This is a genomic window from Azospirillum sp. TSH64 (assembly GCF_003116035.1).
Lineage (GTDB): Bacteria > Pseudomonadota > Alphaproteobacteria > Azospirillales > Azospirillaceae > Azospirillum.
On the sequence record NZ_LGQW01000015.1, the window covers coordinates 3050897 to 3108567 of the forward strand.

Consider the following 57671-nt stretch of genomic DNA (forward strand, 5'->3'; position numbering starts at 1 on the left):
ACGGTGCCGGCGATGGCGTCACCGCTCCCGCGCTTGAGCGTATCGGCCACCGGAACCGCAGCGATGGCGCCGGGCGAGCTGTCCAGCGCCGCGATCACCGCAGCGATGGTGTCGGCATCGATCAGGGGGCGGGCGGCGTCATGGATCAGGACGAGGTCGGGCGCGCCGTCGGCAGCCAAGGCCTCCAGCCCATTGCGGACCGAGTCCTGACGGCTGGCGCCGCCGGCAACCGGGTCGGGCAGGGCAAGCCCGGACAGGGCGGCGTCATAGGAATCGCGCCATGTCGGGTCGATGACCACGCGCACGCCGGTGACCTGCGGATGGCCCAGGAAGGCCTCCACCGTCCGGCGCAGCACCGGCTTGCCGGCGAGGTCGATATACTGCTTCGGCCGCTCGGCCCCGAACCGCTGTCCGGATCCTCCGGCCACGATCAAAGCAATACAGCTGGGGGCGATGCAGGTGGGCATAAGGCAAACCGTAAGATATGATAGCCACTTGACGGAAACGTCGCGGAGCCTAGCCTGTCGCCGTGGTTCCGCCAAGTGCCGAGCCTTGCCGCCGAGACGCTCCGGACAATGTCAGGGAGCCGGCCGGCACGCTCGGCAGCATGATGGCGGGAAGACGGGAGTGCATTCGGGTCCATGTCGCAGAACATTCTTTTGAGCCTGACGGCGTTGGTGGCCCTGGTGCCTGCCGCCCTCTACCCCTACCGGCGCATCGCGGGGCAGGGCGTGGACGGGCGTGGCTGGGCCTTCTGGGGCGCGTTGTTGCTCGCCGCCGCCGGGCCCGGCATGTGGGCGATCCTGCAGGTCGCCGGCCAGTGGCAGACCGGATTCTCGACGGCATTGTGGGTGACGACGGCCGCCTGCATGGCCCTGTTCATCGGGCTTAGCCTGTTCCATGCCACCGCCTGGAGGCTGGCGCCGCTGCTGCTGCCCTATCTGCTGGTGGTCTGCCTGCTCGCGACCCTGACCGAGGATGCGCCAGCGCCGATTCTACGCGGCAACGCGCCGGGCGTGTGGATCGACCTGCACATCGCCGTGTCGGTCTTCACCTATGCCCTGCTGACGCTCAGTGCCGTGTCGTCCTTCGCCGCGGTGATCCAGACCCGGGCGCTGAAGTCCAAGCGGCCAACCCCGCTCAGCCGCTTCCTGCCGCCGGTGGCGGAGAGCGAGCGGCTGCAACTGCGCCTGCTGATCGCGTCCGAAGTGGTGCTGGGTGCCGGCCTCGCCACCGGCATGGCGGTGCTCTATTTCGAGCAGGGTCTGCTGTTCCGCACCGACCACAAGAGCCTGCTGTCGCTGGCGACCTTCATCGTGATCGGCGTGCTGCTGCTTGCCGAATACCGGACCGGGGTGCGCGGAAAGACGGCGGCGCGCACCATGCTGATCGTTTATCTGCTGGCGACGCTTGCCTATCCCGGCGTCAAGTTCGTCTCGAACGTGCTGATCGGCCAGTGGACCTGGAGCTGAGCCGGAAGTCAGCACAAGCCGATGCAAGATCATGGGTTTAGGGCAGGGCCTGAGAGTGGCGGTGGGGCTTCGCCCTTGCACACGACTGTCGCCGCGTGATAACTTGCCCAAATTGACGGCACTTTGTTGATTTGCCCATCAATCGGGCAGGTGAGAATGACCATACAAATCGGACCCATCACGCTCGCCGGACCGGTGATCCTGGCGCCCATGTCGGGTGTCTCCGACCTGCCGTTTCGCCGTCTGGTGAAGCGTGCGGGCTGCGGCCTCGTCGTGTCTGAGATGATCGCCAGCCAGGCGATGATCCGCGAGAACCGCCAGACCCTGCGCATGGTGGAAACCGAGCCGGAAGAGTTTCCGATGGCGGTCCAACTCGCCGGCTGCGAGCCCGAGGTGATGGCCGAGGCGGCGAAGCTGAACGAGGATCGCGGCGCCGCGGTCGTCGACATCAATTTCGGCTGCCCGGTCAAGAAGGTGGTGAACGGCCATGCCGGCTCGTCCCTGATGCGGGACGAGGCACTGGCTGGCCGCATCCTGGAGGCGGTGGTGAAGGCCGTCGGCATTCCGGTCACGCTGAAGATGCGGCTGGGCTGGGACGAGACCAACCGGAACGCCCCCAACCTCGCCCGCATCGCCGAGCAGTGCGGCATCAGGATGGTGACGGTCCATGGCCGCACCCGCATGCAGTTCTACACCGGCACCGCCGACTGGACCTATGTCCGCCATGTGAAGGAGGCGGTGAAGATCCCCATCGTCGTCAACGGCGACATCGCCAGCTTCGAGGCGGTGGACCGTGCGCTTGCCGAATCCGGCGCCGACGGCGTGATGATCGGGCGCGGCAGCTATGGGCGTCCCTGGTTCCCGTCTCAGGTCATGCATTACATGCGCACCGGCGAAAAGCTGCCTGACCCGCCGCTGCCCGAGCAGATGGACACGCTGCTGGAGCATTTCGACAGCATGCTGAGCCATTACGGCACGGACGGCGGCATCAAGGTCGCCCGCAAGCATGTCTCCTGGTACTCGACCGGCCTGCGCGGCTCCAACGAGTTCCGGCAGGAGGTCAACCAGCTGGGCGATCCCGGCGCGGTGCGCGACCGCATCCGTGCCTTCTATGAACCGGCAATCGAAAGGATGGCCGCCTGATGGATCCCGTACCGATGACCGCTCCGGGCCAACGTGGCCGCAACCGGTCGGGTGCCGCCAGGGCGCCGCGGCTGGACTCGCTGGTGGTGCTGAACAGCCTGCCCGATCCGGTGCTGGTGGTGGACGGCAACGGCGACATCCGCTTCGTCAATCTGGAAGGGCAGGAGTTCTTCGACCTGTCGGCCAACGCCATGGAAGGCATGCCGCTGCCCGACCTGCTGCCGCCGGACAGCCCGGTGATGGGTCTGATCGAACAGGTGCGCCGGGGCAGCCGCCGGGTGTCGCAGGACGGTGTCATCATCGATACGCCCCGCATCGGCCCGCACCATGTGACGGTGCAGGTGGCGACCATGGGCGACCCGCCCGACCATGTGGTGCTGACCATCCATGAGCGGTCGCTCGCCCGCAAGATCGACCACTCGCTGACCCACCGTCATGCCGCGCGCTCCGTCACCGCCATGGCGGCGATGCTGGCCCATGAGGTGAAGAACCCGCTGTCCGGCATCCGCGGCGCCGCCCAGCTGCTGGAGGAGAACGCCAGCGACCAGGACCGGGTGCTGACCCGCCTGATCTGCGACGAGGCCGACCGCATCGTCGCGCTGGTCAACCGGATGGAGGTGTTCTCCGACGAACGGCCGCTGGAGCGGGCCGCGGTGAACATCCACACCGTTCTGGAGCATGTGCGGAAAGTGGCCCAGAGCGGCTTTGCCCGAAAAATACGCTTTGTCGAGCGCTACGACCCGTCATTGCCTCCTGTTTACGGCAATCGCGACCAACTTGTGCAGGTTTTCCTGAATCTGGTTAAAAATGCGGCAGAGGCTGCACCGGAATCGGGCGGCGAGATCACGCTGACGACCTCCTACCAGCATGGTGTGCGCATGGCGCTGCCCGGCGGGGATGTGCGCCGGCACCTGCCCCTGCTGGTGACGGTTCAGGATAACGGCGACGGTATTCCGGAAGACCTTCAGTCCAACCTGTTCGATCCGTTCGTGACCAGCAAAGTGAACGGGACTGGCCTTGGTCTTGCATTGGTGGCGAAACTGATAGGCGACCATGGCGGAACCATCGAGTTCGACAGCCAGCCTCGCCGGACCGTCTTCAAGGTGTCGCTGCCGATGTACGATGATTCGAAATACGATGAACCGAAACTTTCCGGGGACTCGAAGATTTCTGACGCTGGCTTGCAGTCCAAGGGCGGCCGGGGGACTCGTTGATGAGCGCAGCGACCATTCTCATCGCGGATGACGACCGCGCCATCCGCACCGTCCTGACCCAGGCCCTGGCCCGGCTCGGGCACGAGGTCCGCACCACCGGCAACGCCGCAACGCTGTGGCGCTGGGTGGCGGACGGGCAGGGCGATCTGGTCATCACCGACGTTGTGATGCCGGACGAAAACGGCCTGGACCTGATCCCGCGCATCAAGAAGCTGCGTCCCGAAATGCGCGTCATCGTGATGAGCGCGCAGAACACGCTGATCACCGCGGTTAAGGCGGCGGAGCGTGGGGCCTTTGAATATCTGCCCAAGCCCTTCGACCTGAAGGAACTGGTTTCCGTCGTTGAACGGGCACTGAACACCAACACCCCGCCGGCCGCCATGCCGGGCGGCGACGTGGAGGGCGAGGAACAGCTGCCGCTGATCGGCCGCTCGCCCGCCATGCAGGAAATCTACCGGGTGCTGGCCCGCCTGATGGGCACCGACCTGACGGTGATGATCACCGGCGAGTCCGGGACCGGCAAGGAGCTGGTCGCCCGCGCGTTGCACGATTACGGCAAGCGGCGCAACGGCGCCTTCGTCGCCATCAACATGGCCGCCATCCCGCGCGAACTGATCGAATCCGAGCTGTTCGGCCACGAGAAGGGCGCCTTCACCGGCGCGACCAACCGGTCGACCGGCCGGTTCGAGCAGGCGCAGGGCGGAACGCTGTTCCTGGACGAGATCGGCGACATGCCGCTCGACGCCCAGACCCGGCTGCTGCGCGTGCTGCAGGAGGGCGAATACACCACCGTCGGCGGGCGCACCGCGATCAAGACCGACGTGCGCATCATCGCGGCGACCCACCGTGACCTGCGCACCCTGATCCGCCAGGGGCTGTTCCGTGAGGATCTGTTCTACCGCCTGTGCGTGGTGCCGATCCGCCTGCCGCCGCTGCGCGAGCGGACGGAAGACATCCCGCTGCTGGTCCGCCATTTCCTGAATCTCGGCATCAGCCAGGGACTTCCGGCCAAGAGCATCGACCAGGCGGCGATGGACCGGCTGAAGCGCTATCGCTGGCCCGGCAACGTCCGCGAGCTGGAGAATCTCGTCCGCCGCCTTGCCGCGCTCTATTCGCAGGAGGTAATCGGGCTGGATGTCGTGGAGGCGGAACTCGCCGACGCCACCCCGGCCGCCCAGCCGGTGGAGGAGCCGCAGAGCGAGGGCCTGTCCTCGGCCGTCGAGCGCCACCTCAAGGACTATTTCGCCGCCCACAAGGACGGCATGCCGTCCAACGGCCTGTATGACCGGGTGCTGCGCGAAATCGAACGGCCGCTGATCTCGCTGAGCCTGTCGGCGACCCGCGGCAACCAGATCAAGGCGGCACAACTGCTCGGCCTGAACCGCAACACGTTGCGCAAGAAGATCCGCGACCTCGATATCCAGGTGATGCGCGGCATCAAGTAGGCCGCATCCGGCAGCGCGTGCGGGGAGGCTCGGCATCGCAGCCGATCCGTGCCAAAATTGTGACACAGCGCAGTCAGGGGCGGCGGGCAAACCGCCGCCCATTCACCACTTGGCGCCTTCTGCACCTTTTCTGACGCCGTCCGGCGTAGACTATGCTGTCCGAAAGGCAGATTCGTTGAGGCTTGGCAGGGCCGCAACAGAGGTGTATCTTTCCGGCAACAGATTAGCGCCGGACCATGCCACCGAATTCCGACATCGCAGCAGCCGGCCAAAGGCCGGTCTGGCAGAAGATTCTTCAATGGTCCAGGCGGGTCGGCCTGGGCAAGCGGTTGGCCTTTGCCCTGTCGCTGGCGGCCCTGGCCGCCGGCTTCGCCACCTACGCGGCGATGACGGAAAGCGCGCCGTTCGGACAGGCCAACCCGCGGACCGTCACGCTTCTGCTGACGCTCGACCTTGCGATCCTGCTGACGCTGGGCGTGCTGATCGCCCGGCGCATCGTCGCCATCCTGATCGGGCGGCGGCGCGGGCTCGCGGGCTCGCGGCTGCACACCCGTCTGGTGCTGGTGTTCAGCGTGCTGGCGGTGGCGCCGGCCATCATCATGACCGTCTTTTCCACCTTGTTCTTCTATGTCGGGGTGCAGAGTTGGTTCAGCGACCGTGTCCGCACGGCGGTGAATGAATCCCTGGTCGTCGCCAGCGCCTACCTGCACGAGCACCAGCAGAACATCCGCGCCGACGCACTGGCGATGGCCAACGACCTGTCGCAGGAGGCGCGTTTCTCCAGCGACCCCGAGCGGTTCGAGCAGGTCGTCGCCACCCAGGCGATGCTGCGCGCGCTGTCGGAGGCGATCGTCTTCAACGGCACCACCGGCGCCATCGTCGCGCGGGCCGGCTACACCTTCACCCTGGAATTCGAGCCCATTCCGGAAGACAAGATCCAGCAGGCCCGCACCGGCGAGGTCGCGCTGATCGTCAAGGAATCCGACGACCGCGTCCGTGCCCTGGTCAGCCTGGACCGGGTGTCGGACACCTTCCTCTATGTCGGCCGCATGGTGGAGCCGCGGGTGCTCCAGCACATGGCCTCGGCCGAAGGGGCGGTGAAGGAATACACCGCGCTGGAGAACCAGCGCGGCAGCCTGCAGGTCACCTTCACGCTGATCTTCCTGGTGGTGGCAATGCTGCTGCTGCTGGCGGCGGTGTGGGCCGGGCTGAATTTCGCCACCCGTCTGGTCCGCCCGATCAGCGCTCTGATCGGTGCCGCCGAGCGGGTGCGCGCCGGCGACCTGACCGTCCGCGTGTCGGAACCGCCGGGCGAGGACGAGTTCGTCCTGCTGTCGCGCGCGTTCAACCGCATGACCACCGAGATCGAGGGGCAGCGGCGGGAGCTGCTGTCGACCAACCGCCTGCTCGACGAGCGCCGCCGCTTCACCGAGACGGTGCTGTCCGGCGTGTCGGCCGGTGTGCTGGGTGTCGATGCCGACGGCGTCATCAACCTGCCGAACCTGTCCGCCGCCCGCCTGCTGGGCGAAGAGGATCCGGAGCGGATGATCGGCATGTCGCTGGTCGAGCTGCTGCCGGACATCGGCGACCTGCTGGAAAACGCGCCGAAGAAGCCCGGCCGCGTGGTGCAGGACCAGATCCAGATCCGGCGTCCGGGCAAGACGACGCTGACGCTGCTGGTCCGCATCGCGGCGGAGGTGCGCGACGGCACCGTGCGCGGCTATGTCGTCACCTTCGACGACATCACCGAACTGGTGTCGGCGCAGCGCAAGGCGGCCTGGGCCGACGTGGCACGCCGCATTGCACACGAGATCAAGAACCCGCTGACGCCGATCCAGCTGTCGGCTGAGCGGCTGCGCCGCAAATATCTGAAGGAGATCTCCAGCGATACGGAGGTCTTCACCATGTGCACAGACACCATCGTCCGGCAGGTCGACGACATCCGCCGCATGGTGGACGAATTCTCCGCCTTCGCGCGGATGCCGCAGCCGGTGATGAAGCCGGTCAACATCAACGATCTGGTCCGGCAAGCGGTGTTCCTGCAATCGAGCGCGCACTCCGGCAGGATCCGCTTCGACACCCGGCTGCCGTCGGGGCCGCTGACGGTGGCCTGCGACAGCCGGCAGATCTCGCAGGCGCTGACCAACCTGTTGCAGAACGCGGCCGACGCAATCGAGGGTCGTACGCCTCCAGCGGACGGGTCGGACCTGCCGCCCGGAGAGGTGGCGATTGCGGTGGAGGACGACGGCGAGAAGGTCGTCGTCACCGTTCAGGACAACGGGAAGGGCCTGCCCGGCGGCGAACAGCGCGACCGGCTGACCGAACCCTATGTGACGACGCGGGCCAAGGGCACCGGGCTGGGGCTCGCCATCGTCAAGAAGATCATGGAGGACCATGGCGGCGTGCTGACCCTTGAGGACCGCGAAGGCGGATCCGGGGCGCGCGTGACCCTGGTCATTCCACACCCGGTTACGGTCGCGAACGACGCGGGCGGCCGTGACGACAGGCCGGCGGAGACCGGCGGAGAGATGAGGCACGAAGCCCATGGCGCATGACATTCTGATCGTCGACGACGAAGCCGATATCCGGATGCTGATAGCCGGCATCCTGAACGACGAAGGCATCAAGACGCGCGAAGCCGCCGACGCCGATCAGGCCTTCGCCCAGGTGGCGGCGCGTCGGCCGAGCCTCGTCGTGCTCGACATCTGGCTCCAGGGCAGCAGGCTGGACGGCTTGCAAATCCTGGAACAGCTGATGCGGGATCATGGCAACCTGCCGGTGATCATGATCTCCGGCCACGGCAACATCGAAACCGCGGTCCAGGCGATCAAGGTCGGCGCCTACGACTTCATCGAAAAGCCGTTCAAGGCCGACCGCCTGCTGCTGATGGTGGACCGCGCCATCGAGGCGGCACGGCTGAAGCGCGAGAACCAGGAACTGAAGCTGCGCGCCGGCGGCGACGCGGAATTGATCGGCAAGTCTTCGGCGGTCAATCAGGTGCGCCAGTCCATCGACAAGGTGGCGCCCACCGGCAGCCGCGTCCTGATCTCCGGCCCTCCCGGTGCCGGCAAGGAGGTGGTGGCGCGGCTGATCCACGCCCGCTCGCGCCGGGCCGGCGGTCCCTTCGTCGGACTGAACTGCGCCACCATGCGGCCGGAACGGCTGGAGATGGAGCTGTTCGGCACCGAGGCCGGCGTCGATGGTCCCGGCCGCAAGATCGGCACCTTCGAGCAGGCCCATGGCGGCACGCTGCTGCTGGACGAAGTCGCCGACATGCCGCTGGAGACCCAGGGCAAGATCGTCCGCGCCCTTCAGGAACAGGTGTTCGAGCGCGTCGGCGGCGGACAGCGGGTCGAGGTCGACGTGCGCGTCATCGCCACCTCCAACCGTGACCTCCAGGCGGAAATCGAGCAGGGGCGCTTCCGCCAGGATCTGTTCTACCGTCTGTCGGTGGTGCCGATCCGCGTGCCGTCGCTGGCCGAGCGGCGCGAGGACATCCCGGTGCTGGCCCGCCATTTCATGCAGCGGTCCGCCGAAGCGTCCGGCCTGCCGACCCGCGAGTTCGGCGAGGACGCCATGGCCGCCCTCCAGGCCTATGACTGGCCGGGCAACGTGCGCCAGTTGCGCAACGTGGTGGACTGGCTGCTGATCATGGCCCATGGCGATCCCAAGGAGCCGATCCGCGCCGACACCCTGCCGCCGGAGATCGGCGCCATCACCCCGACGGTCCTGAAATGGGACAAGGGCGGCGAGATCATGGGCCTGCCGCTGCGCGAGGCCCGCGAGGTGTTCGAGCGCGAATATCTGCTGGCCCAGGTCACCCGCTTCGGCGGCAACATCTCCCGCACCGCGTCCTTCGTCGGCATGGAACGCTCGGCCCTTCACCGCAAGCTGAAGTCGCTGGGCGTCCATGGCAGCGAGAAGGGGAAGATGTTCCTCGAGTGATCGGTGCAATCGCTCGACGCCAATGGCTTCTCCGTCCGTCCGTCATTCCCGCGACGGCGGGAATCCAGCGTCTGCACAGAAGTTGCTGTGGGGCAACCTGGATCCCCGCCGTCACGGGGATGACCTCCAGGTGAGGGCGGCCTCGTGCCGCCCTTCCCACGTCTACCGGAGCATCTCCTTGTCCTCCCCCATCACCCTGCCGCGCGCCGTCCTCTATGACTGGGACAATACCCTGGTCAGCAATTGGGACACGGTGCGCGAGGCGCTGAACCATGCGCTGGTGTCCTTCGGTCTCGCCCCCTGGAGTGCGGAGGAGGCGCGCGAGCGGATCAAGGCATCGCTGCGCGACAGCTTCCCGCGCATTTTCGGCGAGCGCTGGACCGAGGCGCGCGACCTGTTCTACGCCTATTTCGCCGCCCACCATCTGGACGGGCTGACGCCGTTGCCGGGTGCCGAGACGCTGCTGCGCCATTTCCACGAGCAGGGCGTCTATCAGGCCGTCGTCTCCAACAAGAACGGCAGGTTCCTGAGGGCGGAGGCCGATGCGCTGGGCTGGACCCGCTATTTCGGCAAACTGGTCGGCGCCCAGGATGCCGAGTTCGACAAGCCGCACATCGCCCCGGTGCGGATGGCGCTGGAGCCGGCGGGGATCGCGCCGGGTGGGGATGTCTGGTTTCTCGGCGATGCCGACATCGATATGGAATGCGCCCATGGCGCCGGTCTCGTTCCGGTGCTAATAGGGCTGGGCGAGGGGAGTGGCTTCGACCGCTTCCCGCCCGCCCATCGCCACACCGACTGTACGGCGCTTCACCGCGTCCTGTATGGCTTGGTGGACGGCAATGGTGATACCATATCCCTGCAAACGGCTGTCGAGACGGTACCGACGCGGACCACACCTACACCGTGAAACGGGGAGCGGACCGCCTAGCAAAGGGGTCCCAAGAACATTGAAGAAGGGGGCATGAAAAATGTCTGAAAAAAGCCAGAACGTGCAGGACGTGTTTCTCAATCACGTCCGTAAGAACAAGACTCCCGTAACCGTCTTTCTCGTGAACGGCGTGAAACTCCAGGGCATCATTACTTGGTTCGACAACTTCTCGGTACTTCTGCGGCGCGACGCGCATTCCCAGCTCGTCTACAAGCACGCAATCTCCACGGTCATGCCGGCCCATCCCATTCAACTTTTCGAGCCGCCCAAGGAAGGTGAAAGCGTCTGATCCCTTGACCAATGGTAACGGCGCGGCCCCTGACGGCGCCGCGCGGGCCATCGTGGTCCACCCCGTCCTCCGCAGTGAGGCGGACGGGGACATGCGCCCTCCCGAATCGCGGCTTGAGGAGGCGGTCGGTCTTGCCCAGGCCATTCAGCTGGACGTCGTCCATGCGGAATGCGCCAAGGTGAACCGGCCGCAACCGTCGACCCTGCTTGGCTCCGGCACGGTGGAGCATCTGGCACAGGTGGTGGAAGAGGCCGAGGCTTCGCTCGTCATCCTCGACCACGCCCTGTCGCCGGTTCAGCAGCGCAACCTCGAGCGGTCGCTGAAGGCGAAGGTCATCGACCGCACGGGCCTGATCCTGGAGATCTTCGGTGCCCGCGCCCGGACGCGTGAAGGCATGCTCCAGGTCGAGCTGGCCTCCCTGACCTACCAGAAATCCCGGCTGGTGCGGTCCTGGACCCACTTGGAACGGCAGCGCGGCGGCTTCGGCTTTCTCGGCGGCCCCGGCGAATCGCAGCTTGAGCTTGACCGCCGCCTGATCGGCGACCGGATCATCAAGATCAAGAAGGAACTGGAGGAGGTGCGGCGCACCCGCGGCCTTCACCGCAAGGCACGTGCGAAGGTGCCTTATCCCGTGGTGGCCCTGGTCGGCTATACCAACGCCGGCAAATCGACGCTGTTCAACCGGTTGGCGAATGCCGACGTCTTCGCCCAGAACCTGCTGTTCGCGACACTCGATCCCACCATGCGGCAGGTGAGTCTGCCGTCTGGGCGCAAGGTGATCCTGTCGGACACGGTCGGCTTCATCTCCGACCTGCCGCACGGCCTCGTCGCCGCCTTCCGCGCCACGCTGGAGGAGGTGGACGCCGCCGACATCATCCTGCATGTCCGCGACATCGCCCATATCGACAGCGACGCCCAGAAGGCCGACGTCCATGAGGTGCTGTCCGACATGGGCATCGACCCGGAAGCGGACGACCGGGTGATCGAGGTGCTGAACAAGATCGACGCGCTGGACGAGGAAAGCCGCGCGGCGATCCTGGCCCAGACCGGCCGCAATCCGCGGGCGGTGGCGGTCTCCGCCCTGTCCGGCGAAGGGATCGACAACCTCGACCGCCTGCTGGACCAGCGGATGAACGTCAACCGGCAGGTCGTCGACCTTTCGGTCGACCTTGGCGACGGGGCGGCGCTCGCCTGGCTTTACGCCAAGGGCGAAGTGCTGGACCGGCGCGACGACGAGGAGCATGCGCATCTGCATGTCTCCATCGACCCTGTCGATCTTGCCCGGTTTGAAAAGCGGTTCCAGCCCGACAGTCAGCCTGAGCCGCAACCTTAGGCGGTACGTCCGGGTATCCTGGCTAAACGGAAAGGGGTGCAGAGAGGCCTATGACCTGTTGCACCCCACTCCGGTCTTAAGACGAATGCGGCGTGGTTATTTCCCCGTTGGGGTCCGATGATGGGAATGGAGCGGTCGTGCTCCCCCTTGAGGAGGACTGCCAATGCGGTTGCAAACCGATCCGTCGTGCTTCTCGATTACGGCATTTCTCGCCGATCAGGTAGCTCTCGTCGCCCGTCAGGAAAATCTGCCGCCGGGTGCGGCCCTTCTGCGTCTGCAAGAGCTTTCGCGTACGCCGGAAGGCCGCGCCACCCTGATGCATCTGATCGAGGCCGCTGGCGAGCGGGAACCGAACGCCGATGAGGCAGCGAAGATTTCGGCGATTTGCCGTGAACTGACCGCCTGGGGCTATGGCGGCTTCACCGGCGGGCTCCGCCATGAGCCTCGCCGCGATCAGCGCGCCGCGGCATGACGCGGTATCACGGTGATTTGACACATGCTTGAGGGATGACGGCGCCTGCGATGGCAGGTCATAATGAGCCGTTCGCCATCGCCGCGGTCCCGAATTGCTCCGTTCCCCTTCCCGAACCATCCTGACCGGTGCCGGCCGTCTGATGCCGGCGCTGCCGTTGTTGCTGGCGTTGGTCCAGCCACTGGCGGCGGCGGGGCCGCTGCGACCGGGAACGCCGCTGCCTCCCGGCTATGTGGAAGAACCGGAAACCCCGCCTGAAGACCCGCTTCCGCCACCGCCGAAGCCGCTGTCGGTGGCACCCGACGAACCGCAGGTCGTCGCCCCCGATGCCGCCGGTCTGCTGAAGGAGTGCAAGCAGCAGACCTTCACCGACTGTTTCCGCCTGTGGCAACCTCCTCCTCCTCCTCCTCCTCCTCCACCGCCGCCGCCGGAGCCCGAGAAGGATACCGCCGCGGCGCCACCGCCACCGCCGCCACCCGACCCCAAGGCGCCGCGCCAACCGGCGCAGGGCGGACCGGTGCCGCCTCCGCCAGCCGATGCGGCCAAGGAAGCCGCCGCCGCCGCGGCCGACCGTGCCACCTTCGATGCGCTGTCGAAGGCGCTGAAGGACAGCGGACTGGACGGCAAGGTGCTGCTGACCGATCCGAAGGGCGGCGATCCTATGTTGAAGCTGGACAGCGTGCCCGGCAGCAAGCCGGCGGCGAAGCGCTGACCCTCTCCGAACTCAAGCCGCAAAGGGCCAACCGACCATGACGGGTTTTCCGCTTCCCGACATCGACCGCGTCGCGGATCTGATCCGCTCCGTCGCCCGGACGGAGATCATGCCCTATTTCCAGAAGCTCGACGCCGCCGGCATCCGGCAGAAGACCGGCCCGACCGACCTCGTCACGCTGGCGGACGAGGCGGCGGAGCGGGCCTTGACCCCGGCGCTGTCGGCGCTGCTGCCGGGCAGCCGCGTCGTCGGGGAGGAGGCCGCATCCGAGGACGAGCGCGTGCTCGAACGCATCCATGGTGACGACCCGGTCTGGATCATCGACCCGGTGGATGGCACGATCAACTTCGCCCAGGGACGGCCGATGTTCGCGGTGATCGTCGCGCTTGCCTGCAAGGGCGAGACGATCGCCGGCTGGATTCACGATCCGGTCGACGGCCGGATGGCGACGGCGGTGAAGGGGCAGGGGGCCTGGCTCGACGGGCGCCGCGTCCATGTCGCGCCGGCCGTGCCGCTGCCGCAGATGGTGGGTGCGCTGTCCACGCGCTTCTGCAGCGAGGAGATGAGGCTCAAATTGGAGGAGCGCAGCGTCGGGCTGGCGGAGCGCGTCTGCCTGTCGAGCGCCGCCCAGGAGTATCTGCGGCTGTTGGAGGGACGGGCGCAGTATTCGCTCTATCACCGGCTGATGCCCTGGGACCATGCGGCCGGCGTTCTGCTGCATGCCGAGGCGGGCGGCCATTCGGCGCTGATCGACGGGACACCCTACCGGCCTGGACTGTTGAACGGCAGCATCCTGCTGGCGCCCGACCGCGAAAGCTGGCAGGCGCTGCACGGACAGCTGTTCGGCTGAGTGCGTCCTTGGGGCAGGAGGGCGACGGCCCTCCCGCGCCCCTTCAATGTGCCAGCAACGCCGGCAGGGCCAGCCCGTCCAGCACCGTGCGGGTCGCCCCGCCCAGAACCAGTTCGCGCAGGCGGGAGTGGCCGTAGGCGCCCATCACCAGCAGGTCGGCGCCCTGGTCGGTGCAACAGGACAGGATCATGTCGCCGACCTCGCCGCCGGACGCGATGACCGATTGCGGACGTGCGGCGATGCCGTGGCGGTGCAGCCACTCGACCAGGGTCGCGGCTTCCCTGCTCTGTTGCCCGAGCGGCTCCACGGTCAGCACGGTGACGGATTCCGCAGTTTCCAGAAAGGGCATGGCGGCGCGGACCGCACGGGTGGATTCGCGCGTGTTCTTCCAGGCGATCAGCACATGGCGGCCGATGGGCGCCGCCGCCGGCTGCTTCGGCGGCAGGACCAGGACCGGCGTGGCGGTCTCCAGCGGCAAACGGTCGGGGATGTGGTGCAGCGACACCCGCTCGCCGGCCCGCACCGCCGCGGATTGCGCGACCACGATCAGGTCGGCATAGGCGGCGCGCTCAGCCAGCAGATCGACGTGGTCACCCTCTTCGACCGTCCAGTCGTAGGGCAGCCCGTCAAGCGATTTGCGGACCTCCTGCTCGATCCGCTCGGCATTCTCGTGGGCGATTGCGGTCGCCTCCGCCATGAAGCCATAAGACGCGGCGCGGCCGGTGGCGCCCGCCGGCATCGACACCGGGGTGGCGATGTAGAGCGCCTGGATATGGGCGGAGAAACGCTTGGCCAAAGCCGCGGCCACCGCCAGACGGCTGGCGTGGGCGTCGTCGTTGGCCATGTGCAGCAGGATGGTCTTGATCGGCATGCCCTCGCGTCTCCCAACATTATGATCGGTCCACCATCAGCCGGCGGAGCGGTTTCCCTCTAGGTAACGCTCCGCCGGGGTCGATGGCAACGCCGGTCAGGGGAAAGGCAGGCGGTTACTTCACAACCACCGCATATTGGTCGATCGGCGCCACGGCCTTGATCAGACCGCGGGCCTTGAGGAACTCGGCGAAGCGGGTGTAGCGCTCGGCATCCAGGGCGGCCGGGCTGTGGGCGAAGCGCGGTAGCGTGTCGGCCCAGGCGCGGCGGTTCAGCTCGTCGTTCAGTTCGGGCCGGCCCTTGACGAAGGCGGCCTGCGACTCCTCCGGATGGTTCAGGATGTAGAGCGTCGCCCGCTCCACCGCCGCCAGGAAGCGCTTGAAGCGCGGGTCGTTCGCCTTGTCCTTGCGCGCGACTAGAATCAGCTCGTCATAGGGCGGAACGCCCTCTTCCTCGGGATAGAAGGCACGGCCGGGGTGTTTCTCGATCTCCATCTGGTTCAGTTCAAAGTTGCGGAAAGCACCGACCACCGCATCGACCTGGCCCGACAGCAGCGACGGCGACAGGGAGAAGTTGACGTTCACCAGCTCGACATCCTTCAGGCTCAGCCCCTGCTTCTCCAGCATGGCGCCCAGCAGAGCGTCCTCGAAACCGGCGATGGAGTAACCGACCTTGCGGCCCTTCAGATCCTTCAGCGTCTTCACCGGCCCGTCGCGCAGCACGACGACGGAGTTCAGCGGCGTGGACACCAGCGTGCCGATGCGGACCAGGGGCAGTTCCTCGGCCACCTGCAGGATCAGCTGCGGCTGGTAGGAGACGGCGATGTCGGCGCCGCCGGCGGCCACCAGCTTCGGCGGGTCGTTGGGATCGGCCGGGGCGGTCAAGGTGACCTCGAGACCGGCATCCTTGAAGAAGCCCTTCTCCTGCGCCACCACCAGCGGGGCGTGGTCCGGGTTGACGAACCAGTCCAGCATCACGGACAGCTTGTCCTGGGCCAGCGCGGGAAGCGAGGTCATCAGGCCGGCGGCGATCAGGCCGGCGGTGAAAAGATGCTTCATCGGGTGTCTCTCCCCCTTCAAGGGTTGGCGTCTTCGGCAGGTTGGGTATCGGGTTGCCAGGGCAGGGCACGGCGGGCGAGCGCATCGACGGCGGCATAAAGCGAGACGGCGAAAAGTCCCAGCACCAGCACGGCGGCGAACAGAAGGTCGATCTGCATGCGGGCATTGGCGTGCAGCATCAGGTAGCCAAGGCCGGAAGACGACCCCACCCATTCGCCGATCACCGCCCCGATGGGCGCCACCGCGGCGGCGACCCGCACGCCGGACCAGAAGGCGGGCAGGGCGGCCGGCAGGCGGATGCTCCACAGGATCGCGGCGGGCGAGGCGCCCATGGTGCGGGCAAGGTCGAGCCAGCCGGGATCGGTGCGCCGCAGCCCGTCGAACAGCGCGGTCGTCACCGGGAAATAGATGACCAGCACCGCCATGGCGATCTTGGACGCCATGCCATAGCCGAGCCACAGCACCAGCAGCGGCGCCAGTGCGAAGACCGGGATGGCCTGACTGACCAGAAGCAGCGGCATCAGCCAGCGCCGCGCCGTGCGGAACCGCGCGAGCAGCAAAGCGCTGACCCCGCCCAGCACAACGCCGGCCACCAGCCCGATCAGAATCTCGGCTAGCGTGGTCAGGCCATGGGCCAACAGCAGGGGAGCCTGCCGCTGCATGGCGTCCGCCACCGCCAGCGGACCGGGCAGCAGGTAGCGCGGCAGCCCGGTGGCCCAGACCAGCGCCTGCCAGCCGGCGACCAGCACCAGCAGGGTGATCGCGCCGCGCAGCAGCGCCTTCATTCCGCCAGCCTCCGCAACAGTTCGGCCTGATGCGCCAGCAGGTCCGGATCGTCGACGCGGCGCGGCACCGGGCCTGAGGGCTCCAGCGCCGGTCCCATGACGGCGGGCCGGCCGGTCATCACATGCAGTCGGTCGCCGATGCGCAGCGCCTCCAGCGGGTCATGGGTGACCATCAGGACGGTGCGGCCGGCCAGCGTCTCCGCCGCGGTTTCCTGCAAACGCAGCCGGGTGATGGCGTCGAGCGCGGAGAAGGGCTCGTCCATCAGGACCAGCGGCCTGTCCTCCATCAGGGTGCGGGCCAACGCCACGCGCTGCTTCTGCCCGCCGGACAGGGCGGCCGGACGGTCGCGCTCGCGCCCCGCCAAACCGACGCGGTCCAGCAGCGCACGGGCCTGCTCCACCCGTGCCGGGTCGGGACGGCGATGGCGCAGCCGGTCGCCCAGCAGGACATTGTCGAGCACGGTCAGCCAGGGCAGCAGCAGGTCCTGCTGCGCCATGTAGGCGATCCGGCCGGCCAGCGGCTGCCGGTCGCCGGTGACCACCTCGGTCGGCGGCTCCGGCTCGGCCAAGCCGGCGAGGATGCGCAGGAGCGTGGTCTTGCCGACGCCGCTCGGCCCCAGCAGGCAGGTGGTCCGCCCGGCCGGAAGCTCCAGCGTCAAGTCGGAGAACAGCAGGGTGCCGCCATAGGTCAGCCGCGCGCGCGAGATGGTCACCGAAAGCGGCGTCATCGCAGGCACGCGGGCATGCATCGTGGACTGGCGGAGATGGAGAGGGTGCGGTCCCGCATCACTGATCCCTACGCCGGCATGAACCGGATCAGGTTCCAGGGGTCGTCCCGCAACAGGACCTCTCAGCCGCCCATCGGCTCCCCCCAGTGAAGGCGGCGACTATAGGCGCGGACGATCCGTGACCGCAAGCATTGCCGGATGCAGCTTCCGGGATGCGGAAGCGGGCTGCTTGACCGCACCGCCGCAGCGCCTAGTTTCTGACGGGCATCTAAGCAGGTTTTCCGAACTCCGCCCACAGGCGGGCGGGCTCGGGAAACCTGCAAAACCATAGAGTCCGCAGGTTTCTACAGGCCTGGCCTGTTGCCCGATCTGGAGAAACCTGATTAGGAGTGCCCGTCCTGACCACGCCCTTCCGCACACCGTTGTTCATCGGCGGGGAAATCTACCGCGGCTCGACCTATGGGCCGAGGCATCCGCTGGCGATTCCGCGCGTGTCGACCGCCATCGACCTCAGCCGCGCCATGGGCTGGCTGCCGGACGAGGTCTATCTCGACACCCATGTGGCGAGCGAACGCGAACTGGCGCGCTTCCACACATCCGACTACATCGCCGCGCTGAAGAGGGCGGAGGCCGAGCAGCGGGTCGACGAGGCGACCGCCGCCCGCCACAATCTCGGCAAGCTGGAGAATCCCATCTTCGCCGAGATGTACCGGCGGCCGGCCCACAGCAGCGGATCGGCGTTGCAGGCGGCCAGGATTCTCGGCGACCGGCCCGCCGGTCTGGTCTATGCGCCGGCCGCCGGGACGCATCATGCGCGGCGGGACCGGGCAAGCGGCTTCTGCTATTTCAACGCGCCGGTACTGGGCATTCTGGAATTGCTGGACCATGGGCTGGAGCGGGTCCTCTATGTCGATCTCGACGCCCATCATGGCGATGGGGTGGAGGAAGCCTTCGCCGACGACGACCGGGTGCTGACCGTGTCCATCCACGAGGACGGACGTTGGCCCTACACCGGCAAGGCGGAGGACCGCGCCGGCGGTATGGCCCGCAACCTGCCGGTCCCGCCGGGCTTCAACGACAGCGAGATGGAGCATGTGATGGAGGCAGCGGTCCTGCCGCTGGCCCGTGCCTTCCGACCGCAGGCGATGGTGATCCAGACCGGCGCCGATGCCTTGGCCGAGGATCCGTTGAGCCGGCTGGAGCTGTCCAACCGTGCCCTGTGGGACGCCGTCGCGGTGCTGCTTCCCCTGGCGCCGCGGGTGCTGGTGGTCGGAGGAGGCGGCTATAACCCGTGGTCGGTCGGGCGTTGCTGGGCCGGGATCTGGGCGGTGATGAACGGCATCGATCCCGCCGTGCGTCCGACCGCGGAGGCGGAGGCGGTGCTGCGCGCCCTGACCTGGAACCGTGCCGCCGGCCGCAACCCGCCGGAACATTGGTTCACCACGCTGGGCGACGAACGGCGTCCCGGTCCGGTGCGGGATGCTGTGAAGCGGGTGGTGGAGATTGCAATGTCCTGAAGGGTGGAGGTGTCCCGCCCCGCAGCCGACCGACTCATTCCGACGAAATTCGAACCAGCTTGTGACGATTCGTTGACGGGGTCGGATTGTTCGTTGATTCTTACTTCTGCTGCGCCGGTGCAGCTTCCGCATCGGGTGATGCGGGCTTCGGCGGGATTTGCGGTAGGAGAACGGGCGGGCGGATGTCGAACACCACGCTGTTCCTGATCGCCATCGTCATCATCATGCTGGCTGCCGTCCCGGTCGCCATGATGCTGAAGGATTTCCTGCCGAACATCATGGAAAAGAGCACCGGCCTGGACCAGATCGAGAACCGCATCTACGTCCTTCATGCCGAGGCGCAGGAGCTTCAAAACCGGGTGAACCATCTGGTCCAGCGTCGGAACAGCCAGTCTTCCGACCGCAACCGGCTGGAAAGCGATATCCGCAAGGCGGAAAAACAGGTTCGGGACCTGTCGGACCAGCCGCCGATGTTCGTGCATGAGGTCGGCGACCCGCAGGCCGGACTGATGAAATTCGTCGCGACGGTGACGCAGGAAAAGGCGTCGGCCGCTGCCCGCGCCGCCGGCGAGCGGGCGCAGGTCAACCCCATCTGGCGCTGCACGAACGTGGCCGAGGTCTGGGCGTCGAGCTTCGACGAGGCCAAGCAGATGTGCGACGTGGCCTTTCCGTTCAAAATGGGTTTCCAGAAGACGTTCATGCGCGGCGATGCGCGGGCCGGTGGGATGGCGGGAGGAAGGGCCGCCAAGGGGGTGCCGACGCCGCCCGCCACCGCCCGGGCGAAGGCGGGTGCCGCCACATGATGATCAACTTCATCATCGTCCTGGCCATCGTTGCCATCGGCGCCTGGCTCGGCAACATCCTGATGAGCGTCGAGCAGCGGGTCTCGCAGGCGCGCCAGCGCGTCCGCGGTGTCCGCAACAACCTCGACAAGCTGGATGCCACCATCCACCGCCTGCATCGGGAGGAGGAGACCCTCCATGCCGAGATCGAGGAGCTGACCCGGGAGATGGTGGAACTGCGCAAAAAGCAGGTGGAGGTGCAACAGCGCCTGACCGAAGCGCAGTCGAAGCGTCGCCCCCAAATCCTGATCCTGACCGACCGGCGCAATCCCGGCGACAAGGAATGGCTGGTCACCGTGGTGAACCAGCAGATCGGCGAGATCGATGCCGCCCACCCGCTGGCCGTCGAATGGGCACGTGGGCGCCAGTATCTGGTCTGGGCGGAGTCGGACCGCGAGGCCGGCGAACGTGCCAACCGCCGCTTCAGCGCCCGGCCCGGCTATCAGGTGCGGTCGGTGGCCCCGGTGAAGGACGATCTCTACAACGCCAGCCCGGCCCAAAGCGCGGCTTAGAGCACGGCGGAAACAAGCACCGCCCAGTCTTCGGAAAAAGCAAAAGGCCCTTCTTCCGGTCGCGGAAGAAGGGCCTTTGCGCTGCTCGGTCTACTCCGAACCCGGACGTCAGCGCGCCTTGGCGGTGGCCGGGGTCTGGCGGAAGGCGTCGTGCAGGTAGGGCGACAGCGACTGGCGCATGTTGCGCAGCCATTCATGGATGATGATCAGCGAACGGGAGGCGACCGGCGGGGTCATGCCCAGCTTCACCAGATCCTCGCGGGTCATCGTCGCCACCTGATCCAGCCGGTGGCCGGTCAGGCGCGCCCAGGCCGGGGCGGTGCAGGGCTGCATGGAGATGACCTGCAGGCCCTCGCGTTCCACCATCTCCGCCTTGCGGCGGGCATACTGGCTGTCCTCCAGCTGGGAGAACGGGCCGGAGAAGCCGTTTTCCACCAGGACGCGCTTGGCCTTCGGGGCGATGGTCGCCACCCGCTCCAGCGTCGTCATGCCGGTGGACAGCGAGGCGAGGTCGACGGTCACCGGAACCATGAAGGTCAGCCGTTCGCCTTCGCCGACGTAATAGTCGAAGCCCGACACCTCGGCCCAATTGAAGAACCACTGCGAGATGTTGCCGCCGAAGTCGTACAGGCGGCCACCGCGCTGCAATTCCGGCCCGATCAGGTCCCAGAACTCGTAGAAGCCGTCGCCCGAGCCCATCATGTTCATGAAGTCCTGGGTGATGCGGCGGTGTTCGACCACGTCCGGGCCGAACAGGCGGGCGAGACGCTCGTTCACCTCGTACTCGACGACCTTCAGCTGCAGGCCTTCCAGCATGGCGGTCGCCATCAGGTGATGGGACAGCAGCGTCTTGCCGACGCCGCCGCGGTCATTGAGGACGAAGATCGTGCCCAGCATGCGATCGCCTTTCCAGTATGCGTTTGTTGAGTCGTCTTGGGTCATCGTGGCAGGCATCGGCGGGAATACAGGAGAGCCGGTGCCCGGCGCAACCGCCGTGGACGTCTGATGGGAAGCCGGCTGCGGTTCCGGCCTGGTCATTGCGGGTTCGGGAGGCGTTTCATCCTCCCCGGTTCCGGTTTCGTCCTCCGCCGGCCGGTCTTCGGCAACGGCGGTCGCCGGTGTGAGAAGGTCCAGGGCAGGGGAGGCGGGTTGTGAGGGTTCCTCGACTGCCTTCGGGGCCGGTTTGCCCTCTTCGGCGGGCGCAGGCTCTTCCTGAGTTGGCGGCTCATCCGCGACAGCGTTCGCCCGGGCATCCTCGCCTTCAAGCTCGCCATCAGGATCTGTCGTCTCGGTCAGCAGTTCCGCATCGGAGTCGGCAGCCTCCGTCACGGGCTCGACGGCGGAATCGCTCCCGCCATTCTTCCCGTCTTCCTTCTCGGGGCCATCCTCATCCGGGCCGTGCTCATCCGGGCCGTGCTCATCCGCATCTGCCGCCTCGTCCCTCAGCCCGGCGGACAGGGCGGCTTCATGCAAGGCTGCCAGGGTTTCGGCGGGAAGGGCTGCGGCGCCATGGTCGCCGGCAGCCTCGCCGCGTCCTTCGTTTCCGACGAGGAAGAAGGCGGAGCGCAGGGTAACGGGAGAGATCGGCTGGTTGTCGCGGGCAGTCACCCCCAGCTTGGCCAGCAGATCGGAGATCTCGGCCCAGGACAGGCCGCGCTCGCGCATCAGCCCGATGTCGGCATAGCTTTCGCGCACCGCCTGCATGGCGCTGCGGTTGCCAGCCGGGCGATCGGCAAGGAGCCGTTCAAGTTCCGAGCGGTCGATCGACACCGTATGGGATTCCGGCAAGATGAAATGGCGACGGGGAAGCGCCTGGATGTTGGATCGCAAGGAATCCATTCCCCTGGGGCCGAAAAAATAGTACAAGCGGCCATCACGCGCAAACGGTTTCCAAACGACATCAACGGCGCTAAACAGTGTTGCCCGATCGTGAACCCATCGGTGACGCCGGGCAACTTCGCCGACGCTCCGGCAAATGGCGCCATGACGTTGGCTTTTGGAACCGCCTGCCGGTTGCGCGGGTTGCCATAAGGGTGGGCGCCGCCGTTTCCGACGGATCGGACGTCTTCATCGGGCTGGGCTTGGAACCGGGGTAAGGCCAGGATGCCTCACGATTTTGGTTCGTCACGCGACCGGCGATCCGCACCCTTGCCGGGGGCGGGCATCGGCTTTCACGAGTTGCGGCAAGCGTGCGAAATCTCTGCATTGCGCGAGGATCTGGAGCGGCTGGCCCACGAGGCCGGCGCCCTGCGTGATGGCGTGGAGCAGGCCGTGGAGACGGTACGCGACCGTTTTGCCGCGCTCACTGCCGAGGAAATGGCCGACCCGATGGTGCTGGCGCCGCTGCTGCAACTGGCGGTCACCACCCTGCTGGAAATTCGCGAGCAGGCCCGGCAATTGAACACCCAAACCGGCCCGTTGTCTGACGACGAGCGTCCGTCCTGGTTGGGAGCCGCCGACGCTCCCCGCCTGCGACAGCCTGCCGCGATGGCCTGGGGGAAGGCGGCCGAAGAGGGAATGTCCGACGAAGGAATGTCCGGCGGCCGGGGCGGCGATGATGGGCTGGAGCGGAACGACGAACCGCTTCAGGCCGTTGGCGCGCCGCCGCGTCCGGCCGATTTGCCGGTGGCCGATTTGCCGGTCCGGCCGTCCCGGCCGGCTCTGGCTCCGCCGGCTTCGCAAGCGTCTCCATCTCCCGGCCCCCTGGAACCGGCCCTGCCGCAGGCTGCGGCGGTAAAGCCATCCAGCCCAGCCTCTCCGTCGTCGGCCCCGGCGCTTGCCCGACCGGCCGAAGGGCAGGCACCCTGGCTTGCCAGAGAACCGGCGCCACCACCGCCGCCATCCCGTGCGGCAACGGTGCGGGCCACCGCCAACGCTGGCCAAAGACCCAAGGGTGGAATCGACTGGCTGGGTCCGGCCGGACGCTGACATCGGCTAAAAGCCCGATTCTGACAGGCGTCGGACGCGCTGCGATTCGCGGCGCCCTCGCCCCCTTCTGCGCTCCACGCGAAAGGTCAGATTCTGAACGATTGAGCTTGCAAATTCGGGGAGGTTCTAGTACAAACGGCGTATCGGTAAACGAAATTTTACCAAGATTTACCGCATACCGCGCAACAGTTGCAAAGTCCGAGGTCGGTCGCATGCTCCGGGTCGACGCCATCGCCAAGCAGCATCTGCCCCACCGCACCCGTACGCCAGGGCAGCCGTTGCGCGTCATTCTGGTGGAGCATGACCCCGCCATCGCCGACGCCCTGTCGGTGGCGATGGCGGATTTGGGGCACACCGTCTGCGGCATTGCCCGGACAGAGTGTGAGGCGGTCGAACTGGCACTGCGCGAACGGCCGGACCTTGCAATGACCGATGCGCATCTCGGCGGCGGGGACGGCATCGCAGTGGCGCGCCGGCTGAACCTGGACCACGGATTGCGGTCCATCTTCCTGTCTGGCAACAGCGACCATGGCACCATGGCGCGCATCACCGAAACCTATCCGCTGGGCGTGGTGCACAGGCCCTTTTCGCATGCACAGCTGAAGATCGCCCTGGATCTGGCGGCGCGCCGCCTGCGCTGATCACAGCGTCGACTGCCGGGTTTCCTGCGCTAAGCCGAAGGATTCGGTTTTCCCGCGCCTGTTCCTCTGCTATATTTGTTCATGGAGTGTTCTGGTGCGGAGCGGCAGGGCGAGTGCGCCGGTCCGAACATCGCCGGAGCATCTCCGACGGCGGTTGACCGGCGTCGGTCCCTCGTGCTTCGTTGCGCGGGACCGGGGGGATGGTCGCCATTGAACAGCCGGCCCTGCGAATGGGAACCCTCGGCATCTGGGTGCCTCCGCCGGGCATCCTGACGGGTCGGCATGGATGCTGGGACACTCGCGCTTAGGAGCAACGAGCGATGAATGTTTGGACGTTTACGGGACGCCTGGGCGCGGACGGCGAATTGCGCACGACCCAGAGCGGCGAAAAGGTGCTGGGTTTCCGCGTCGCCAACGATGTCGGCTTTGGCGAGCGCAAGACGACTCAATGGGTCGATTGCTCGATATGGGGTCGCCGCGCCGAGTCGCTGGCTCAGCACCTGACCAAGGGCAAGAGCGTCGTCGTTTCGGGCGAAGTGACCCTGCGCGAGTATGAGAAGCGTGATGGCACCCGCGGCGCCGGCCTGTCGGTACGCGTGGCCGAAATCGACTTCACCGGCGGTGCCCGTGAAGAGGGTGGCGGCGGCAGCTTCGGCGGCGGCGGCGGTGGCGGCTACGAATCGCGTGGCGGCGGAAGCGGCGGCGGCTATGGCGGCGGCAGCGGTGGTGGTGGCAGTTACGGCGGCGGCTCCTCGGGCGGCAACCGTGGCGGCGGTGGCGCTCCGCCCCGTCACGAGGATCTCGACGACGAGATCCCGTTCTGACGCAATCCGCCGAAGCGGTGCGTTCCATCGGCCGGATGCCAGTCGTCCGGCCGATTTCTTTTTCGGCATCCGGCAAGTCAGTTCGGCAAGTCAGCCGGCCAGCATCGCGCGCAAGCGCGGGGCCATATGGTCCAGAAAGGCCCGGACACGGCGTGGCGCACGGTCGCGGCCGGTATAAACGGCGTGGATTTCCTCGGTGTCGACCAGCGTGTCGTCCAGCACCGCGACCAGCCGTCCCTCGCGCAAATCGTCTCTGACGTGGTATTCGGCGAGCCGCGCCAGCCCCAACCCCAGCAACGCCATATGGCGAACCGTCTCGCCATTGTTGGCCAGGATGCGGGTCGGCACCTCGCGGTCCACTAGCCGTCCGCCGGACTTCAGCGGCCAGACCGCGGCGGCACGGCGGAAGTTGAAGCCCAGACAGTCATGCGCCTCCAGATCCGCGGCGGTCATCGGTACGCCTTTGCGGTCCAGATAAGCGGGGGAGGCGACGATCCTGCGCCGGACGACGCCCAGCCGCTGGGCCAGAAGCGCCGAATCGCTCAAGGGGCCGGCACGGAAGGCGACATCGACACGGGCGGCATAGAGATCCACCACCTCGTCGGTCATCGTCACGTCCATCGTGATGCCGGGATGGTCGCGCAGGAACTCGGGCAGCAGCGGCAGCAGGCAGTGCTGGCCGAACGGCACCGAGGCGTTGGCGCGGATCAGGCCGGTCGGCGCGCGGGCGCCGCCGGCAATCTCCGCATCCAGCGCGTCCAGCTCTCCCAGCAGCGTCTGTGCCCGCTCCCGATACAGTTCTCCCTCGGCGGTCAGGCGCAGCTTCCTGGTGGAACGTTCGACCAGCCGCACTCCCAGCCGTTCCTCCAGCCGACCGACCAGCTTCGCCGTGGATGACGGCGTCATGCCGACATCGCGCCCGGCGGCGCTGAAGCTGCCCTGGGCGGCAACCCGCAGGAAAACCCGCATTTCCCAGGCGCGCGGATCGCTCATTCCGGCATCTCCATCCTTGCCTTATCCCTGAATGACAAAATCATGCGAACTGGGCTGGTATTCCCGTTCCTGACCTTATGGCGCACATCGTCTCCCCAGCACAGTCCTTCTTGGAATGGAGACCTTGGAAATGCCACTTGCACTGCTGGCGCTGGCGATCAGCGCCTATGCGATCGGGACGACGGAGTTCGTGATCGTCGGCCTGCTCCCCACCGTGGCGAGCGACCTGGACGTCAGCCTGCCGCTGGCCGGCATGGTGGTCAGCGTCTATGCGCTGGGCGTCACGTTCGGCGCGCCCATCCTGACCGCGCTGACCGGCCGGGTGCCGCGCAAACCGCTGCTGCTCGGATTGATGGGGGTGTTCGTCGCCGGCAACCTGCTGGCCGGCATCAGCCCCAATTACGAGACGCTGCTGGTGGCGCGGGTGCTGAGCGCCTTCGCCCATGGCGTCTTTTTCTCGGTCGGTTCGACCATTGCCGCCGATCTGGTGCCGGAGGACCGGCGCGCCTCGGCCATCGCCATGATGTTCTCCGGCCTGACCATCGCCATCGTCACCGGCGTGCCGCTGGGCACCTGGATCGGACAGACCTTCGGCTGGCGTGCCACCTTCCTGGCGGTGTCGGCGCTTGGCGTCGTCGGCGGGCTGGGCGTCGCGGCTCTGGTGCCGGCACGGCTCAGCCAACCGCCGGCCGCCGGTCTGGGCACGCAGCTGGGCGTCCTGGCGAAGCCGCGGCTTCTGCTGGCCTTCGCCATCACCGCACTCGGCTATGGCGGCACCTTCGTCGCCTTCACCTTCCTGGCGCCGATCCTCGAGACGATCACCGGGTTTTCGAACTCGACCGTCAGCCTCGTCCTGGTTCTGTACGGTGCCGCCATCGCGGTCGGCAATGTCGTCGGCGGCCGGCTCGCCAACCGCCGACCGGTCCGGGCGCTCGCCTGGCTGTTCGCCTTGCAGGCTCTGGTTCTGATCGTCTTCACCTTCACTGCGGACGCCAAGGTTCCGGCGCTGGTCACGCTGGCCGGCATGGGGGCGTTGGCCTTCGCCAATGTCCCGGGCCTTCAGCTTTATGTCGTTCAGCTGGCGCAGCGTCACGCGCCAGAGGCGGTCGATGTCGCGTCGGCGCTGAACATCGCCGCCTTCAACCTGGGCATCGCGGCTGGCGCCTTCTTCGGTGGGCAGGTTGTTTCCTCCCCGCTCGGTCTCGGCGCCACGCCCTGGGTCGGTGGGCTGTTCGTTCTGGGCGGTCTCGTCCTGACGCTGGCGAGCGGCGCGCTCGACAGGCGGGAGACCGACCGCCGGGCGACTGTTCCGGCGGCCTGCTGAACCGGCCTGTCAAACCGGGTCCGCCTCCAGCGTCAGCGTGTCGAGCAGGAAGCTGCCGTCATCGGTGATGTCGAAATGGGAGCGGACCTCCGCCGCCGCACTGCGCTGGAGCGAGCGGATGGCCTGGGCGTGGAGGTCCGGGGTGCGGGTGCGGGCGGTCCACACCGGGAACTCCATGCGCAGGCGACGCGGCGTCAGCGACCGGACGGCGAAGCCCGCCCGCGCCAACGCCGCCATCCATTCAGCCGCCGTATAGTTGCGGACATGCGACGGGTCGCGCAGCACCTCGACCACCTGCAGGTGGGTGTCCAGCATGGCGGCGGCCGGAGCGATACAGTCGATGAAGACCGCAATCCCACCCGGTGCCAGCACCCGCCGCGCCTCCCTCAGTCCGGCCTCGAAATCACGCCAGTGATGCGCGGTGAAACGGCAGAGCACGACATCGAACCGGCCATCCTCGAAGGGCAGCCGTTCGGCGGGTGCCTGCCGGGTGGCGATGTTGGACAGGCCGCGCTCCGTGGCGGTGCGGGCGACCACCTCCAGCATCTCCGGCGTCAAGTCGACGGCCACGACCTCCGCCACATGGGGAGCGGCGCGGTAGCTGACATGGCCGCCGCCGCAGCCCAGGTCCAGAACCCGCGCATCGGACCGGCCCCGTAAGGCCTGCTCGATCTGGTCCAGGTCGGCGCCGCCGGCATGAACGGCGCTGGACACATAGGCATCGGCCCGTGGACCGTAATTCTCGGCAACGACACCATGGTGATTCCGGGTCATCGAGGGCTTCCTTGTAATTCGGTGGCTGATGTCGCGAGCGTCGCGCCATTCGTAACCGGGTACAAGGCAGGTGGTTATCCTGGTATAAGCACTGCCACCATGATCTGCACATCCGCCTCCACCGGTCAGGCTCCCGCCGATCCGATGGCCGACCGCCGCCGCCTGCTTGCCTCCTTTCTGCGGCGTCACCGCGAACGACTGACTCCGGTAGAGGCCGGCGTTCGAGCCGGTTCCGCCCGCCGTAGGACGCCCGGCCTGAGGCGGGAGGAACTGGCGCAGCTCTGCGGCATCAGTCCGACCTGGTACACATGGCTGGAACAGGGCCGCGACGTTTCGGTTTCTCCCGCGGCATTGGCGCGTCTGTCGAATGCGCTGCACCTGACCCCGGCTGAACGGGCCTATCTGTTTGAACTGACCCGCAAGCGCGACCCGGACATGCCGAGAGCGGGGCAGGCGGACGGCCCCCCGGCGTCGCTGCTTGCGGCGCTGGCGGCGATGACCGCGCCAGCCTATCTTCTCGACCGGTGTTGGAGCGCCGTCGGTTGGAATTCCCGGGCGGAGCGGCTTTTCTCCGGTTGGCTGGGCAGCACCGAAACCAATCTGCTGCGCTATGTCTTCCTCGACCCGTCGGCCCGCGATTTCATTCAGGATTGGGAGAATCGTTGCCGCCGGCTGCTGGCGGAGTTTCGTGCCGAAACGGCCCGGCACCCGGACGACCCGACGCTTCGGCAACTGGTCGAGGAACTGCGGCAGGCCAGCCCGCTGTTCGCCCGGTTGTGGGAAGACCAGAGTGTTCTGGAGCGCGAAGGAGGCCTGCGCCGATTCAATCATCCGCTGGATGGCGCCCTGACGTTGGAGCAGGTGACCCTGCGTCCGGGTGACCGATCCGCATTCACCTTGGTGATGCTGGTCGAGCCTTCCACGAACGAGTTCGCGGAGATCCAGGAGTAAGGCTGCCGATCCGACTGCCCTGCGCCGTTTGGCACCGGTTCACGAGCGGTCCGGGAGAACGGGTCGCAATTTTCTGCCGCAAGCCATTGCAGAAAAATGCAGTTGCATGTTTTTCGTACCCTGAGGTTGTGATACCCTGAGGCTGTTTTCGTTCAGCTTGAGCGACCTTGAAATCATCATACGAATAAAACGCATCGAGCTGAAGGCGAACGTAACAAAAATCAGGGGAAGGCCTATGGCACGCTTTATCGCGGGTGGTGCGACCGGGGTTAACACCGACAATATCTATATCGCCGATCTTCTGTTTGCGCAGATATCGGGTGCAAACAGCACTTATATTGCAGCGAATTACGGCGGTGGTGCAGTCACCGAGTTCTATGGAAATTTCGCCTACAATTCGACCGGTACCAATGTGGTGGGGGGAACGATCTCCACCATACGCTCCCTGTCGAACGGCACGCCGACCTATACGGTCGATAATCTGGCGGTGCCTGCGACGACCTTCCTCGGATGGCTGTCGAGCGGCGGGAGCAGCACAGCACGCTCCTCGATCCTGTCCGGTGCCGACACGATGTTCGGCTCGGAGTTCAATGATACATTGCGGGGTTATGCGGGGAACGACACCATTCTCGGTGGCGGCGGATCGGATCTTTTGGATGGCGGGTCCGGCAACAACATCATCGACGGTGGGGCCGGTACCGACACCGTCCAGCGCAGCGGGAGCACGACGTCCAGCACCGCCTTCAGCTATGGCGGGTCGGTCTATGTCTACGACTCCAGCGGTTACGATCAGTTGATCGGGGTCGAATTCATCCGATTTACTGACCGGACGGTTGCAACCTCAAGCGTTTCCACGTTCGATCCGCTGTCCTACCTTGCGGCCAATCCCGACCTTGCGGCAGCATTTGGCGGAAACACCGCGCCGGTGCTGAGCCATTATCTGAGCGCCGGCATCCGCGAGCGCCGCTCGACGACATTCGATGCCGCAGGCTACCTTGCGGCTAATCCCGATCTGGCCGCCGCATTCGGTGCGAACACTGTCGCCGCCACCCAGCATTATATCAATGCCGGACGTCTGGAGGGCCGCAGCACCAGCTTCAACGCGATGAGCTACATCGCCGCCAATCCGGATCTCATCCAGGTATTTGGAACCAACACGACAGCTGCGGCGCTCCACTATGCCACCGCAGGACGGCTTGAAGGCAGGTCGACGACTTTCAACGCGTCTGCCTATCTTGCGCGGTACTCGGACCTTCGGTGGATGTATGGCACCAGCGAACTCGGCGCCGCGACGCATTATGTGACGTCGGGGTACCGTGAGGGACGGTCTGCCGCACCGTTGACGACATCCACCAGCCGTTCGGCGCAGTTCCTGGCGTCCGAACAGGCTTCGGCTTCGCTGGCCGCCGCTCTTTAAGGAAAGAATGGCTCGGGAGGTACGGAACGCCTCGCGTTCCGTACCTCGTGGCCAGTGCCGATCTCGAAAGGGGGCGGTGCTGGTCCGGCCGCCGGAAACGCGAAAACCCGCCGAAGGGCGGGCTTAAAGTTTACTGATTTAAAAATTGGGAGAGTTGGCTGGGGCGGCAGGATTCGAACCTGCGGATGGCGGTACCAAAAACCGCTGCCTTACCACTTGGCGACGCCCCAACCGGCGCGGCGATCTCTCGTATCGCCGGAAGGAGCGGCACCTTAATCGGAAGCCCGGCCGAACGCAACAGGCTGTTTTCAGAAAATTTTCGCGGTCAATCGGCCCTCCGCGACGGCGCTCAGCGGCCCTCCCTGCGCCATGCCATCAGCAGCCCACCCAGCACCAGGGCCAGCACCGCACCAACGGGCAGCAGCGGCACGTCGGTCACGCCGGTGACCGTATAGTCGCCGTTGGCGCGCAGGCCGATCCAGCCGGACCCGGTCTGGCTGCGGTCGGGCTGGGTGCGGCGCACATCGATGCCGGGATTGGCGCCGGTGTCGGTGTCGGTCACCCAGTGGATGCCGCCGCCGGTCGCCTCCGCCACCGGCTGCATGCGGTCGCCGGTTGACCGCACATCGGCCAATTCCGGCGTATTCACCGCGCCCACCACCGCCAGCGTCGTCCGATCCCCATCGGAGATGCGGTAGATGCCGGGGGCTGCGGCGGTCACGGTGGCGACGGCCCGGCCGGTGCGGTCGTCGGTCAACTGCAGCGTGCTGGTCCGGTCGGACGGATCGGTGATGGTGACGGAACGCGGATCTGGAGTCAGGGACCGGCGTTCGACCGTGATGCGGTTGCCGTCCACATGGGCGCGCAGGTCGTTCTCCTCCAGCTCCGGCTCCTTCATCAGCCAGTGGGCGAGACGGCGCAGAAGCTCCGCCTGCGGACCGCCGCCCTCGAAGCCGCGGCTCCACAGCCAGATCTGGTCGGAAGCGAGCTGCGCCACCCGACCCTTGCCGACGCGGTCCAGCACCAGAAGCGGGCGGTTGCCGGCACCCTGCATCACCACCGTGCCACTGTTGGGCGTCACATCCACCTGATGGAACCAGCGGCCCCAGCTCGGCGCCGCATCCAGCCGGTCGCCGGGCAGTCCGGCGGTCACCGGATGGCGGCGGCCGACATCGGTGACGGTCGGCAGGAACGGGCTGTCCACCGTCTGGCCGCTGGGCGCCGCCGGCAGGATCGATCCCAGCGGCGTGCGGTACAGAGACAGCGGCCCGGCATAGCCCTGGCCGGAGGTTTCCAGCAGGGCGCCGCCCTTGCGGACATAGTCGGCGATGTTCTCCAGATACATCTGCGGCAGCACGCCACGGCGGCGGTAGCGGTCGAAGATGATCAGGTCGAACTCGTCCAGCTTCACCTCGAACAGCTCGCGGATCGGGAAGGCGATCAGCGACAACTCACGGATCGGCGTGCCGTCCTGCTTCTCCGGCGGGCGCAGGATGGTGAAATGGACCAGATCGACGGCCGGATCGGCCTTCAGCAGATTGCGCCATGTGCGCTCGCCGGCATGGGGTTCGCCGGAAACCAGCAGCACGCGCAGCCGGTCGCGCACACCGTTCACCACCACCGCCGCGCGGTTGTTGGCGAGGGTCAGCTCCTGCTTCGCCGGCTCGACCTCCAGTTCCAGGACATTCTGGCCGCCATGGGTGATCGGCAGGTCGACGCGCACGTCGCGGCCGACCGGCACGCGGAGGGTGCTGGGGGCGCCGCCGTCCTGGCGCAACGTGACCGCAGCGTCGGCGGACTGGCGGCCGGGCATGTCGTCGACACGGATGGTCAATTCGACCGGCTTGCCGACAAGGCCGTAGTTCGGCGCCTGCACGATGGCGATGCGGCGGTCGCCCTCATCGCGGTCGCCGGTCAGCAGCGTGTGGATCGGGCCGATGTCGGCCAGCTTGCCCGGCACCTGCGGAACGTCATGCACCTGACCGTCGGTGATGAAGACGGCACCGGCCATGCGGCGGCGCGGCACATCGGCCATCGCACGGTTCAGCGCGTCGAACAGATGGGTCTCGTTGATGGTGCCGCCGGCCTCGCCGCCGTCGGCGCTGCGGACGACGCGCACCTCCAGGTCGTTGAAGCGCTTCAGCCGCTCGGTCAGCTGTTCCGCCGCCCGTTCCGTGCGGGCACGGCGGTCGCCGATCGCCTGGCTCGGCGAATCGTCGATTACCACGACGGCCACGTCCTTGATCGGGTCGCGCTTCTCCTGGACAAGCGAGGGATTGATCAATGCCAGGGCCAGCACCGCCACCGCCAGCAGGCGCAGCCATATGCCGCGGGCCCGGCGCAGTGCGGCGATCAGCACCACAAGCAGGGCAAATCCGAAAAGAACGCCCAGCACCGGCCAGGGCAGCAGCGGCGCCAGCGCCACCGAAAGTCCGGAGAGCAGATCGACGGGCATCACTGGCCGAGCCTTTCCAGGATGGCGGGCACATGGACCTGATCGGCCTTGTAGTTGCCGGTCAGCGCGTACATCACGAGGTTGACGCCGAAGCGATAGGCGATTTCGCGCTGACGCTCGCCGCCGGGGATGACCGCGAACATCGGCTGGCCGTTGCGGCCGACCGCCCAGGCCGAGGCCCAGTCGTTGCCGCCGATAACGACGGACGACACGCCGTCATTCGCCGGACCCTCGCGTGCTTCGATCCACAGCTGCCCGCCGGCATAGCGTCCGGGAAAGTCGGTCAGCAGGTAGAAGGACTTGCGCAGCACATGATCCTGCGGCACCGGGGCGAGCGGCGGGATGTCCAGGCCCTGCACCAGCTGTTGCAAAACGGCCGGGCCGCCTCCCGGCGCCTGATCGCGGGTGTCGAACAGGATGGTGCCGCCGCTGCGCATATACTCGTTCACCCGCTGGCGCGCCTGATCGGACAGGGCTTTCTGCCGATCCGACACCGGCCAGTAGAGCAGGGGATAGAAGGCCAGCTCGTCCTGTTCGGGATTGACGCCGACCGCTCCGGCCGCTTCGACGGCGGTGCGCAGGCCGAGCACGCTGACCAGCCCCTCGAGCCCGGCGCGGGCGGTGTCGTCGACGCTGCTGTCGCCGGTCTGGACATAGGCGAGGTAGGTCTCCGCCGTCACCTTGACCGCCTTGTCCTGATCGAGCGCGCGGGCGGGCTGCGGTGCCGAAGACAGGGCGAGTGCCAGCAGCAGGCCGGCCGCCGCGCCGCCGGCCCCGCGCCGCAGGCTGGGCGGGCGCAGCAGGCCGCGCAGGGCCAGCGCGATCAGCAGGTCGATGGACAGCAGGGCCAGGGCCGCCGCCAGAAGCGAGGGCTTCAGCGGAACCTCGCCGCGGCCGCCATAGCCGTCGCGGCCGATACCGGCCGGCATCGGCGGCAGCGGGTCGATGGCGGTGACGGCGGCGGACAGGTTCAGCGCACGCCGGGCGTCGTCGGTGCCGTAGAATCCCGGCGGATGGCGCGGTCCGATGACATCGGCTGTGGCGTTGCCGGGGATGGGGAAGGCGGTGGGCGGCGGCGGGACCAGCCGGCCGGTGCCATCCAGCACCTCGACGGGATCGAGCGAGGCGGTGGCCGCCGTCCCCATCACGCCGCCGCTGAGTGCCACCAGCCGGCGCAGCATGTCGACGAACAGGCCCGACAGCGGCAGGTTCGACCAGTCCGGGCTGGCGGTGGTGTGGACCAGCACGATCCAGCCGTCGCCGCGCTTCTGCGAGGTGACCAGTGGCGTGCCGTCGGCCAGCCGCGCCCAGGTGCGGTCCGCCAGATCCAGGGCGGGTTCGGCGAGCACCTGCCGGTTTACCTGGACATCGGGCGGGATGGTCAGCCCCTCGAAGGGCGATTTCGGTGGGAAAGGCTGGAGTTTTGCCGGTTCGGACCAGGACAGGGCACCGCCCAGCGCGCGGTCGCCGATGCGCAGCCGCTCCGGCACCAGCGTGTCGGCATGTTGGGCCAGACGCGGACCGGCGAACCGGACCAGCACGCCGCCTTTCTTCACCCAATCCTCGATGTCCTGAACCTCGGTCCCGGTCAGAGCGCCGATGTCGGACAGGATCAGCACGGCCAGGTCCCGCTTCAGCAGATCCAGCGTCTCGCCGCGCCGCACCTCGTTGTAAGGCGACAGCGCGCGTTCGAGATAATAGAGATCGGACAGCAGCGGCTGGCTTTCCCCCTCCGCCCGGCCGGATGCGAGACCGACGGGGCGGCGGCGCCAGCGCTCGTCCAGCAGGACGGTGGCGCCGGCGGTGGTGTCGCCTTCGACCCGCAGGCTGGCGGCGTCGTTGCGCAGCTCGGTCGGCACGTCCAGCCGCACCTCCCGCATCTTCTGGCCCGGCTCGAAGGTGACGGTCTGGCGGGTCAGCAGCCGGCCGTCGGCGGCGGCGAGGCGGACGGTCACCGGCTCCGGCTTGGACGGATCGGCGCGGACGATTCGGGCGGTCAGTGCCGTGCCCTCGCTGGAGGGCGGCAGCAGCAGGTGGGGGGGATGTTCGGCGGAATCGTCGAGGACATCGGCGGAGCCCAGCCGCTGCAATCCGGCGGCGAGAGCGGCGGCCTGTTTGTCGCCGACGCCGTCGCTGAGCCACACCGCATGGATGGAACCGCGCCCGTTGGCCTGTGTCGCCACCGCTTTCAGGGCCTCCAGCGCTGCGGCACGGTCGGTCGGCCAGGGCAGGGGAACCATCGCCTGGGCCAGACGGCGGGCCTCGGGTGCCGGCAGTACGGCGCTTGCATGGATCGGCTGTCCGTCGGCGGCCGGGGCGGTGGGCAGCAGGATCACCGGCCGCTGCTGGCGGTCGGCCTGGGCGATCAGCTCGTCCATCGTGCGCTTGCGGGTCGGCCAGTCGCGCCCGGCCGCCCAACCATTGTCCACCACCAGCAGCAGCGGCCCGCCGCCGGGCAGTGCGGCCCGCGGGTTCAGCAACGGACCGGCCAGGGCCAGGATGATCACCGCCGCCACGATCAGCCGCAGAAGCAGCAGCCACCACGGCGTCCGGGCCGGCGTCTCCTCCCGCGCGGTCAGGTCGCGCAGCAGACGGATGGCGGGAAACTGGATCGCACGCGGGGCCGGCGGCGTCACTCGCAGCAGCCACCAGAGGACCGGCAGGGCTGCCAGTGCGGTCAAGACCCAGGGGGCGGCGAAGGCGATCGGTCCGAGACCCAGCATTGGCGCGTCTTCACGAGGGGGAGGGGCGAGAAAGGGTAGACCGGCGCGTCACACCGCCTCCATCGCCATCGCACCCCAGAGGGTGAGCAGCGCGGATTGCGGCGAACGGTCGGTGCGATGAACGGCGAAACTCCAGCCGGCGGTGCGGGCAAGCGCCGCCAGCCCGTCCTGCTGTGCCTTCAGACGCTCGCGATAGGCGTCGCGGACGGCCTCGACACGGGGAACCAGCAGATTTTGTTCGCCCTCCAGGCCGTGAAAATCGACACGGCCGTCATAGGGCAGCGTCTCTTCCGCCGGATCGAGGATCTGGACCAGATGGCCGCGCAGGCCCCGGCCGGTGAGGCCGGCGACGATGGCGTGGATCTCCGGCAGGGGGGACAGCAGGTCGCCGAACAGAACCGTCTGCGCATGGCGGGGCAGGGGCTCCACCCGCGGCAAAGGGTCGGGTGCGGCAGCGGCGCGCGGGTCGGTCATCAGTCGGGCGATGCGGTCGATGGCGGTCTTGCCGTGGTCGGGCCGCACCCCGCTGTTCAGCAGGGCCACCCGCTCGCCGCCACGGGCCAGCAGCACGGCGGTGGCGAGCGTCAGAAGATCGGCGCGCTCCCGCTTGGTCGGCAGCCCGGCGGCGGAGCGGAAATCCATGGAGGCGGAGCGGTCGCGCCACAGCCAGACGCTCTGCGCCGCCTCCCATTCATTTTCGCGGACATAGACCGGCTGCGTCTTGGCCGACTGGCGCCAGTCGATCATCGACGGCGCATCGCCCGGCTGATAGCGACGGAACTGCCAGAAGGTCTCGCCCAGACCGACACGGCGGCGGCCGTGCACCCCCTGGGCAACGGTCGCCGCCACCCGTTCCGCCGCGACCAGAAGCGGGGGCAGGGCGGATGCCAACTCCTCCGCGCGATGCCGCGCCAGCAGGGTGTTCGACAGCTGACCCGACGGCTGGTTCTTCTGCGGGGAGGTTGGGCTTCGCGGCATTGCGGCTCCGCTTCGAGGGGTCAGGCCAGGGGCGCGCAGAGGCGGTCGATGACGTCGTCCAGCGTCACCCCGTCGGCCCGCGCGGCGAAGTTCAGCGCCATGCGGTGCTTCAGGATCGGCTTGGCCAGCGCCACCACATCGTCCAGCGACGGCGACAGGCGGCCGTCCAGCACCGCACGGGCACGGGCGGCGAGCATCAGCGACTGGCTGGCGCGCGGGCCGGGGCCCCAGGCGACATGCTGGCGCACCTCCATCAGTTCCGACGTCTCCGGCCGGCCACGGCGGACGAGGTCGAGGATGCCGTCCACCACCCCTTCGCCGACCGGCACGCGGCGGACGAGGCGCTGTGCCGTCTGCAGATCGGCGGCGGACAGCACCGTCACAGCGCGCTCGTCGGTCGAGCCGGTGGTGGCGATCATCATCCGCCGTTCGGCCTCGCGGTCGGGATAATCGACGTCGATCTGCATCAGGAAGCGGTCGAGCTGGGCTTCCGGCAGCGGATAGGTGCCTTCCTGCTCCAGCGGATTTTGGGTGGCCAGAACATGGAAGGGCTGGGGCAGGGGGTGGTACTGGCCGGCGACCGACACCCGGTGCTCCTGCATCGCCTGGAGCAGGGCCGACTGGGTGCGCGGGCTGGCACGGTTGATCTCGTCGGCCATCAGCAGCTGGCTGAACACCGGACCGGGCAGGAAGCGGAAGGACCGGCGTCCGTTGTCGCCCTCCTCCAGCACTTCGGAGCCCAGGATGTCGGCGGGCATCAGGTCGGGCGTGCACTGGATTCGCTTTTCGGCGAGGCCCAGCACGGTGCCCAGCGTTTCCACCAGCCGCGTCTTGGCAAGGCCGGGAACGCCGATCAGCAGGACATGGCCGCCAGCCAGCAGCGTGACCAGCGTGCGGTCGACCACCTCCTGCTGGCCGAAGATCACGCGGCCGATGCGGTCGCGGACGGAGGCAAGGCGGTCGCCCAGCGCCTCGATCTCTTCCATCAGCCGTTGCGGGTCCTCCGGCACGGGAGGCTGCCCCCTCAGGATGTCCTGTGCGCTCAAGGTCTGCTGCTCCCCGATGGTGGGCCGATCGGTGTCATGGTCGCAGGATTCTGCGACGCGAAACACGGGATCCGCATGGTTGGCCCTGTTCCGGCACCTTGTCGACACCCATTTTCCGAATCCCGCCGACGGATGTGCCGCCGGACGGGTGGTGGCGCCAGGACCATTGGAGTGGACCTAGCGGCCGAGTGTGGCGAAAATGCGCATGTCCGGGGACAAAACGGTTCCCAATTCCATGAAAGTCGGTAACGCGATGGCGAATGACAAGCGCTCAGATGGGCAAACCGGTTCGGAGACGGCGCCGGACCTGCCGTCCGGCTTGCCGGTGGCGCTGGGACGGACGCCGACGCTGGAGCAGTACGACATCCGCATTGCGCGCGACGGCACCTGGTTCCACAATGGCGATCCCATCCGCCGGATCGAACTGGCGAAGCTGTTCTCGACTGTCCTGAGGCGCGACGACGACGGCGATTACTGGCTGATCACGCCTGTCGAGCGCGGCCGGATCGTCGTGGACGACGCTCCCTTCGTCGCGGTGGAGATGACCGTGGCGGGCAGCGGGGCCGATCAGGTCCTGTCCTTCCGCAGCAACCTCGATCATTGGGTGGAGGCCGGCCCCGAACATCCGATCCGCGTCGCCGTGAACCCTGAAACCGGGGAGCCGGCACCCTACATCGAAATCAGAAGCCGGCTTGAGGCGAGAATCCTGCGCCCCGTGTTCTACGACATGGTGGAGCGCAGCGAGACGCGCCGCACCGAAACCGGCGAGTCCGAGGTGGGTCTATGGAGCAACAAGGTCTTCTTCACGCTGGGCAGGCTGCCTGGCGACTGAGCCTGGAGGAAGTCCGCCGACGTTTGCCGGCGATGAGCACCGATGCGGCGGTGGAAAGTGCCGTCCGGTCGAACCGGATGGCGCCGAAGCACGCCGCCAAGATCCGGGGCGACCACGACCTCAATCCGGAAATGGGCCCGCCCTCCACCCTGCGCGAGGCGGCGGTGCTGGTTCCGCTGGTCGACCGGCCGGAGGAACTGACCGTCATCTTCACCCAGCGCACCGCGACGCTGAGTGCCCATGCCGGCCAGATCAGCTTCCCCGGCGGGCGGATGGAACCGGAGGACGGCACTCCGGAGGAAACCGCGCTGCGCGAAACGGCGGAGGAGATCGGGCTGGAGCGCGGCCGGATCGAGATCGTCGGCCGGCTGGACACCTATGTCACGCGCACCGGATTCCGGGTGACGCCGGTGGTGGGGGTGGTGACGCCGCCGTTCATCCTGACGCCCGACCCGACCGAGGTGGCGGAGGTGTTCGAGGTGCCGCTTTCCTTCATCCTCGACCCGTCGAACCCGCAGCGCCACAGCCGCGAGTTCTTGGGCAAGCCGCGCTGGTTCTACGCCTTCCCTTACCCGCAGCGCTATATCTGGGGGGCGACCGCGGGCATGCTGGTGAACCTGCGCGACGTGCTGGGTGCCGCCGCCGGCAAAACGGGGGAGGGGGCGGATTGACGCCTCCGAACCCGAAGGCCAATCAAAAGGCCCGGAACCCGACAGCGGTGGAATGGGGATCGGGAATCGGATAGCGTCGCGCGCCATGACCGTTGCCGCTCGCCTGTCGCCCCAGCCCTGGATGACCGCCCCCGAAAGCCTTGCGCTGTTCGCTGCCCTGGCCTCGGGCGGTGCCGACGCGCGATTCGTCGGCGGCTGCGTGCGCGATGCGTGGCTCGGCCGGCCGGTGAAGGACATCGACATCGCCACCCATGCGCCGCCCGAACGGGTCATGGAACTGCTGGAGGTGGCGGGGATCCGCGTCATCCCGACCGGCCTCGCCCATGGCACCGTCACCGCGCTGTGTGGCGGCAAGCCCTATGAGATCACCACGCTGCGGCGCGACGTGGAGACCTTCGGCCGCCATGCCCGCGTCGAATTCACCGACGACTGGATCGAGGACGCCGCCCGCCGCGACCTGACCATGAACGCGCTGAGTTGCACGCCGGACGGCGCGATGTTCGACCCGTTCGGCGGTCTGGCCGATCTCGCCGCCGGACGTGTGCGCTTCGTAGGCGAAGCCCACCGGCGGATCGAGGAGGATGTGCTGCGCCTGCTGCGTTTCTTCCGCTTCCACGCCCATTACGGCCGCGGCGAGCCGGATGCCGAGGCACTGGCCGCCTGCCGCGATCTGGCGCCGCGCCTGCCGACGCTGTCGGGCGAGCGGGTGCGGGGAGAGCTGTTCCGCCTGCTGACCGCCCCCTGCGCCGCTTCGGTCTGGCGGTTGATGATGGGGCAGGGGATCATGGTCCATCTGCTGCCGGAGGCGATGGACACGGACCGGCTGGAGCGGCTGATCGCGGTGGAACGCGATCTTGGGGTGACTCCCGACCCCACCCGCCGTCTGGCCGCCGTGCTGGACAGCGACCGGCCGGGCGCGCTCAAGGCTGCCGACGCTCTGCGCCTGTCCAACCACGAACGGGACCGCCTGCTGGCCCTGGTCGAGCCGCCGGTCGCTGTGGCGCCGGCGGACGACCGCAAGGCCCTGCGTCAGGCGCTGTACCGCGTCAACGATGCGGAACTGTTCGGCGACCTGCTGCTGATCGCCGCCGCCAGCCATGACGGTCCGCTGGACCTGGGCGCGTTGCGCAAGGCCCTTGCGGTGGCCGAAGACCTGCCGGGCTTGAAGCTGCCGATTGCCGGTCGCGACCTGCTGGAGCTTGACGTTCCACGCGGCCCGCTGGTCGGCCAAACGCTGAAGCGCGTCGAGGCCTGGTGGATCGCCGAGGATTTCCAGCCGGGTCGCGACGCCTGCCTGGAGATGGCGCGTCGCCTTCCCGATCAGGCGTCGGGCCGTTCGGCGTAGCGGCGGCAATGCTCCAGATAGGCCGCTTCGTGACCGACGACCAGGTCGACGATGCTGGACCACAGCCAGGACGGCGCATCCAGGCTCTTGGTCCGGTTGCGGGCCAGCTCGCCGCGCCATGACTTGCGCGTCGCCTCGTCCATCTGGCGGGCATGCGCCTTGCCGACCACGGCGGCCAGATAGAAGGCGACACGGGTCGCTTCCTCGCGCGTCAGATGATCGAAGTCGAGCTTGATGTCCTGCGGCAGCAGTTCGCGCAGGAAGACGGCGCGGTCGAGCAGGCGGGCAGGGCGCATGCGGTCGCCGAGATAGGGCGAGAGATTCTGCGCGCCGGTCACCACGCGTTCCGCATTGTCGCGCGGCATGCCGTTCTTGGCGGCACGCGGTGCTGCGGCCTGGACCGCCTCCTTGATGTCGATCAGGCTGAGGCCGCCCTCGTCGTAATGCCCCTCGCCGACGCCGAGAAGCACCGCGATCCGCAACCGGCCGAGCGAACTGCAGCCCTTCACCCAATAGGCCGCATCCAGAAGCTCGATCCGGTCGTTGTCGTCGCGGGAATGCAGGGCGGTCACCAGCCGGCGGACCTGATCCTTTGCGAACAGCTCCTCGACGGCGGCGCGCTCCTCGTCGGTCAGCGGCCAGAACCGCTTGCCGAGCGGGATGGTCGGCCGGATGTCCTTGATGCGGTCCCGGGCCAGATGCTTCCAGGTGCGGCCGATGGCCTGACGCATGCCCAGGCGGACGACCGATGGCCTCTTCCGCACCGCATCGCCACCCAGCTCGCCGTCGAGGGTCATCATGTAGCCCTCGATCATCCGTTCCAGCATCAGCGCCGTGGTGACGCCGGGCAGGTCGGACCCGCGCGCCGCAGTGGCGAGCGACAGGCCGAGCCGGATCAGGTCATGGGCGGGGTTGCCGACCACCGTCTGGTCGACATCGCGAATCTGGATGCCGATCCGGCCCTTGGCATTGGCGACCGGCCCGAGGTTGCCGACATGGCAATCGCCGCAGATCCAGACCGGCGGACCGTCGGGGACCTTGCCGCTGGACTGCTCCAGCCATTCGTAGAATTTCACGGTGCTGCCACGCACATAGGCGTGAGCGGATTCGGCCATCTTGAGATTTCGGCGCTGGGACAGGACCGCTTGGCGCTGATCGGGCGGGGTGGGCTGGTTTTTTGACGACATCATCCATCCGGATCCGAAGTTGCGACGCCGGAAATGGGCAACGCATCGGTCATCCGCCATGCCGCAACCGGTCAACCCACAATGACCCAGCCATGCATGCTTACGGGGCATGTTCGGGAGAGCGTCCCATGCGAGCGACTAAAAACACATAAGTTAGGTTATGGAAATTAATACTGCCGCCGTCCGGTTGGTTCTTGCGAATTCAAAAGCAAGAACCGGATAGCTTGGACGGCATTCATCTCGCGAATCTCAGGCCGTTCACTGCATGGGAGAATGGCAATGAAACAGCTGGATGGAAAGATCGCAATCGTCACGGGTGCCAGTTCTGGGATCGGGCGCGAGGCGGCGCTGCTGTTCGCTGAGCATGGAGCCCACCTTGTTCTGGTGGCCCGGAGGCGTGACGAACTGGAACGGCTGGCGGACGAGATTCGCAGCAAAGGCGGCCATGCCGTCGCCGTGGCCGGCACCGTCACGGATGCCGAGGTCGCACGCGATGCCGTCGAAACCGCCATCCGCCGGTTCGGCGGACTGGACGTCGCTTTCAACAATGCCGGCACCACCGGCGCCCAGGTTCCGCTTCCCGATATGACGGCGGAGATGTGGCATGAGGTGATCGATACCAACCTGACCAGCGCCTTCCATGCTGCCAAGCACCAGATTCCGGCGATGCTCTCCCGCGGCGGCGGATCGCTGATCTTCACCTCGACCTTTGTCGGCCACACCGTCGGCTTTCCCGGAATGGCCGCCTATGCCGCCGGCAAGGCCGGGCTGATCGGCCTGACACAGGTGATCGCGGCGGAATACGGACCGCAGGGCATCCGTGCCAACGCCTTGCTGCCGGGCGGCACCGATACGCCGATGGGACGGGCGGTGTCGAGCACGCCTGAGGCGCTTGCCTTCGTCCAGGGGCTTCATGCCCTGAAACGCCTCGCGACGCCGCGGGAGATCGCGCAGTCGGCGCTCTATCTGGCGTCGGACGCGTCCAGCTTCACCACCGGAACCGCGCTGCTGGTTGATGGCGGCGTGTCGATCACCCGGACCTGACACGAACGGGCAGGGCCGCACGCCATTCACCAGAGTGCGGCCCTGCCCTATCCCTCCTGCCCTACTCCGCCGCCTGCGGACGCAGGGGCTGGACCACGTCGCCCTTGAGATTCATCGCCTTGGCCAACGCATCGATGCGGCGCTGGACCGCTTCGCCGGCCGGGACGCTGCCGTCGTCGGGCAGGGTCAGCACGATACGGCCATCGCCGACCTTCAGGCTCGTGCGCTCCAGCAAGGCCGTGGCGCCGCCAGACAGCGTGTGGGCAAGGCGCAGGGCCAGCCCCAGAACCAGCGCCTTCATGCCCTGCCCTTCGCTCACCAGCGTCCGCACCGGCGCGGTCAGCGGCGTGTCGATGGTGCCGGCATAGCGGGCATGGGCGGCAAGCGCGAGGAAGGCGCGCTCGTCATGGTCCAGCGCCGGAAACGGATAACGCAGCACGCGCAGGAAGGCATGCTCCGCCCGGTAGTCGGGATGGTCGGCCCAGCCGACGTCGCTCAGCAGGCAGGCGGCATGGCGCAGCCGGATGGCGTTGTCGTCCTCGCCGGCGAAAAGCCCGGCGGTCCAGGACATCAGCAGGGCCGGATCGCCCATCCGCACGAAACGCCGCGCCCAATCGGCGGCCGACGCCATCAGCGGGTCCTCACGCTGCCCCTCCGGCGAGAGCAGAGAATAGAGATGCCCTTCGCGCAGGCCGTAGGCGGAGAAGACCAGCTTCGACGGTTGGGCGATGCGCAGCAGCCGTTCCAGCACCAGCCCGGCCAGAGGCAGCGTGTCGAGCCGGCGGCGCGATCCCGCCATCTTCTCCAGCGACGAACGGCTCTGCCGGCCGATCAGGCCGGTGAACTCCCGCGCGTCGGCGGATGGAATGGTGTAGTGGTGGATGATGTGCAGCGGGTGGCCGGACTGCTCCATATGCAGCTTGGCGATGGCGCGCCAGCTGCCGCCGACCGGGTAGAAGGGCCGTCCCTTCATCGCCGGCAGCCAGGGCAGCGATTCCAGATGCTGGTCGATCAGCTTGGCCGGGCCGCCCTTGGTCGAGCCGACCTCCATCAGCCGCAGCGGGCCGAGCGGCAGCGTCACCTGCTTGCCGATCACCCCGCGGTCGAGCGTCACCAACTCCAGACTGCCGCCGCCGAGATCGCCGACGAGACCGTCCGCGCCGGGGGTGCCCGACAGCACGCCCATGGCCGACAGCCGCGCCTCCTCCTCGCCGCTGATGACGCTGACGGTCAGGCCGGCCCGGCGCCGGATGGCATCGACGAAGGCGGCACCGTCGCGGGCATCGCGCACGGCGGCTGTGGCGATCACGTCGAGCCGGCCGACGCGCATGCCCTGGGCCAGGGTCGCAAACCGCTCCAGCGCCGCCAGCCCCTGGGCGACACCGTCGGGGTTCAGCACGCCGGCCTTCTCGACGCCGCGCCCCAGACCGCACAGCACCTTCTCGTTGAACAGGGCAAGCGGCGAGCGGGTCAGCCCATCATAGACGACGAGACGGATGGAGTTCGACCCGATGTCGATCACGCCCACCCGCTCTCCGACGCGCTCACCGGCGGTCGCAACGCCCGAAGCGCCGACGCCAAAAGCTCCGACACCCGCCTGCCCCGGCTCGCCGAAATTGGCGGCGGCGCGTTTCTCCATGCTCATACTCTCACTCCCGTCACCCGCCCTCAGGACACCGTGTGCAGCATCAGCCGCGGCGGCGTGCGCTTATTGCTGAGCGCGCTGCCCCGGCCGGACAGGCTGGGGTTGGTCATGAAGTAATTATGGGCACTGAACGCATCGGGGCCAGCCTTGATGCGATGGTACACGCCATCGGGCCCCAGCTTCCAGGTGCTCGCGTCGTCCTTCATGTTGGCGACCATGATCTGGTCGAGCACCTGTTCGTGCACCGTCGGATTCTCGATCGGCACCAGCGTCTCGATGCGGCGGTCCAGGTTGCGGGTCATCCAGTCGGCGGAGGAGATGAAGATCTTGGCCTGGTTGCTCGGCATGGGATGGCCGTTGCCGAAGCAGATGACGCGGCCATGCTCAAGGAAGCGGCCGACGATGCTGCGCACCCGGATGTTTTCCGACAGCCCCTTCACCCCTGGCCGCAGGCAGCAGATGCCGCGGATGATCATGTCGATCTGCACGCCCGCCTGCGAGGCCTTGTACAGCTTGTCGATGATGACAGGATCGACCAGGGAGTTCAGCTTCACCCAGATGGACGCCGGACGCCCGGCGGCGGCATGGGCGATCTCCGCCTCGATCAGGTCCGAAAGCCGCTGGCGCAGCGTGATCGGCGCTATGGCGATCTTCTCCAGCACCTTCGGCGTGGCGTAGCCGGTCATGAAGTTGAACATCACGGCGGCGTCGTGGCACAGCGCCGGGTCGCAGGTGAAGAAGGAGAGGTCGGTGTAGACCTTGGCGGTGATCGGGTGGTAGTTGCCGGTGCCGAAATGGACGTAGCTGCGCAGCGCCTTCTTCTCGCGCCGCACCACCAGCGACACCTTGGCGTGGGTCTTCAGATCGACGAAGCCGTAGACGACCTGGGCGCCGGCACGTTCAAGATCGCGCGCCCAGCGGATGTTCGCCTCCTCGTCGAAGCGCGCCTTCAGCTCGACCAGCGCCGTGACCGACTTGCCGGCCTCCGCCGCCTCGATCAGCGCGGCGACGATGGGGCTGTCCTTGCTGGTGCGGTAGAGCGTCTGCTTGATCGCCACCACCTGCGGGTCGCGCGCCGCCTGCCGGATGAACTGCACCACCACGTCGAACGACTCGTACGGGTGGTGGACGACGATGTCCTTGTGGCGGATCGCCGCGAAGCAGTCGCCGCCGAAATCGCGGATCCGTTCAGGGAAGCGGGCGTTGAAGGGACGGAAGACCAGGTCCGGCCGCTCGTCGACGATCAGCAGCTTGGTGTCGGTCAGGCCGATCAGCCCGTCCAGGATGAAGACGTCGTCCGACGCGACGTTCAGCTCATGCCGCAGGAACTCACGCAGGTCGGCCGCCATGCCGCTGTCGGTGGCGAGCCGGATGACGCTGCCGCGGCGGCGGCGCTTCAGCGCGCTTTCAAAGGTGCGGACAAGGTCTTCCGCCTCTTCCTCGATTTCGATCTCGCTGTCGCGCAGCACGCGGAAAACGCCATGCGCCTTGACCTGGAACGGAGGGAACAGGCGGTCGATGAACTGCATCACCACCTTTTCCAGCTGGATGAAGCGGATGTCCGATCCCGGCAGGCGCAGGAACCGCTCAAGCTGGGTCGGCAGCGGCACCAGCGCGTCGATGTGCCGGCCCTTGACCGGGTCGTGCAGCTGGAGCGCCAGCGAAAAGCCCAAATTCGGCAGGAACGGGAAGGGGTGGGCCGGATCGACGGCAATGGGCGTCAGGATCGGGAAGATATCGTCCAGGAACTTGGCTTCCAGCCAGTCCAGTTCGCCTTCGCTGAGGTCGGCCGGATCGACGACCGAGATGCCGGCACCACGCAGTTCACCTTTCAGCGAACGCCACGTGGCCTGCTGGCTCTCCATCAGGGCGGCGATGCGCTGCTTCACCGCGACCAGCTGCTGGGCGGGCGTCAGATTCTCAGGGCTGGGCGTTTTCACGCCGGCGGCGACCTGCCCTTTCAGGCCGGCAACGCGGACCATGTAGAATTCGTCGAGGTTGCTGGCGGAGATCGACAGGAAGCGCAGTCGCTCCAGAAGCGGGTGATTCGGGTTGGCCGCCTCGTCCAGGACGCGCTGGTTGAAGGCCAGCCACGAAAGCTCCCGATTGATGAAGCGTTCCGGGGCGTTTGGCTCGATACCGACCGAATCGAGTTCCTGGAGATGCGTCACGTCGACCTCTGAAATCGTGAAATCCCGAACGCCGGCGCTTGGCTTTGAACCATGCCGACGACGGTTATATGGTGGGCAGACAGAGTATCCCATATGCGTTACGGTTTCAGGACTCCCATTTGGTTAAACACTGCGACCTCTTCCCGCTTCGCCCTGCCCCACCCCTCGCCCCTCCCCTGCCGGTCGATTTCCGCCATGAAGACGCTGTTTCTGCTGCGCCATGCCAAATCCTCCTGGGACGATCCGTCGCTGGGCGACCATGACCGCCCGTTGAACGCCCGCGGAGAAAAGGCGGCCACCCTGGTCGGCGCCTATCTGGCCAAGCACAACGCGCACATCGACCTCGTGCTCTGTTCCACCGCCGTGCGGGCCGTGGAGACGCGCAAGCGGGTGATGACGGCGATGGGTGCACCCTATCCGCCGGTGGAGCATGAACGCGGGCTGTATCTGTGCGGCGCCCACACGCTGCTGGAGCGCCTGCGCGACGCACCCGATTCCGCGACCGGGCTGATGCTGGTGGCGCACAATCCCGACCTGCACGAACTGGCGAACGCCCTGACCGGCAGCGGCGATCATGGCCTCCGCCACGATCTGGCCGACAAATTCCCGACCGGCGCCTGCGCCGTTCTGGTCTTCGAGACGCTGCATTGGGCCGACCTGGAGATGGGCGCCGGCAGGCTGGCGGATTTTGTGCAGCCGCGTAAACTCTCTTAACCTGCGGCGGCGGTTGGGGTATCCACGGATCCACCTGATACGCTCCAGGCCGGTTCGGCCGCAAGGCCGCGCCCCGGCCGGATTCGGGAGGAAGCCGACCCTTGACCCCCGTCAGCCCGCCCACGGCACCGCCCGTCAGCCCGCAGTCCGGCCCCGACGCCCAGCCGGCCGCCTCGACGTTCCGCGAGGTGGAGTTGAAGCTGCATGCGGCGACGGCGGATCTGGCGCGGGTGGCGGCGCTGCCGGGGCTGTTGGCGATTGCCGACGGTCCGGCAGCGACCCAAAGGCTGCGAACCGCCTATTTCGACACGCCCGACTTCAAGCTCGCCGCCAACGGGGTGGCGTTGCGCGTGCGGCAGGAGGGGGACCGTTTCCTCCAGACCCTGAAGACGGTCAACAGCGCCAGCCCCGGCGATTCGGCCGCCGTCGCCGTGCGGCGGGAGTGGGAATGGGTCGTCGCCGGCGAGGCCGTCGATGTCGGCGCGTTGACGGATCCCAGCGTCGCCGGGCTGGTGCCGTCGGCGGCGCTCGATGCGCTGGATTGCCTGTTCATCACCGATTTCCGGCGCACCACCCTGCTGCTGCGCCCCGATCCGCTGACCGCGGTCGAGCTGGCCGTCGATGACGGCGGCGTCTATGCCGGCGGCAACTCCCTGCCGATCAGCGAAGTGGAACTGGAGCTGAAAGCCGGCAAGGTCGCCAGCCTGTTCGATCTGGCGCTGATGCTGCAGGCTGCCATTCCCATGCGCATCGGCACCGAAAGCAAGGCGGAGGCCGGCCTGCGGATGGTCACCGGCAGGGCGCCGGGACCGGCGGAAGCCGAACCGCTCGGCCTGTCGCCGCTGACCACCGTGGCGGAAGCCTATCGCCACATTCTGCGTCAGGCGCTGCGCCAGTTCCTGGCCAACGAGTCCTGCGCGCTGGCCGGCGGCGACGTGGAGGGGCTGCATCGCATGCGCGTGGCTCTTCGCCGGCTGCGCACCGCCCACCGCCTCTTCGCTCCGCTGATCGCCGCGCCGGAGGCCGACCGGCTGGTCGAGGAAAGCCGCGGGCTCGCCAAGCGGCTGGGACCGGCACGCGGCTGGGACGTGCTGATGTCCGGCGTCCTCGCTCCCCTCCTTGCCGACCCGACGGCGGCTCCGGGCATCGACCGTGCGGAGTTGGGACGGCTGGAATCGCTGGCCCGCTCCGCCGGTGCCGGTCCGGCACGCGAAGCGATGGCGGCGATTCTGGCGCCCGGCTGCACCACCACGGTCCTCGGCCTCGCCGCGTGGCTGGAGCATGGCCTTTGGATGTCGGAGGCGGAGGGCGACCGGCGGGCCATGCTGTCGGCGCCGGTCACCACGCTTGCCGGCGGCTGGCTGTCTGCCCGCATGGCAAAGCTCGGCAAAGCGGCGAAACCGCCGGAGGATGCCAAGGGGCGCGACAAGCTGCGCCGGCGGCTGCGCACGCTGCGCTATACCGCCGATTTCTTCCGGGGACTGTATCCAGAGGCGGCCACCCTGCCCTTCTTCGCGGCGCTGGAACAGTTGCAGGCGGCGCTGGACGCCGATCAGGACGCCGTCACCGGCACCCGCATGCTCGCATCGCTGACCGGCGCCGACCCGAAGACGGTCGGCGCGGTCGCCGCCTGGATCGAGCGCCAATCCGAAAAGCGGCGCAAGGCGCTGCCCGAGCTGTGGAAGCGGTTCCGGGCCGTTCCGCCCTTCTGGTCATGACCGACCCGCGCGGGGCGCCGGTGGCAATACCGCGCCTGGCGCATATATCGTCAGCCGACCGGCGGGAGGGGGCCAATTGAGCCATTTCCTCTGCCGGCCGATTTTCGTCATGCGTCGCGGCGCCTTGCCGCTTTCCATCCGGAAAAGCTTCGGGTAAAAGAACACTCCATGAACAAGTACATCAGCGTCCGCGGCGCGCGGGAACATAACCTGAAGAACGTCGATGTGGATCTGCCGCGCGACGAGCTGATCGTCATCACCGGCCTGTCGGGATCGGGCAAGTCGTCGCTTGCCTTCGACACGATCTATGCCGAGGGGCAGCGGCGCTATGTGGAGAGCCTGTCGGCCTACGCGCGCCAGTTCCTCGAGCTGATGCAGAAGCCGGACGTCGATTCCATCGAGGGCCTGTCGCCGGCCATCTCCATCGAACAGAAGACGACCTCCAAGAATCCGCGCTCCACCGTCGGCACGGTGACGGAAATCTACGACTATATGCGCCTGCTCTGGGCGCGCGTCGGCATCCCCTATTCGCCGGCCACCGGCCTGCCCATCGAAAGCCAGACGGTCAGCCAGATGGTCGACCGCATCATGGCGATGCCGGAGGGCACGCGCCTGCTGCTGCTGGCGCCCTTCGTCCGCGGCCGCAAGGGCGAGTACAAAAAGGAAATCCAGGACCTGCGCAAGCGCGGCTTCCAGCGCGTGCGGGTCGACGGCACCATGTACGAGATCGACGAGGTGCCGGCGCTCAACAAGAAGCTGAAGCACGACATCGAGGTGGTGGTCGACCGCATCGTGGTCCGCGAGGGGCTGGGCAACCGTCTGGCCGATTCGCTGGAGACCGCGCTGGGGCTGGCCGACGGCATCGTCTGGGTCGAGAATGCCGAGACCAACGAGCAGACCGTCTTCTCGCAGAAATTCGCCTGTCCGGTCAGCGGCTTCACCATTCCGGAGATCGAGCCGCGGCTGTTCTCCTTCAACAACCCGTTCGGCGCTTGCCCGGCCTGCGACGGGCTGGGCAGCAAGATCTATTTCGACCCGATGCTGGTGGTCCCGGACGAGCGGCTGTCGCTGTCCAAGGGAGCCATCGCGCCGTGGGCTGGGTCCACCTCCAAATACTATGACCAGACGCTCGAGAGCATCTGCGAGCATTTCGATGCGTCGATGACAACGCCCTGGCAGGATCTGCCGGAGAAGGTGCGCAAGACGATCCTGTTCGGCTCGGACGGGTCGGCCATCACCATGACCTACGACGACGGCCTGCGGCGCTACCAGACCAACAAGGCGTTCGAAGGCATCGTCAACAATCTGGAGCGGCGTTTCCGCGAGACCGACAGCGCCTGGACGCGCGACGAGCTGTCGAAATACCAGTCCTCCCAGCCCTGCGAGGTCTGCAAGGGCGCCCGCCTGAAGCCGGAGGCGCTGGCGGTCAAGATCCGCGGCCGCAACATTTCCGAAGCGGCGGAACTGTCCATCGCCGGCGCCGGTGCCTGGTTCAGCGAACTGAACGAGCACCTGCGCCCGAAAGACCGCGAGATCGCCTACCGAATCCTCAAGGAGATCAACGAGCGCCTCGGTTTCCTAAATGCGGTGGGGCTTGAGTACCTGACGCTCAGCCGCGGGTCGGGCACGCTGTCGGGCGGCGAGAGCCAGCGGATCCGGCTCGCCTCGCAGATCGGCTCCGGCCTGACCGGCGTGCTGTATGTGCTGGACGAACCGTCCATCGGCCTGCACCAGCGCGACAATGACCGGCTGCTGGAGACCCTGAAGCGCCTGCGCGACATCGGCAACACCGTCGTCGTCGTCGAACATGACGAGGATGCGATCCGCAGCGCCGACTATCTGGTCGACATGGGACCCGGCGCCGGCCAGCATGGCGGTTCGGTCATCGCGCAGGGGACACCGGAGGAGGTTCAGAAGAACCCCGACAGCATCACCGCCCAGTATCTGAACGGCACCCGCTTCGTTCCGGTGCCCGACACCCGCCGGCCCGGCCATCCCGGCCAGTTCCTGGAGGTGCAGGGCGCGCGGGCCAACAACTTGCAGAACGTCTCGACCAAAATTCCGCTCGGCACCTTCACCTGCGTGACCGGCGTGTCCGGCGGCGGCAAGTCCACGCTGATCATCGAGACGCTGTACAAGGCGGTCGCGCGCAAGCTGATGGGCGCCCGCGAGCATCCGGCCGAACATGACGCCGTGCTTGGGCTGGAGCATCTGGACAAGGTCATCGACATCGACCAGTCGCCGATCGGCCGCACCCCGCGCTCCAACCCGGCGACCTATACCGGGGCCTTCACGCCGATGCGCGACTGGTTTGCCGGACTGCCGGAGGCAAAGGCGCGCGGCTACGGTCCGGGCCGCTTCTCCTTCAACGTCAAGGGCGGGCGCTGCGAGGCCTGCCAGGGCGACGGTGTCATCAAGATCGAGATGCACTTCCTGCCCGACGTCTATGTCACCTGCGATGTCTGCCACGGCAAGCGCTACAACCGCGAGACGCTGGAAGTCACCTACCGCGACAAGACCATCGCCGACGTGCTGGACATGACGGTCGAGGAGGGCAAGGAGTTCTTCAAGGCGGTTCCCGGCATCCGCGACAAGCTGGACACGCTGGAACGCGTCGGCCTTGGCTACATCCACATCGGGCAGGCGGCAACCACCCTGTCGGGCGGCGAGGCGCAGCGCGTCAAGCTGTCCAAGGAATTGAGCCGCCGCGCCACCGGCCGCACGCTGTACATCCTCGACGAACCGACCACCGGCCTGCATTTCGCCGACGTCGAAAAGCTGATGGAGGTGCTGCACGCGCTGGTCGACCAGGGCAACACGGTGCTGGTGATCGAGCACAATCTGGAGGTCATCAAGACCGCCGACTGGATCATCGACCTGGGGCCGGAGGGCGGCACCGGCGGCGGCGAGATCGTCGCCGAGGGCACGCCGGAGGAAGTCGCCAAGGTCGAGCGCAGCTATACCGGCCGCTATCTCGCCCCCTACCTAAAGGCGAAGCCGGCGGTGCGGAAATCGGCAACCCGAAAGAGGGCGTGAACAAACGCAAGCTGCGCCTTGTTCTTGCAGGCAGACTTCGCACTGCATGGGAGACGAGGGGCATGAGCAAGACGCTTCTGACCGGTGTGGGGGCCGCCCTTGGTGCGGCCCTGCTGCTGGCGGCCTGCGGGTCCGACAAATCCACCACCAGCACGACGACCACGACGACGACGACCCCCAGCTACGGCTCGACTACCGTGGCGCCGGCTCCGACCGGCTCCACCACCGTCGAACGCAGCACGACGACGAAGAGCGAGTGAGCCACTGCTTGGTTGACGCCCCAGGCTCACTGTTCCGCTTGGCTCGATGTTCTGACTGACTCCTGATCGACTTGCAGCCGGCCTTCCCCGTGAAGGCCGGCTGATCTGTGTCTGACGGCCGCCGTTTGAGGACTGTCGTTTTGGAAGCGGACAGCCTAGATTGCGCGTCAATCATCCGCAGTCTTCTGTTTGGAAAATCGCTTCTATGACCGACACCCTTCGCCCCGTCCATGTCATCGGCGGCGGTCTCGCCGGCTCGGAAGCCGCTTGGCAGCTCGCCTCCCGCGGCGTGCCCGTCGTGCTGCACGAGATGCGGCCGGTCCGCAAGACCGAGGCCCATGATACCGACAAGCTTGCGGAGCTGGTCTGTTCCAACTCCTTCCGGTCGGACGATGCCGAATACAATGCGGTCGGGCTGCTGCATGAGGAGATGCGGCGCTGCGGCTCGCTGATCCTGCGCTGCGCCGACGCGCACAAGGTGCCGGCCGGCGGCGCGCTGGCCATGGACCGCGACGGCTTTGCCGATGCGGTGACGGAAGCCGTCTCCACCCATCCGCTGATCACCATCCAGCGCGAGGAAGTCGCCGGCCTGCCGCCGGAGGAGTGGGACAGCGTCATCGTCGCCACCGGCCCCCTCACCTCCCCCGCCCTTGCAGAGGCGGTGCGCGACCAGACCGGCGAGGAGTCGCTGGCCTTCTTCGACGCCATCGCCCCCATCGTCTATCTGGAGAGTGTCGACCTGTCCAAGGCATGGTTCCAGTCGCGCTACGACAAGCCCGGTCCCGGCGGCACCGGCAAGGACTACATCAATTGCGCCTTCGAGAAGGACGAGTACCGCGCCTTCATCGCCGCGCTGATCGAGGGCGAGAAGCTCGACTTCAAGGAGTGGGAGAAGAACACTCCCTACTTCGAAGGCTGCCTGCCGATCGAGGTGATGGCGGAGCGCGGCGTCGATACCCTGCGCTACGGCCCGATGAAGCCGGTCGGCCTGACCAACCCGCACAAGCCGGAACGCCGCCCCTATGCGGTGGTCCAGTTGCGCCAGGACAATGCGCTGGGCACGCTGTACAACCTCGTCGGCTTTCAGACCAAGCTGCGCCATGCCGAACAGGCCCGCATCTTCCGCATGATCCCCGGCCTGGAGAATGCCGAGTTCGCCCGGCTCGGCGGCATGCACCGCAACACCTTCCTGAACAGTCCGCGCATCCTGGACGGCGCCCTGCGGCTGAAGTCGCTGCCGCGCCTGCGCTTCGCCGGCCAGGTCACCGGCTGCGAAGGCTATGTGGAGAGTGCGGCGGTCGGCCTGCTCGCCGGCCGTTTCGCCGCGGCGGAGCGTCTGGGGCAGGAGATCAGCGCTCCCCCGGTGACCACGGCACTCGGCGCCATCCTCGGCCACATCACCGGCGGGGCGGAGGCGGAAACCTACCAGCCGATGAACGTCAATTTCGGCCTGTTCCCGCCGGTTGACGACAAGATCCGCGGCCGGGACCGCAAGCTGGCCTACACCCGCCGGGCGATGGCCGACCTTGACGGCTGGCTGAACGGCTGACCGGCGGGTTTCCGCGATGCCCGGGCGTCAGTAGCGCCCGCGCATCGCCGCCCAGCCCATCCGAAGCTGACGGAATGGATTGGCCAACAGGACGCGCGGGGCGAACACGTCGTTGCCCTCGCGCGCGATCACGCCCAGATGCAGGTCGGCCAGCGTCGCCGGTAGCAGTGCCGGAACCGCCGCCTTCGGCAATTCGCGGCGCAGCTTGCGGGCCTCGGCCAGATGCCCGCGCGCCACATCGGCGATCTCGCCCACCACCGGCCGCAATTCCGGCGTCGAGCGTCCGGCGAACAGATCCTCAGCTTTGGCACCATGGTGCTGCATCAAATCGTCCGGCAGGCGCAGACGGTGCTGACGCGCCAGGAACGGCACCGCGCGCAGGATGCCGGACAGGGCATAGGCGATGCCGACATGGCGCCCGGCCGCCATCGCCGCCGCATCCCGCGCGCCCAGGATCTCCAGCGCCAACTGGACCAGCGGCGCCCCTGTCACTTCGGCATAATTGACCAGACAGGTCAGGTCGGCCGGCGGCGTGTCGTCCAGATCGGCTTCCCGGGCGTCGACCAGCCGGTCGAACAGGGCACGGCTCAATCCCAGCCCGCGCGCCGCCTGCGCCAGGGGCTCCATCACCTCATGCCGGGGTACGGGTCCATCCTCATAGACGGCTTCGATCCCGTCGCGCCAGAATTGAAGTCTCATCTGGCCAAGGATCGGTTCACTGACCACCTCGCGCGTCTTCGCGATCTCAAGGTTGAAGGCGTAGAGTGCGAACGTCGCCTCGCGCCTGTCGGCGGGGGTGAACAGACCTGCCAGAAAGTGGTCGTTGTCATATTTCCGAACCTCCCGTCCGCAATAGGACAGGTCGGTCGCAGCCTTCACCATGGGATGCCCGATTGGAAAAAGAGGGGAGGAGCGATGGAAGGACGGGCCAAAGCCTGTTGCTACGCCTATATGAAGCACACACGGTCGCACCGCCAGCCCCGACGCGCAGCAGGCAGGGATCCCATGACGGATTTCAACATCGCCCCGACGAAACCCCGCAAGACCGGTCCGGTCGCACGCAAGGACGAATCGGGAGAGAATTTCCCCGTCGCGTCCCGGCTGATACCGAAGCACCTGCGTCCGCATGTGATCGCCTTCTACCGCTTCGTGCGCTTGGCCGACGACATCGCCGACGATGCGGATCTCGAACCGGAGACCAAGCTGGCTTACCTGGAGGCGCTTGAACGGGCGCTGACCTCGGGCCAGGCCAAGCATGCCTATTTGAAGCCGGCCACCGATCTGCGGGAGAGCCTGCAGAAGACCGGCGTCAGCGACCGCCATGCCCGCCAAATTCTGCGCGCCTTTCGCCGCGATTCGGTCGGCGCCCGCTGCCACAGCTGGAGTGACCTGCTTCTCTACTGCCGCTTCTCGGCCAATCCGGTCGGCCGCTACCTGCTGGAGCTGCATGGCGAGGGTGTGGCCGCCGGGCCGGCGTCCGACGCGCTCTGCTCCGCCCTGCAGGTGCTGAACCATCTCCAGGACGCACGGGAGGACTGGACGCAGCTCGGGCGCTGCTACATCCCGCTGGCCTGGTTCGACGAGGCGGGAATCAGCGTCGAGCGCCTTGTGGAGGGCGAGAGCGACGCGCGCATGCGCGCCATCTTCGATCAGGCGCTGGAGCATACCGACCGCCTGCTGGAACGCGCCGCCGCCCTGCCCGGCCTGATCCAGCATCGCGGCCTCCGCATGGAGGCGGCGGTCATCCTCAGTCTCGCCGAATCGCTGTCACGGCGCCTGAAGTCCCGCGACCCGATGAAGACGCGGGTGATGCTGGGTGCCCACCACAAGCTGGCCGCCGTGGCGCGGGGGCTGGCGCGGAGCTTCTCCGCCGCATAAACTCCGGGGCCACACGTCGCGACGTGCACCGTCAGGCACGTCACGACGTGCAATGCCCAGGATGCTACAGATGACCCCTCCGCCGCTGGAGACGGCCCCGCTGGAACCGGTATCCACGACGTCGCCGGACAGGAATGCGCCGGATAGGAAGGTGTCCGATACGGCGACGTCCGTCACCGCCAAGTCGGGCAGCACCTTCTATTGGCCGATGCGTCTGCTGCCCGCCTCCAAGAGGGCGGCGATGTTCGCCATCTATGCCTTCTGCCGCAGGATCGACGACATTGCCGACGAACCGGGCGAGCCTGCCGACAAGCGGGCCGCCCTTGACTCCTGGCGGCGCGACATCCGCGACCTTTATGTCGGCGGCGTCCCCGGCAGCCCTCTGACCGCTGCGCTGAAAGGCGCCATCGAGCGCTACGGACTGCCGCGGGCCGAGCTTGAGGCGCTGATCGACGGCATGGCGATGGATGTTGCCGGCGAGGAGGCCGGCGGCTTCCAGGCGCCCGATCTCGACACTCTGCGGCTCTACTGCCGGCGCGTCGCCGGCGCCGTCGGCATGCTGGCGATCCGTGTCTTCGACCGTGCCGACCCAGACACGGAGCAATTTGCCCTGGCGCTGGGCGAAGCCCTGCAACTCACCAACATCCTGCGCGATCTGGCCGAGGATGCGGAATTGCACCGGCTGTACCTGCCGCGCGAACTGCTGCGGGCCGCCGGGATCGACGCCACCGACCCGGAGACGGTGTTGGCCCACCCCGCCCTGCCAAAAGCCTGTGAGGCGCTGGCCGATCTCGCGGAAGCCCGCTTCGCCGAGGCACGCTCCGCCATTGCCGGGCATGCGCGCGGGTCACTGTGGGCCGCAACCGCCATGATGGTGCTGTACCACCGCCTGCTGAAGCGCCTGCGGGCGGCCGGCTGGCGCGACCTGAAGGCCCGAGTCCGCGTCGGCCGGCGGGAAAGCGCCTGGGTGGCGGTGCGCTGCATGCTCGGCATCCCTCCGGCCGGCTGATGAGCGGCACCGGAACCGTCCATGTCATCGGCGCCGGGCTCGCCGGGCTGGCAGCCGCCGTCCGGCTGGTGGAGGCGGGGCGATGCGTGGCGCTCTACGATCAGGCACCGCAGGCCGGCGGCCGCTGCCGGAGCTTCCATGACGCGACGCTTGGCCGGCTGATCGACAACGGCAACCATATGGTGCTCAGCGGCAACCGGGCTTTGCTCGATTACGCCCGGCGGACCGGTGGAACGGATGCGCTGGAGGAACTGCGGCCGGCGGTCTTTCCCTTCCTCGATCTGCGCGACGGCGCCGCCTGGACCCTGCGCCCGGGAGGGCTGTGGCTGTTCGACCCGGCGCGCCGGGTGCCGGGCAGCCGACCGCTCGACTATCTCGCCGCCCTGCGCTGCCTGACGGCCGGGCGAGCGCACTCCGTCGCCAACCGCCTTCCTCCCGGTGGAGCGCTGTTCGAGCCGCTGTGGCGCCCTCTGGCGGTGTCTGCGCTGAACGGGCCGATGGAGCGCATCTCGGCCCGCCTGTTCGGCGCGGTGCTGCGGGAGACGCTGCTGCGCGGTGAGGCCGCCTGCCGGCCGGTTCTGGCGCTGCGCGGCCTGTCCGCCGCCTTCGTCGAGCCGGCCCTGGCGCGCTTGCGGTCGGCCGGTGCGGCGCTGCATCTCGGCGTCCGGGTCGATGGGCTGACCTTCGATCAGGACCGCGTGAGCGGATTTGCCGCCGCTGGCAGCGCCGTGACGCTCGGACCGCTCGACAGCATGATCGTCGCGGCACCGGCCTGGGTGGCGGAACGACTGGTTCCGGGGTTGACCGTGCCGCCGCCGGGGCCAGCCATCGTCAATCTGCATTTCCAGCTCGATGGGCCGGTGCGGCTGCCGGGCGGCCTGCCCTTCGTCGGGCTGGTCGGCGGGACCGCGGAATGGCTGTTCGCCCGCGATGACCTGCTGTCGGTCACCGTCAGCGATGCGGATGGGCTGGCCGATCTTCCGGCCGGGGAGATCGCCGGCCGGCTGTGGGCGGAGATCGCTCCCCACCTTTGCCCGGCACCGCGACTCGGGGGCCCGATTCCGCCCTTCCGCGTGGTGAAGGAGCGGCGGGCGACCCCCGACCAGTCTCCCGAATCGGTGACGCGTCGACCGGTGACGCGCACGCGGTGGAGCAACCTGACGCTGGCCGGCGACTGGACGGAAACGGGACTTCCCGCCACCTTGGAAGCCGCCGTGCGCTCGGGAAACCGGGCGGCGGAGGCGACTTTGTCGAATGGAAATAACCCTATACGACGTTCGAGAGTGTTTCCGGCCTTCACAAGCTTCCGTCATCGGCCTATTTGGACGGACGGAGGTGCCGTGCTCGCAAGGCCCGGCCCGGAAGGACAATCAAAGAAGAGAGGGTAAATCAAATGGCGTTCGAACTTCCGCCGCTTCCGTATGCGTACGACGCTCTGGCTCC

Annotated in this window: 50 protein-coding genes, 1 tRNA gene and 1 riboswitch (1 of these 52 cut by a window edge); of the genes, 34 read left to right on the forward strand and 17 right to left on the reverse strand. The window is 67.6% G+C overall.

The annotated features are described in order from the left end of the window. Positions 1–467 (reverse strand): IspD/TarI family cytidylyltransferase (locus tag TSH64_RS15360; protein ID WP_146208121.1); only part of this gene is annotated, 467 nt, incomplete at its 3' end. A 174-nt stretch (positions 468–641) separates the two neighbouring features. Between TSH64_RS15360 and ccsA the strand changes: the two genes are divergently transcribed. The 12 genes from ccsA to TSH64_RS15425 all read left to right on the forward strand — a co-directional run bounded on the left by ccsA (position 642) and on the right by TSH64_RS15425 (position 13803). Further along, on the forward strand, positions 642–1472 hold the full coding sequence (gene ccsA / locus TSH64_RS15365) for a cytochrome c biogenesis protein CcsA (RefSeq protein WP_109446133.1): 831 nt from the start codon (positions 642–644) through the stop codon (positions 1470–1472). Positions 1473–1628: 156 nt separating this feature from the next. Continuing rightward, the gene (gene dusB / locus TSH64_RS15370; RefSeq protein ID WP_109446135.1) at positions 1629–2615 is read left to right on the forward strand and encodes a tRNA dihydrouridine synthase DusB; all 987 of its coding nucleotides are present in this window, start codon (positions 1629–1631) and stop codon (positions 2613–2615) included. Between the two features lie 14 nt (positions 2616–2629). Beyond that, on the forward strand, positions 2630–3829 hold the full coding sequence (locus TSH64_RS15375; protein WP_109452688.1) for an ATP-binding protein: 1200 nt from the start codon (positions 2630–2632) through the stop codon (positions 3827–3829). Then, complete coding sequence (gene ntrC / locus TSH64_RS15380) at positions 3829–5274, forward strand: nitrogen regulation protein NR(I) (RefSeq protein WP_098739873.1); 1446 nt, start codon at positions 3829–3831, stop codon at positions 5272–5274. The genes TSH64_RS15375 and ntrC overlap by 1 nt, the downstream gene beginning before the upstream one ends. 236 nt (positions 5275–5510) lie before the next feature. Continuing rightward, positions 5511–7829 (forward strand): PAS domain-containing sensor histidine kinase, encoded by a 2319-nt coding sequence (locus TSH64_RS15385; RefSeq protein ID WP_109446137.1) that lies wholly within the window; start codon positions 5511–5513, stop codon positions 7827–7829. Further along, positions 7819–9219 carry a sigma-54 dependent transcriptional regulator gene (locus TSH64_RS15390; protein ID WP_109446139.1) on the forward strand — a complete coding sequence of 467 codons (1401 nt, stop codon included), beginning with the start codon at positions 7819–7821 and terminating at the stop codon, positions 9217–9219. Before TSH64_RS15385 ends, TSH64_RS15390 begins: the two co-directional genes overlap by 11 nt. Before the next feature lie 178 nt (positions 9220–9397). Continuing rightward, positions 9398–10126 (forward strand): HAD family hydrolase, encoded by a 729-nt coding sequence (locus tag TSH64_RS15395; RefSeq protein WP_109446141.1) that lies wholly within the window; start codon positions 9398–9400, stop codon positions 10124–10126. 61 nt (positions 10127–10187) lie between these two features. Beyond that, complete coding sequence (gene hfq, locus TSH64_RS15400; RefSeq protein WP_012974114.1) at positions 10188–10436, forward strand: RNA chaperone Hfq; 249 nt, start codon at positions 10188–10190, stop codon at positions 10434–10436. A gap of 52 nt (positions 10437–10488) precedes the next feature. Further along, positions 10489–11769, forward strand: a complete 1281-nt coding sequence (gene hflX, locus TSH64_RS15405; protein ID WP_109452690.1) for a GTPase HflX — start codon at positions 10489–10491, stop codon at positions 11767–11769. 163 nt (positions 11770–11932) lie between these two features. Beyond that, positions 11933–12241 (forward strand): hypothetical protein, encoded by a 309-nt coding sequence (locus TSH64_RS15410; RefSeq protein ID WP_109446144.1) that lies wholly within the window; start codon positions 11933–11935, stop codon positions 12239–12241. A 94-nt stretch (positions 12242–12335) separates the two neighbouring features. Further along, positions 12336–12953 (forward strand): hypothetical protein, encoded by a 618-nt coding sequence (locus tag TSH64_RS35645; RefSeq protein WP_199237564.1) that lies wholly within the window; start codon positions 12336–12338, stop codon positions 12951–12953. Between the two features lie 37 nt (positions 12954–12990). Continuing rightward, positions 12991–13803, forward strand: a complete 813-nt coding sequence (locus tag TSH64_RS15425; protein ID WP_109446150.1) for an inositol monophosphatase family protein — start codon at positions 12991–12993, stop codon at positions 13801–13803. 43 nt (positions 13804–13846) lie between these two features. On the opposite strand, the gene TSH64_RS15430 is transcribed toward TSH64_RS15425, so the two are convergent. From TSH64_RS15430 to TSH64_RS15445, 4 genes are all read right to left on the reverse strand, one after another. After that, the gene (locus TSH64_RS15430; protein ID WP_109446152.1) at positions 13847–14674 is read right to left on the reverse strand and encodes a universal stress protein; all 828 of its coding nucleotides are present in this window, start codon (positions 14672–14674) and stop codon (positions 13847–13849) included. A gap of 115 nt (positions 14675–14789) precedes the next feature. Continuing rightward, positions 14790–15731 carry an ABC transporter substrate-binding protein gene (locus tag TSH64_RS15435; RefSeq protein WP_109446154.1) on the reverse strand — a complete coding sequence of 314 codons (942 nt, stop codon included), beginning with the start codon at positions 15729–15731 and terminating at the stop codon, positions 14790–14792. Positions 15732–15748: 17 nt separating this feature from the next. After that, on the reverse strand, positions 15749–16516 hold the full coding sequence (locus tag TSH64_RS15440; protein ID WP_109446156.1) for an ABC transporter permease: 768 nt from the start codon (positions 16514–16516) through the stop codon (positions 15749–15751). Beyond that, on the reverse strand, positions 16513–17265 hold the full coding sequence (locus TSH64_RS15445; protein WP_109446158.1) for an ABC transporter ATP-binding protein: 753 nt from the start codon (positions 17263–17265) through the stop codon (positions 16513–16515). Before TSH64_RS15445 ends, TSH64_RS15440 begins: the two co-directional genes overlap by 4 nt. Positions 17266–17291: 26 nt before the next feature. Continuing rightward, positions 17292–17398: riboswitch (TPP riboswitch) on the reverse strand. A gap of 235 nt (positions 17399–17633) precedes the next feature. Between TSH64_RS15445 and TSH64_RS15450 the strand changes: the two genes are divergently transcribed. The 3 genes from TSH64_RS15450 (at position 17634) to TSH64_RS15460 (ending at position 20115) form a co-directional block, all read left to right on the forward strand. Then, positions 17634–18761, forward strand: a complete 1128-nt coding sequence (locus TSH64_RS15450; protein ID WP_109446160.1) for an acetoin utilization protein AcuC — start codon at positions 17634–17636, stop codon at positions 18759–18761. A 182-nt stretch (positions 18762–18943) separates the two neighbouring features. Further along, positions 18944–19564 carry a hypothetical protein gene (locus TSH64_RS15455; RefSeq protein WP_109446162.1) on the forward strand — a complete coding sequence of 207 codons (621 nt, stop codon included), beginning with the start codon at positions 18944–18946 and terminating at the stop codon, positions 19562–19564. After that, on the forward strand, positions 19561–20115 hold the full coding sequence (locus TSH64_RS15460; RefSeq protein WP_109446164.1) for a hypothetical protein: 555 nt from the start codon (positions 19561–19563) through the stop codon (positions 20113–20115). Before TSH64_RS15455 ends, TSH64_RS15460 begins: the two co-directional genes overlap by 4 nt. 108 nt (positions 20116–20223) lie before the next feature. On the opposite strand, the gene TSH64_RS15465 is transcribed toward TSH64_RS15460, so the two are convergent. Next, the gene (locus TSH64_RS15465) at positions 20224–21885 is read right to left on the reverse strand and encodes a hypothetical protein (RefSeq protein WP_109452692.1); all 1662 of its coding nucleotides are present in this window, start codon (positions 21883–21885) and stop codon (positions 20224–20226) included. Positions 21886–22320: 435 nt separating this feature from the next. On the opposite strand from TSH64_RS15465, the gene TSH64_RS15470 reads away from it, so the two are divergent. From TSH64_RS15470 to TSH64_RS15480, 3 genes are all read left to right on the forward strand, one after another. Next, complete coding sequence (locus tag TSH64_RS15470) at positions 22321–23043, forward strand: hypothetical protein (RefSeq protein ID WP_247872957.1); 723 nt, start codon at positions 22321–22323, stop codon at positions 23041–23043. Between the two features lie 212 nt (positions 23044–23255). Then, a complete protein-coding gene (locus tag TSH64_RS15475; RefSeq protein ID WP_109446168.1) occupies positions 23256–23684 on the forward strand; it encodes a response regulator in 429 nt (142 codons plus the stop codon). Positions 23685–24004: 320 nt separating this feature from the next. Continuing rightward, on the forward strand, positions 24005–24508 hold the full coding sequence (locus tag TSH64_RS15480) for a single-stranded DNA-binding protein (RefSeq protein ID WP_109446170.1): 504 nt from the start codon (positions 24005–24007) through the stop codon (positions 24506–24508). A gap of 90 nt (positions 24509–24598) precedes the next feature. On the opposite strand, the gene TSH64_RS15485 is transcribed toward TSH64_RS15480, so the two are convergent. Then, complete coding sequence (locus TSH64_RS15485) at positions 24599–25501, reverse strand: LysR family transcriptional regulator (protein WP_109446172.1); 903 nt, start codon at positions 25499–25501, stop codon at positions 24599–24601. Between the two features lie 130 nt (positions 25502–25631). Here TSH64_RS15485 and TSH64_RS15490 point away from each other — a divergent pair, with 130 nt between their 5' ends. Then, positions 25632–26825, forward strand: a complete 1194-nt coding sequence (locus TSH64_RS15490; RefSeq protein WP_109446174.1) for an MFS transporter — start codon at positions 25632–25634, stop codon at positions 26823–26825. A 9-nt stretch (positions 26826–26834) separates the two neighbouring features. Here TSH64_RS15490 and TSH64_RS15495 read toward each other — a convergent pair whose 3' ends face one another. Next, the gene (locus TSH64_RS15495; RefSeq protein ID WP_109446176.1) at positions 26835–27599 is read right to left on the reverse strand and encodes a class I SAM-dependent methyltransferase; all 765 of its coding nucleotides are present in this window, start codon (positions 27597–27599) and stop codon (positions 26835–26837) included. A gap of 144 nt (positions 27600–27743) precedes the next feature. Here TSH64_RS15495 and TSH64_RS15500 point away from each other — a divergent pair, with 144 nt between their 5' ends. Next, entirely contained in the window at positions 27744–28550 is an 807-nt protein-coding gene (locus TSH64_RS15500) for a helix-turn-helix transcriptional regulator (RefSeq protein WP_247872959.1), read from the forward strand. A gap of 157 nt (positions 28551–28707) precedes the next feature. Further along, the gene (locus TSH64_RS15505) at positions 28708–29967 is read left to right on the forward strand and encodes a hypothetical protein (RefSeq protein ID WP_247872960.1); all 1260 of its coding nucleotides are present in this window, start codon (positions 28708–28710) and stop codon (positions 29965–29967) included. Between the two features lie 155 nt (positions 29968–30122). Here the strand turns inward: TSH64_RS15505 and TSH64_RS15510 are convergent. From TSH64_RS15510 to TSH64_RS15530, 5 genes are all read right to left on the reverse strand, one after another. Continuing rightward, positions 30123–30197 (reverse strand) — tRNA-Gln (locus TSH64_RS15510). A 119-nt stretch (positions 30198–30316) separates the two neighbouring features. Then, positions 30317–32422 carry a hypothetical protein gene (locus TSH64_RS15515; protein ID WP_109446182.1) on the reverse strand — a complete coding sequence of 702 codons (2106 nt, stop codon included), beginning with the start codon at positions 32420–32422 and terminating at the stop codon, positions 30317–30319. Next, positions 32422–35145: a DUF4159 domain-containing protein gene (locus TSH64_RS15520; protein WP_109446184.1), complete on the reverse strand. Its 2724-nt coding sequence runs from the start codon at positions 35143–35145 to the stop codon at positions 32422–32424. The genes TSH64_RS15515 and TSH64_RS15520 overlap by 1 nt, the downstream gene beginning before the upstream one ends. Before the next feature lie 48 nt (positions 35146–35193). Next, positions 35194–36123: a DUF58 domain-containing protein gene (locus tag TSH64_RS15525; RefSeq protein WP_109446186.1), complete on the reverse strand. Its 930-nt coding sequence runs from the start codon at positions 36121–36123 to the stop codon at positions 35194–35196. 20 nt (positions 36124–36143) lie between these two features. Beyond that, positions 36144–37109: a MoxR family ATPase gene (locus tag TSH64_RS15530; RefSeq protein ID WP_109446188.1), complete on the reverse strand. Its 966-nt coding sequence runs from the start codon at positions 37107–37109 to the stop codon at positions 36144–36146. A gap of 295 nt (positions 37110–37404) precedes the next feature. Here TSH64_RS15530 and TSH64_RS15535 point away from each other — a divergent pair, with 295 nt between their 5' ends. The 3 genes from TSH64_RS15535 to TSH64_RS15545 all read left to right on the forward strand — a co-directional run bounded on the left by TSH64_RS15535 (position 37405) and on the right by TSH64_RS15545 (position 40017). Next, positions 37405–38001: a DUF1285 domain-containing protein gene (locus TSH64_RS15535; protein ID WP_247872961.1), complete on the forward strand. Its 597-nt coding sequence runs from the start codon at positions 37405–37407 to the stop codon at positions 37999–38001. Positions 38002–38033: 32 nt separating this feature from the next. Further along, positions 38034–38672 (forward strand): CoA pyrophosphatase, encoded by a 639-nt coding sequence (locus TSH64_RS15540; protein ID WP_109446190.1) that lies wholly within the window; start codon positions 38034–38036, stop codon positions 38670–38672. 85 nt (positions 38673–38757) lie between these two features. Then, positions 38758–40017 carry a CCA tRNA nucleotidyltransferase gene (locus tag TSH64_RS15545; protein ID WP_109446192.1) on the forward strand — a complete coding sequence of 420 codons (1260 nt, stop codon included), beginning with the start codon at positions 38758–38760 and terminating at the stop codon, positions 40015–40017. Here the strand turns inward: TSH64_RS15545 and TSH64_RS15550 are convergent. Further along, complete coding sequence (locus tag TSH64_RS15550; RefSeq protein ID WP_348770324.1) at positions 39993–41315, reverse strand: DUF2252 family protein; 1323 nt, start codon at positions 41313–41315, stop codon at positions 39993–39995. The two genes, TSH64_RS15545 and TSH64_RS15550, sit on opposite strands and share 25 nt — an antisense overlap. A 168-nt stretch (positions 41316–41483) precedes the next feature. On the opposite strand from TSH64_RS15550, the gene TSH64_RS15555 reads away from it, so the two are divergent. Then, entirely contained in the window at positions 41484–42248 is a 765-nt protein-coding gene (locus TSH64_RS15555; RefSeq protein WP_109446196.1) for an SDR family oxidoreductase, read from the forward strand. 61 nt (positions 42249–42309) lie between these two features. Here the strand turns inward: TSH64_RS15555 and TSH64_RS15560 are convergent, their stop codons facing one another. Next, complete coding sequence (locus TSH64_RS15560; RefSeq protein ID WP_109446198.1) at positions 42310–43893, reverse strand: Ppx/GppA family phosphatase; 1584 nt, start codon at positions 43891–43893, stop codon at positions 42310–42312. Positions 43894–43916: 23 nt separating this feature from the next. Beyond that, a complete protein-coding gene (locus TSH64_RS15565; protein ID WP_109446200.1) occupies positions 43917–46064 on the reverse strand; it encodes an RNA degradosome polyphosphate kinase in 2148 nt (715 codons plus the stop codon). 195 nt (positions 46065–46259) lie between these two features. Here TSH64_RS15565 and TSH64_RS15570 point away from each other — a divergent pair, with 195 nt between their 5' ends. The 5 genes from TSH64_RS15570 (at position 46260) to trmFO (ending at position 53341) form a co-directional block, all read left to right on the forward strand. Beyond that, positions 46260–46778 (forward strand): histidine phosphatase family protein, encoded by a 519-nt coding sequence (locus TSH64_RS15570; protein WP_109446202.1) that lies wholly within the window; start codon positions 46260–46262, stop codon positions 46776–46778. 101 nt (positions 46779–46879) lie between these two features. Continuing rightward, entirely contained in the window at positions 46880–48496 is a 1617-nt protein-coding gene (locus tag TSH64_RS15575; protein ID WP_109446204.1) for a CYTH and CHAD domain-containing protein, read from the forward strand. Positions 48497–48664: 168 nt separating this feature from the next. Then, positions 48665–51532 carry an excinuclease ABC subunit UvrA gene (gene uvrA / locus TSH64_RS15580; RefSeq protein ID WP_109446206.1) on the forward strand — a complete coding sequence of 956 codons (2868 nt, stop codon included), beginning with the start codon at positions 48665–48667 and terminating at the stop codon, positions 51530–51532. Between the two features lie 62 nt (positions 51533–51594). Continuing rightward, the gene (locus TSH64_RS15585) at positions 51595–51792 is read left to right on the forward strand and encodes a hypothetical protein (RefSeq protein ID WP_109446208.1); all 198 of its coding nucleotides are present in this window, start codon (positions 51595–51597) and stop codon (positions 51790–51792) included. A gap of 205 nt (positions 51793–51997) precedes the next feature. Next, complete coding sequence (trmFO, locus tag TSH64_RS15590) at positions 51998–53341, forward strand: methylenetetrahydrofolate--tRNA-(uracil(54)-C(5))-methyltransferase (FADH(2)-oxidizing) TrmFO (protein ID WP_109446210.1); 1344 nt, start codon at positions 51998–52000, stop codon at positions 53339–53341. Positions 53342–53368: 27 nt separating this feature from the next. On the opposite strand, the gene TSH64_RS15595 is transcribed toward trmFO, so the two are convergent. Continuing rightward, positions 53369–54223, reverse strand: coding sequence for a phytoene/squalene synthase family protein (locus tag TSH64_RS15595; protein ID WP_109446212.1), 855 nt, complete (start codon positions 54221–54223; stop codon positions 53369–53371). 123 nt (positions 54224–54346) lie between these two features. Between TSH64_RS15595 and TSH64_RS15600 the strand changes: the two genes are divergently transcribed. The 4 genes from TSH64_RS15600 to TSH64_RS15615 all read left to right on the forward strand — a co-directional run. Continuing rightward, positions 54347–55219, forward strand: a complete 873-nt coding sequence (locus tag TSH64_RS15600; protein ID WP_109446214.1) for a squalene/phytoene synthase family protein — start codon at positions 54347–54349, stop codon at positions 55217–55219. Positions 55220–55289: 70 nt separating this feature from the next. Then, positions 55290–56228: a presqualene diphosphate synthase HpnD gene (hpnD, locus tag TSH64_RS15605; protein WP_247872963.1), complete on the forward strand. Its 939-nt coding sequence runs from the start codon at positions 55290–55292 to the stop codon at positions 56226–56228. Further along, a complete protein-coding gene (hpnE, locus tag TSH64_RS15610; RefSeq protein WP_109446218.1) occupies positions 56228–57616 on the forward strand; it encodes a hydroxysqualene dehydroxylase HpnE in 1389 nt (462 codons plus the stop codon). The genes hpnD and hpnE overlap by 1 nt, the downstream gene beginning before the upstream one ends. A gap of 5 nt (positions 57617–57621) precedes the next feature. Continuing rightward, on the forward strand, positions 57622–57671 hold the 5' end (the start) of the coding sequence (locus TSH64_RS15615) for a superoxide dismutase (protein ID WP_109446220.1). 544 nt of this gene lie beyond the right edge of the window; 50 of the gene's 594 nt are visible here — the first part of the coding sequence; it begins with the start codon at positions 57622–57624; its stop codon lies off the right edge, out of view.

Bases quoted from the DNA above. Each gene is read 5' to 3' on its own strand.
- ccsA (WP_109446133.1), top strand. From the start codon at position 642: ATGTCGCAGAACATTCTTTTGAGCCTGACGGCGTTGGTGGCCCTGGTG.
- dusB (WP_109446135.1), top strand. From the start codon at position 1,629: ATGACCATACAAATCGGACCCATCACGCTCGCCGGACCGGTGATCCTG.
- TSH64_RS15375 (WP_109452688.1), top strand. From the start codon at position 2,630: ATGACCGCTCCGGGCCAACGTGGCCGCAACCGGTCGGGTGCCGCCAGG.
- ntrC (WP_098739873.1), top strand. From the start codon at position 3,829: ATGAGCGCAGCGACCATTCTCATCGCGGATGACGACCGCGCCATCCGC.
- TSH64_RS15385 (WP_109446137.1), top strand. From the start codon at position 5,511: ATGCCACCGAATTCCGACATCGCAGCAGCCGGCCAAAGGCCGGTCTGG.
- TSH64_RS15390 (WP_109446139.1), top strand. From the start codon at position 7,819: ATGGCGCATGACATTCTGATCGTCGACGACGAAGCCGATATCCGGATG.
- hfq (WP_012974114.1), top strand. From the start codon at position 10,188: ATGTCTGAAAAAAGCCAGAACGTGCAGGACGTGTTTCTCAATCACGTC.
- TSH64_RS15410 (WP_109446144.1), top strand. From the start codon at position 11,933: ATGCGGTTGCAAACCGATCCGTCGTGCTTCTCGATTACGGCATTTCTC.
- TSH64_RS15425 (WP_109446150.1), top strand. From the start codon at position 12,991: ATGACGGGTTTTCCGCTTCCCGACATCGACCGCGTCGCGGATCTGATC.
- TSH64_RS15430 (WP_109446152.1), bottom strand. From the start codon at position 14,674: ATGCCGATCAAGACCATCCTGCTGCACATGGCCAACGACGACGCCCAC.
- TSH64_RS15435 (WP_109446154.1), bottom strand. From the start codon at position 15,731: ATGAAGCATCTTTTCACCGCCGGCCTGATCGCCGCCGGCCTGATGACC.
- TSH64_RS15440 (WP_109446156.1), bottom strand. From the start codon at position 16,516: ATGAAGGCGCTGCTGCGCGGCGCGATCACCCTGCTGGTGCTGGTCGCC.
- TSH64_RS15445 (WP_109446158.1), bottom strand. From the start codon at position 17,265: ATGCATGCCCGCGTGCCTGCGATGACGCCGCTTTCGGTGACCATCTCG.
- TSH64_RS15455 (WP_109446162.1), top strand. From the start codon at position 18,944: ATGTCGAACACCACGCTGTTCCTGATCGCCATCGTCATCATCATGCTG.
- TSH64_RS15460 (WP_109446164.1), top strand. From the start codon at position 19,561: ATGATGATCAACTTCATCATCGTCCTGGCCATCGTTGCCATCGGCGCC.
- TSH64_RS15475 (WP_109446168.1), top strand. From the start codon at position 23,256: ATGCTCCGGGTCGACGCCATCGCCAAGCAGCATCTGCCCCACCGCACC.
- TSH64_RS15480 (WP_109446170.1), top strand. From the start codon at position 24,005: ATGAATGTTTGGACGTTTACGGGACGCCTGGGCGCGGACGGCGAATTG.
- TSH64_RS15485 (WP_109446172.1), bottom strand. From the start codon at position 25,501: ATGAGCGATCCGCGCGCCTGGGAAATGCGGGTTTTCCTGCGGGTTGCC.
- TSH64_RS15490 (WP_109446174.1), top strand. From the start codon at position 25,632: ATGCCACTTGCACTGCTGGCGCTGGCGATCAGCGCCTATGCGATCGGG.
- TSH64_RS15495 (WP_109446176.1), bottom strand. From the start codon at position 27,599: ATGACCCGGAATCACCATGGTGTCGTTGCCGAGAATTACGGTCCACGG.
- TSH64_RS15500 (WP_247872959.1), top strand. From the start codon at position 27,744: ATGGCCGACCGCCGCCGCCTGCTTGCCTCCTTTCTGCGGCGTCACCGC.
- TSH64_RS15515 (WP_109446182.1), bottom strand. From the start codon at position 32,422: ATGCCCGTCGATCTGCTCTCCGGACTTTCGGTGGCGCTGGCGCCGCTG.
- TSH64_RS15520 (WP_109446184.1), bottom strand. From the start codon at position 35,145: ATGCTGGGTCTCGGACCGATCGCCTTCGCCGCCCCCTGGGTCTTGACC.
- TSH64_RS15525 (WP_109446186.1), bottom strand. From the start codon at position 36,123: ATGCCGCGAAGCCCAACCTCCCCGCAGAAGAACCAGCCGTCGGGTCAG.
- TSH64_RS15530 (WP_109446188.1), bottom strand. From the start codon at position 37,109: ATGGAAGAGATCGAGGCGCTGGGCGACCGCCTTGCCTCCGTCCGCGAC.
- TSH64_RS15535 (WP_247872961.1), top strand. From the start codon at position 37,405: ATGAAAGTCGGTAACGCGATGGCGAATGACAAGCGCTCAGATGGGCAA.
- TSH64_RS15540 (WP_109446190.1), top strand. From the start codon at position 38,034: ATGAGCACCGATGCGGCGGTGGAAAGTGCCGTCCGGTCGAACCGGATG.
- TSH64_RS15545 (WP_109446192.1), top strand. From the start codon at position 38,758: ATGACCGTTGCCGCTCGCCTGTCGCCCCAGCCCTGGATGACCGCCCCC.
- TSH64_RS15550 (WP_348770324.1), bottom strand. From the start codon at position 41,315: ATGCCCCGTAAGCATGCATGGCTGGGTCATTGTGGGTTGACCGGTTGC.
- TSH64_RS15555 (WP_109446196.1), top strand. From the start codon at position 41,484: ATGAAACAGCTGGATGGAAAGATCGCAATCGTCACGGGTGCCAGTTCT.
- TSH64_RS15560 (WP_109446198.1), bottom strand. From the start codon at position 43,893: ATGAGCATGGAGAAACGCGCCGCCGCCAATTTCGGCGAGCCGGGGCAG.
- TSH64_RS15570 (WP_109446202.1), top strand. From the start codon at position 46,260: ATGAAGACGCTGTTTCTGCTGCGCCATGCCAAATCCTCCTGGGACGAT.
- uvrA (WP_109446206.1), top strand. From the start codon at position 48,665: ATGAACAAGTACATCAGCGTCCGCGGCGCGCGGGAACATAACCTGAAG.
- TSH64_RS15585 (WP_109446208.1), top strand. From the start codon at position 51,595: ATGAGCAAGACGCTTCTGACCGGTGTGGGGGCCGCCCTTGGTGCGGCC.
- trmFO (WP_109446210.1), top strand. From the start codon at position 51,998: ATGACCGACACCCTTCGCCCCGTCCATGTCATCGGCGGCGGTCTCGCC.
- TSH64_RS15595 (WP_109446212.1), bottom strand. From the start codon at position 54,223: ATGGTGAAGGCTGCGACCGACCTGTCCTATTGCGGACGGGAGGTTCGG.
- TSH64_RS15600 (WP_109446214.1), top strand. From the start codon at position 54,347: ATGACGGATTTCAACATCGCCCCGACGAAACCCCGCAAGACCGGTCCG.
- hpnD (WP_247872963.1), top strand. From the start codon at position 55,290: ATGACCCCTCCGCCGCTGGAGACGGCCCCGCTGGAACCGGTATCCACG.
- hpnE (WP_109446218.1), top strand. From the start codon at position 56,228: ATGAGCGGCACCGGAACCGTCCATGTCATCGGCGCCGGGCTCGCCGGG.